Raw genomic sequence first — 57411 nt, 5'->3', positions numbered from 1 at the left:
TTGGGCAACTTCATCTAAAGTTGGCCCCATTACATCCATGTGATCCTCAAGTACGTTTACAATAACGCCCACTTTGGCTTGAATAAGCTGGTTTTGAAATGTAATTTGATAATCTGGCTGAACGGCCATACATTCACAAATAAGTGCTTCGGCTCCCATATCGGCAACTTCATTTACAACGCGTCGTTGCTCTCCAATATTTGGCCCTTCTTTACGACGGATAATTGGTTCTTCTTCTGATGTGTGCCAATAAATCATTCGCGCTTGGGTACCTGTTGTTTTTCCAACTGTTTTGTAACCTGCTTCTTTTACAATTCCTGTTATTAAACGCGTAACAGTTGATTTTCCTCGAATACCGTTAACATTTACTCGAACTGGAATTGAATGCAGTTTACGCAAATGTCTACGATACTCCCAAATGCCATAGCCTAGTAAAAATAAGCAGCATAGGACTATTAAGATCATCTCTTATCCTTCTCCTTCCAAAATAGCGCTGACCGCTAAAATTGTTAGCGTTCATCTGCGATTTCGTTTCTCTTCTCTTTATCTAATTTCATTTTTACGTTTGGGCTCGAGCACCAAATTCAACAGGTCTAAACCTACCACTCGCACGAAGAAACGGTCAATAGCTCAAACGATACATGTTTTTTGTATTGGTTATAAAAGGTCAAGGAGCTTTCACAACGCTGTCGTTTCCAAGCATTTTCTCTAGCATTCGTGACCATTCGCCTAATAGAAGCTCTTTAATCCTTTATTTTTTTTTATATTTTTTACACATTCACATTACGAAGATGCAATATCTTTAATACATGAAACATTCCTGTAATGTAAAACCCATAAAAAGATTACAAATGAATTTAATTTTACTTTTCACTCCATAATCTTTCTAATGTGATTGTTAAAATACTGATTTTTCACTAAAATGAGCATGTTCCTATAGTCATTAAAGAAAAAGTAAGATATATAATTTGATAGACTCATAAAGAGAGTAGTCAGAAAGGTTACACTGACTACCAAATTCACATACATAGACAAACTTTATAACCATTTCTGTTTTAGGAAGATAGATGTTCTTTTTCACGATTGAATTTTAAATATTTTGGGTATAAAGCTCGTAGACAAATATAAATTGCATGACAGAGGTGAATAAATAATAATCGACACGGTGCTTTATTTTTCTTTTACTGCTTTATATATTGCCTTGTTAGGTTGGGGCTTGTTTCTTTATAGAACGCGAACAAGTCATTCTTTTACATATTTTTTATTAGTCGTGATGCTAGGGCTCATTTATGACAACGGTTTATTAGCGATCGGCTTGTTTATTGGTGAAGGATCCACTCTTGAAACGCTAAACCTATGGAGATTTCTAGGTCATGCTTTCTTCACTCCTACTCTTGTACTTTTTGCTTTGGGTATTGGGAGGCATGCGAAACTGCAATGGGCTAAGAAAAACGTTACTCTTTATAGCTTTCTCCTTATTACCATTACCTTAATCGTGTATGAAATCACAGAGATTATGCATCAAACCCTTCAACCAGTCGTCGAATATGGCATACTTCGTTATACGCTAGTTGGCGCGCACAGTGGACCACCAATTATGGTTTTAATCGTGACGTTTATTTTACTTTTAGTAAGCATTTCACTTTTTCGCCATACTAAATGGAATGTGATGCTGATTGGAGTTGTTTTAATGATTGCAGGAAGTGCTATTCCACTTCCGATCGAGAGCGGTGCCGTAACAAATACATTCGAACTTATTTTTATGACAGCACTAATGATGACAATGTCAAAATTCCTTCTAAAAGAAGCAGGATAACTCTTGCTTCTTTTTTTCTAGTTTGATATAGTTTCCCCTACCGAACGTTAGGTAAATTGAAGAGTTATCTGATCGATTATTAACATCCATCTTTGAACAAGGAATTGCAGAAGGAACAATGCGAGACGAGAAAATTGACCGCTATATTAACAGCTTTTATTGCTTAGCGGATGGGTTATTTATTCAGCGCTTTTACTACGATCAAGAGCGCTATTCTACCAAAATAAAAGATGCTTGGAACGTTTTTTGGTTAGGAATTAAAAAGGAATAAAAGAATGTTAAAGGAGTTTTATCCATGGCTTGGATTTATTTAATTATTGCAGGTTTGTTTGAAATTGTGTGGGCAATGGGCCTAAAGTATTCAGAAGGCTTCACTCAGCTTTGGCCTTCTGTTGTAACCTTAATCGCAATTGTCATTAGCTTTTTCTTTTTTTCAAAAGCATTAAAAGACATTGCAGTTGGGACTTCTTATGCCATTTTTACAGGTATTGGCGCAGCAGGAACAGCCATCATTGGCATGGTTGCTTTAAATGAAGATGCGAGCTTAACCAGAATCTTTTTCTTAGTGTTAATGCTTGTTGGTATTGTTGGTATTAAGCTGGTATCGAGTGATGATGTAAAGGAGGAAGGCTAATATGGCTTGGATTGCTTTAATTGGAGCAGGAATATGTGAGGTTGGGTTTGTTATTTTTTTAAAACTGTCAGATGGTTTTAAGCGCCTGCTTCCTTCTATTGGGTTTAGCGCATTTAGCCTTGCCAGCTTTTATTTACTTTCCTTAGCTCTACGAGACATTCCAATCGGGACTGCGTATAGCATTTGGACTGGTGTTGGGGCAGTAGGAAGCGTATTATTAGGGATGTTTCTCTTTAATGAAAAGAAAGATTGGAAGCGTCTTTTATTTATCTCCTTTATTGTCATTGGCGTAATTGGGTTAAAATTCACTTCTTAACAACATAATCCATGCTATAATGAACTTGTATTGATTCTTTGACTAGGAGACGATGACCATGAACCTTGGTTTTGGAGAAATTGCGCTGATTGTCTTTGTTGCTTTGCTTTTATTCGGCCCAAAAAAGCTTCCTGAGCTTGGAAAAGCAGCAGGAAAAACGCTGCGAGAGTTTAAGCTTGCTACCAAAGGAATGATGGAAGACGATGAAGATGATAAGACAAAGAAAACACAAAAGCAAGTATAACCCTACTTCTTAGTCATAACGCATAAACAAAGCAGATGCCCATGTAGACATCTGCTTTTTATTTACTGCTTTTGCTGACCTTCTTTTAAGACAGTTTCCCAAAATCCTGGTGTATACTCAAAGCTAAATTTCTTTGCTGCTTGTACAATTTTAACATTCAGCTCTTGCTTAATATCTTCACGTTCTGAGGCGCATGCGGCTTGAGCTGCGCTCTTCACTTTCGGAGATAGCCTTTGCAGAAGCTCTTCAACAGCTTTTTCATCATCTTTTTTCACTCGTTCAATTAATTTATAAAGAGTTGTCATGTAACATCACTTCTTTCTTAAGTCACTTGAAAGATTTTCTATAGTTTCTTCCAGCAGTTTAATATTCGTTTCAACCCTCACTAACAAATAAAACGAGACCACAACAGGAAAGCCAACTTGATTAATAACGGATAACCATTCAACCATGTGCATCCCTTCCTTCTAATTGTTGTTTTAATCGCATAAGTGAGCTCCGATACTTAAATGAAATGGCCTGTGGAGAGACGTGAAAAAAAGAAGCAATTTCACCGTTCGTCCATCCTTCAACAATACGAAAATGCAGAATAAGCTGCTGCTTCCACGGTAAGGATACGAGCGCTTTATAAAGCGCTTCATCTTCGATTTGATTGCTTAAAAATGATCTATTCCACCAGTCCCGATCCACTACACCAAGCGTTTCGCCGTATGTTCGCTGTTCCTCTTTCACAACCGGCTGATCCAAGCTTTTTACATAGTGTGTCTTCTGATAAAGCTGCACTTTATCCCGTACAAAGTGCTTACACAACGTTGAAACATAAGCCAAAAAGCGAATTTCACTGTAAAACTGTTTGAATGCTTCATCTACTAACGACGCATATTGCTCGCTCTTGTGATGAAACGTCATTTGTAATAAGTCGTAGTGACAATCGTTTTTTAAAAAATTTTTTAATAAAGGAGAAGAAAGTGCTGCTCGATGTTTCCAGTAAAATGTAGAAAAAGATGTTTCTAAATACGGGGGGATAAGATGATGTACAGATTGATTAACCATATAAGTAACCTCCTATTTTTTTAAATATAGTAGATAAAAAGGGAAAAGCTGAGAAAAAAACAACAAAATAAGAACATTTGTTCTTATTTATATTAAAGGATAGGTACATTAAAAGTCAAACTGTGGTTTTAAATCATGTTATTACCAATTAGTTAATTAAATATGTTAAAATATGGATATAAAAAGGGGTTATAATGACAAAAAATCTATCGTTCATGGGAAAAGTAACATTTTGGATTGGCTTCTTCTTTTTTGTGTTTAGCTTTTCTTCTCTTTTAGGAGATACCGACTTTAAAGAAGTAGTCCCTACTACTTCAATTGGGCTTATATATTTTTTACTTGGTGGCGCTTTGTTACTTGGGAGCCGTTTATTTCAAAAATCAACAAAGAAGCAGAGGTAATTCCCCTGCTCCTTTGTTTGTATCTATTAGTTATCGTTTGGAAAAACAAGTCCCAGCTGACTACGAACCTTGTCCATCACACGCATTGTTGTATATGAATTTTCAAATGAGTTTACAGCTGATTCTGTTTCGCCGCTGTTTAATAAATCAATAAATTCTTTTACTTCATAATACATTGGCGGATGGCTTTGCTCGACTGTGAGTTCTTCTACCGACCCATCGTTGTAGCGAATTTCTACCTTTTCAGCAGTATGAATTTTATCGATAATCATGCTTCCTTTTTCACCTTGAATTTCGCTTGGCAGGTGTGAGTTTGTGATTTTAGAGTACATCACAACAGCATCTTTATCATCATATGATAGGGCTACAGTACCTTCTCCATCAACACCTGACTCCAGCATCACTCCGGTTGCCTTAACTTCTTTTGGAGCACCAAATAATGCAATCAGCGGATATAAGCAGTATACGCCCAAGTCCATAAGAGAACCGTTGGCGAATTTAGGGTTAAAAGCGTTTAGCACAATGCCTTCCTTGTATTTATCATAACGAGAAGAGTATTGGCAGTAGCTCGCAAAGTAGCGACGAACGGGACCAATTTTATGTAGATTTTCTGCAATGACTTTAAAGTTCGGAAGAAGCGTAGATTTCATTGCTTCCATTAATAAAACATTGTTGTTTTTTGCAGCTTGAATCATTTGCGTTACTTCCGTAGAATTGGCTGCAAGCGGTTTTTCACATAGAACATGCTTGCCGTTCTTCATGAATAGAATTGCTTGTTCAGCGTGATACGTATTAGGTGACGCAATGTAAACAGCATCGAGTTGATCGCTCGTAGCCATTTCTTCCAAGTTAGTAAACGTTGTGGTTACGTTGTATTTAGAAGCAAATTCCTGTGCGCGCTCTTCTGTTCTTGAGTACACAGCGGTTAATTTGAAGTCTTCTACGTGACTTGCTGCTTCTAATAATGATTCTGTAATCCAGTTTGTTCCGATGACGCCAAAACGAATCATTTTATTCACTCCTTTTTTACATATACGTCCTATTGTAGCCTGATTCAAATTAAAAGTGCGATGAAATCGTTTTAATATTTCACATTGAGAAGAATATAACTTTCTTTTCATATTTATAAAACATTCTCTTTGCTCGGTGTGATTTCCATTTCAGATTGTTCTCTTTCCGCAGAGCGAGCGCTGAGCTTCCTCGTATACTGCGGGGTCTCATGTAGCTCACTAGTCCCGTAGGAGTGGCTCATCCTTCATTTCAATCATGAGGCTTTTGAATAAGACAAATCTTTAATGTGATTACTCTCTCCACTTCCCATGATATCCTGATCTTTATGTTCACTAACACGTACTTTTCCTTTACATACGAAAAAAGCAAGTTGGCATATCGCCAGCTTGCTAGGTTTCGTCACTTTGTTCTTTTCGCTTACTGAGTCGTCCTTCTTTACGCACAGCTTCACGGAGTAAAAATTCAATGTGTCCGTTGACGCTTCGAAATTCATCTTGTGCCCAGCGCTCTAATAGCTTATAGAGCTCAGGGTCAATTCGCAGTGGGAAACTTTTCTTTTTTGCCATTCCTTCTCACAACCAATTAGTATAAGCTACCTGTATTCACCACAGGCTGTGTTCCTCGATCTGAAATAATTGCGATCATCAAATTGTTGACCATATTGACTTTACGCTCTTCATCTAAATCTAGTATACCATCTTGTTCTAATTGCTCAACTGCCATTTGTGCCATTGAAACTGCGCCTTCAACAATTTTCTTACGGGCTGATAAAATAGCTGTTGCCTGCTGCCTTTGTAGCATGGCGCTTGCAATTTCTGTTGAATATGCTAAGTGCGTTAAGCGCGCTTCAATAACTTCTACACCAGCAACCTCAAGACGATCTTGCAGCTCTTTTGCTAATTCATCAGAAATTTCATCTGCATTTCCACGAAGCGTAAGCTCTACGTTTTCAAACGTATCGTAAGGATAACGCGTCGCTACTGCTCGAATCGCTGTTTCACTTTGAATCGCCACAAACTCTTCATACGAATCTACATCAAACACTGCTTTGGCAGAGTCTACTACTTTAAAAACAACAACTGCGGCAATCTCAATTGGGTTTCCTTCTACATCATTTACTTTTAACTTTTTACTATTAAAATTTCGAACTCGTAATGAGATGGTACGTCTAATTGTTAGCGGAACGGTTACGAACAAACCGCTGTTACGAATGCTTCCTAAGTATTTTCCAAAGAAAATAACAACTTGAGATTGATTCGGCTGTACAACCGTCACACCGGAAGCTAACAATCCACCAATAGCAATAAGCGGAAGTCCTATAAGCGGCACTTCTTGAATGAGCATAAAAACACCGCCAATGATGGCTACTAAAATCAACAGAATGCCCACAAAACCATTTAAAATCCACGCTTGACGCTCCTGCAAAGTAATCTCCCCTTTGTAATTATATCTTTTTCATATTATTATGATATCACTTTTAGAAATAAATGTAAATATAAAACTGGATAATCTAGCCTATCCTAAAAAATGCTAAGCTCTCTAAATTTAAGGAATGGATATCCTTCAGCAACATTGTTTTCACAGTCAATAAAAAACCTGAACGATTAAAGCTGAATTACTTATGTCCCAGCCTCATTATATGTATATAAATATTATCGTTTATGCACTTTTTTTATACATCCGTGATTTAACAGGCTTTCTTATCAAGAAATAAGGGTTCCCTATGAATAAAAAGCAACGTATTTATACATTAAAATAATTAATTTCTATATTCTCTTATACATCATTTCCTATTAAGCCATTCGTAATTTTTCTAAAAGCCAAATGCATCCATTTAATTGCTGCTGTCATGACAACAATGACCATGATAATTTTAATAACCATTTGAACGAATCCATTTTCAATATAATTTTGCAGCATCTGACTACCGATATAAAAGCAACCGACTGCAAATCCAATGGTCATGATAAAAGTGGCAGCAACTCCAATACGCTGTTGCCAAGTTAGCTTTTCCACCACTTCTCGATTTGCCACGACAACATAAATTAAAACAAAAATAAATATTAATAGAGAAAACAAGTCTTCCATTCTAGTCGCCTCCCCTTCTTTATCCAAATTGTAACATATTAAGTTCTTTTTTGAAGTTAACATAGTTTTTTTCGAAAAAAAGGTTTCTTTTTAAAGAAAAAGTGTTATACTAGGTATATTATTTCTTGTTCGGTGTTAGAAATAGAAAGACTTTCTTTAAAGTGATTTTTATTGAAATTGAGCAGAGATAGTAATATATTCGTGGATTGTTCCACACAGGAGGTACTACAATGGTACAAGGTAAAGTAAAATGGTTTAATGCAGAAAAAGGTTTTGGATTCATCGAAGTTGAAGGTCAAGACGATGTATTCGTACACTTCTCAGCTATCCAAGGCGACGGTTTCAAAACACTTGAAGAAGGTCAAGACGTATCATTTGAAATCGAACAAGGCGCTCGTGGACCACAAGCTGCTAACGTTCAAAAGTAATAATTTAGAAGCACTCACTCTGTGAGTGCTTCTTTTTTTATCCAATTAATAGCTGATTCTCTTTCCAAAGAGCTGTCAAATTATGATCAGCTAAGCGTTGATGCGTCTCCTTCACACTAACCCACCGTTTTTGAACATAAACAAAACGTGTCTCTGGAATTTCAGTCCATATCTCTGGCATTGACTGCACGTTTAAAAGTACGAAGTTTGCTTCATTTCCCTCTTCAATTCCATATTTCCTTTTTCCAATTAATCTTGCTGGAATACTAGTAATCATTCGAAGAAGCTGCTTTTGTTCTTCGGGACTCCCCATGTGAGCAACATATCCTGTTAACAAGCCAATTTGTAATAAGTCGGCTTTTCCAAACGGATGAAACGGATCATGAACGTTATCTGAAGCGGTCGCTACGGGAATAGCTGACTTTTGAAGTTCCTTAATTCGCGTTACTCCTCTTCGAATAATTCCTCGGTCTTCACGCCCTTGTAAATAAAGGTTCGCAGCCGGAAGCGTTACGGCCCCAATTTTAGCATCACGCATTAAAGTTAAAATTTTCTGAACTTTTTCTTCGTCCATTCCTGCTAATGAACATAGGTGACCAGCTACTACTTTTCCCTCCATCTTATGAGCAATGGTTTGCTCTGCCAAATAGATGATCGTGTCGATATTAGGGTTATCACTTTCGTCAATATGCAAATCCAATGGCAAATCATACTTTTTAGCGAGAGTAAACAAGGCGTCTATATCTTCGTTAGGATGACTAGCTAAATGAGGACAGCCTCCAATTGCATCAATTCCCAACTCTGCTGCTCTCTCAACTTTTCTCATAATATAGTCATCATGTGTGTTTACCGACCCAAACAATGGAACAAGCTGAATTTCCATGTATGGACTGAGCTCATCTCGTGCATCTGCTGCTGCTTGAAGCCCTCTAAATAGAATATCTTCTTCTAATAAACAATTAAAATCGATATGTGTGCGAATAGCTGTCGTTCCATTTGCTAATGCCTGTAGTGCTGTTTTTACAATACGCTGTCTAATTTCTTCTTCAGAAAACAACGCAATGCTAGACGCATAGTTTTCAACTGCTTCAGATAGTGTACCAGAAAGGTTGGGCACTTGAGGTAAAGAGTGCGCTTTATCCAAATGCATGTGCATATCTACAAAACCAGGTAGCATAACTCTCCCTTGAGCGTCTAAAGCCGTTTCTTTCCCCAAAATATCTGCGTGCAGCTCTTCAAACTCATCATCTTCCATATAGCCGTTTTGTAACACAATTGAGGTATATATTCCATCTGTAATTTTCACTTCAAAAAGTGCATGATCATGAATTAGCGGTAAGCGGACGTTAACCAAATGTAACAATCTTAACCCTCTCCTCTATAATCTTTTCTTTTTTTGCAAGCGATACTATTCCTTCAGCCTATCGGGGAGCTGAAGCTCTTGTTTGCACTAATTCGCTAAATTACCTAAAATACCTTCTTTTTCTTTCAATAAATCGGTTGATTACTCGACAAATTTAAGCAAAAAAAGAAGCAGTGTCCCCACACTGCTTACACAAAGAAAATGCTAGAAAATAGATAAATGTACTTCCAATGGTTAATGAGGGCTTGCAGAAATGCTAAAGCGTGTAGCTTCGTCTCCCTCCGCTAGCTTGTCTCCCCAGAAAGCTAGCGGCACACCCAACGACAAGCATACACAATAGATACAATAAGAAAAAGCCCAAAGCAAAGGTAGGCATCTCATAATAGATGAGCAAAAACCTACCCGCCTGGGCTTTTATCCCTTCGGTGTCATGCCGTTCTGTCGAAAACATTAAGCATGTAAATCGCTTGGACCAGACCTTTTCATGATGAAAAGCGGGAACCTAGATTTACTTTTTACTCATAGTCTTGTTATTTACGGTAACAAGGTAGAAACGTTCGATCCATATTATCAAACATATATGAGTGACCGTATTCAGCTTTTTCTTGATATAAAGATACCTCGTTTCGACATGCTTGTCAACAATAAAAACGAATATTTTAATTCACAATTAGTAATTCGTTCGTTTTTTATGTAAACTCAACTAGTTTTGGAGCAATTAATTTATTTGCTTTTCTCTCCCCACACATCTTCATAAATGAGATGTTCTAAAGAGCGGCGCTGAGCCCAATTCGCTTGCTCTAAAATCGGTTTTTCTGGATAATTTTCCGTATATCCGACGGACATGAGGGCTACAGGATCAATATGCGGTGGAATATTTAAAATGTCTCGCACATCATTTTTCTTATAAAAGCTCACCCATCCCATCGCAAGTCCCTCAGCGTAAGCAGCAAGCCACATGTTTTGAATGGCACAGGCCGTTGACATAATATCCGTCTCAGGTATTGAGTTGCGTCCTAGAACATGGGAACCGCCTCGCGTTGGGTCACATGTTACGCAAATCGTAAGCGGCGCTTCTTTCAGCCCTTGAATTTTCAACTCTAAAAATTTTTTTTCCTTTTGGCCTTCATAATGAATAGCTAATGCTCGCCTCTCCTTGTCAGCTGCCCACGCTAATTTTTCTTTTACGCTATCAGATGAAATTAAAATAAAATTCCAAGGCTGCATAAACCCGACAGATGGACCGTGATGAGCGGCATTTAAAATACGATTGATTTTTTCTTCTGATACTTCTTTAGATAAAAACGTTCGAACATCTCGTCGACCATAAATAGCTTTATACACTGCTTCTTTTTCTTCATGATTAAGCATAACTTTTTCACCTCAATTTTTTAACTAGGGTATGTCAATCTATGGATATTTAAGCCCTACTAGATGAAAATACAATAAGGAGTGTGATACAAATTCGTGCATTAGCGTTCCTTTTTGACCCAGTAAGCAAGTAACCCCATCTAATCGGCTAATAAATAAAGCACAAAGGAAAAGGTAACTATCATTACCATCACCTTCATGCTTTAGATGATTACCTATACCGTTGTAACGACTTCTCTATTCAGAAAGTTCTTTATTTTCCCATTCTAACATGCAGTATTTTATTTGTATATACTATTGTTTGACACTGCAAATATACAAAAATGCTTGGAGTTCACACTGCATTTGCTTTAAGTGTGGCATGGCTTTTTGCAATAACTTTTCATGTTGTTTCTTATAGCTTTCAAACAACATTTTTTCAACCTTCACCTTTTCTTCATACAGAACATCTATTTTCTCTTCATTTCCCTCCAAAGAGATTGGATTCAGCATAGCAAGATCATAAATAGGTTGTCCATATTCTAATTTATTTAAAATGGAGCGTAATAACGCTTCATCATGAACATCTAATTCATATAAATAGTTTAGTAAACTTCCAAGTTCATCAATTATAGTTAAATCGAGTTCTGCCTTCTGGACATTCGCGCCTTCTACATATTGAAAGCAAGTTGTATTAACAGTTTCATATAACGTTTCCACCCTTTTGAGCGCTTCATCAATTGTCATGCAATGACCTCCTATACAGCATGGTTCATACAATTCTATGATGCAAGAGTTCATTTCATTACGTTCCTCAGCGGAAAATATCGATAATTTCTTCAATAACAGCAGCAGGATCTTCTTCTTGGGCAAATGACTTTATTTCAGTAAATGTAGGCTCAGAAAATTGATTATTTACCTCTTCAATATATGAGTAAACCTCTTTTGTTGCTTTCTCATTGTCTGAGAAAGACCATCTCTGCAGTTCAAAACCTTCCGAAGCATCTTCAACAGCTATAGGGCAACCGTTATCGGTCATTCCAAAACAGTACATCGGAGTCTTCCCACTTGTACAGATATCCTCTTGCCTGTTATGAATCTCGCCTTTATCTCCCCAGGCGGCAATTACTAAATGTGCACGATTAACCGCTTGAGTCAAATATTGGTTCGTTCCAATTCCAACGGCTTCCTGCTTTGAGAGTTTCGCTAATAATGTCTCATCTTCAGCTTGATAGCTAAACAAATAGACAATTTCTAACGAACCAAAGCCCCACCGTTGTGCTAACTGCATACATTTCTTTAGTTCCTCTTCACTTTGTTGAGTGCCTGTATTCATTGGAGATGACAAGATGAACGTTACGGTTCGATCATTTTTTTCACTCCAAGCTACTTTAAAAGAATATTGATATGTTCCCTCTTCATCAAATATCGCTTCTCTTTTCACTTCCTAATCACCCTCTTCTCTATCATTTCATTCTATATGTATTTTGAAATAACAAAGGCATGACAACTTTTCTGTCTTTTCGGAAAAAATTATTTCCTCTTCTCATACATGCATTTTACAGCTATAAATCACATTCATCTATTGGTACAAGCCGTTGTTAAATTAGATAATTTTTAAAAAATGGTCTATAATAAGACCATATATTTTGATAAAGAGAGGATTTTGTAAGTGGCGAATACACATACATTTACAAAAGGTGAAGAGATTGCGAATGCAATCACGCACGGAATTGGGGTCATTTTAAGCATTGTCGGACTCACTCTTCTTATTGTATTTTCTTCATTACAAGGTACACCTTGGCATATTGTTAGCTTTACGATTTATGGAATTACCATGTTATTACTATATGTATCATCAACGCTTGTTCACAGCTTTCCTGAAGGCAAGGTAAAAGATTTATTTGAAATCTTTGATCATTCCTCGATTTATTTATTTATCGCTGGAACCTATACACCGTTTTTATTCGTCATTGTGAAAGGAACAATGGGCTGGACCCTTTTTTCCGTTGTCTGGGGAATTGCGATTGCAGGAATTGTGTTTAAAGCTTTCTTCGTAAAGAAATTCCTCTTTATTTCAACAGTCCTATACGTGTTAATGGGTTGGATGATTGTCTTTGCATGGAACTCTTTAAAAGCAACATTAGAGACACCAGGCTTAGTATTGCTTGTTATTGGCGGAGTTCTTTATACAATCGGAGCTATTTTCTACGTATGGCGAGGCTTTCGCTTCCATCACATGATTTGGCATTTATTTGTACTTGGGGGCACAGTTACACATTTTCTGGCCGTTCTTTTATATGTATTACCGGTTGCGATTCAATAAAAAAGAGGCGATTTATCGCCTCTTTTTTATTGTCAAGACCCACCCGGTGCTACCAGTTGCTCACCTTGATACATTTCATAGACATACGGATTTTTTGGGCGGGCAATCGACTCAACTTTTTCTATCTTTAGGTACGGTAATGAAGCGCCATTATATGCTTCTTGGCCGATGGTTCCTTTTACTTTAATCCACTCGTCCGTTTCAAGCTTAGCAGCATCCGAAATGGTTGAAAGGGTTCCGTATACCGATGCATCCGCTACGCAGCAAGATAAGCCAAATCGAGCGACTACGAATTGGTCCTTTTTAAACCCCTCTTCTCGATACACAAAGCCTTTTATTTCAATCGTCTTGCCAACAAATTTCCCAACGTTTGTCTCGATGATATTCATGATTGGAATATATTCTTTATCACTTACTACAATATGATCTTGCTTGACTAGCTTAGCTTCTAATTTTTCATAATAGCCTTCTGGTGCCTGCTGAGGTACGAAGCCTTCCGGGTGTTCTAAAGGAACTTCTCCATCTTCCTGCGGTTCTTCTACTTCCGCTCCTAGTACTTGATTCATATACTCTTCTAACTCGGCATCTGCGTTTTCCTGCAATTCTTGACGCTGCTCTGGCGTGGGCGTTTCTTTCACTCCTTCTGCAAACTTAATTCCTCTTTTTTCAGCCACTGAACTTCCTAATGAATGGTTAGGCAATAAAAAGCCCGTCATAATTGGCAGTAAAAATAAGAGGTAAATAAACAAGGTCTTAAACTTCCCTTTTTCAAAATGATCATGCTCGCAAGCGCAGCTTCCCCCATCCTCTACCTTTATGCTGCTTCGCCAAATTTGCACAACTCCTAGGAGAAAGAATGTAATGCTAGAAAAATAAATAAACGGCATCATTTTCGGAGCAATAAAGTAAACCATTTGCTCCGTTAAAATAAGCTTAAACATTAAAAGCGCAAACCCAATTAAGAAAATGCCTCGGATATAGGTGATAAACTGTTCATCAATTCGCTTCATAATATCCTCCTCATCCCATTAACCATCCATAAACCATCACAACTCCGTAAACAATAACCGTAATCATTAGAATAAACCGGATAGCAAACTTCTTTTTGAAAAAGGCAAATAGCATAATTGTACTTTTCAAATCAATCATGGGTCCATATACTAAAAAGGCAAGCAACGCAGTCGGTGTAAACGTATGAGCAAAAGATGACGCAACAAAAGCATCTGCTTCCGAGCACAAGGAAAGCACGTAGGCAAATCCCATCATGACTGCAGAGGATACGTATTCATTGCTGGCTAAGCTGACAAGAACCTGCCGATCCAAAAACGTTTGAAACAGGCTTGCAACGAGCGCTCCAAATAATAAATATTTTCCCATATCAAAAAATTCATCGCTTGCATGATAAAGCGTTTGCTTCAGACGATTTCCTTTTCCATGATCTGAATGAACGTGGACGTGAACATCCTTAAGCTGATTTTGATTACGAAACGTCCAATAAATTGCTAACCCAATGAGTAAACAAACAATCACAGCAAGCCCCATTCGACTATATACGATAGATAAATCTGATTGAAATGCATAAAACGTAGAAGCAAATACAATTGGGTTTAGAATGGGTGCTCCTACTAAAATAACCATTCCAACATGCAGGGGCATTCCTTTTTTAAGCAGCCTTCTTACAACTGGAATAATAGCGCATTCACAAACCGGTAAGATAGCGCTGACTACAACGGCTGATACGAGTGCAAGATACGGATTTTTTGGAATCATTCGCTGAATCGCTCGCTCTGATATGAACACTTGAATAAGTGCTGATGCAAACACACCGAGCAAAATAAATGGTATAGCTTCAAAAACGATGCTTAAAAAGATGGTATTGACGTTCAATAAAGATGTGGGAATAGCTAAGTTACTTGTATCTATATCAACAAAGAAAAAACAATACCCAAACAACAGCAGCAGCAACACTCCAACTAACTCTTTACTTACTTTTGATAGCGTCATACTCTATCATCCACCTCCGGCTGTTCTATCATTTCAATTAAGTATTTTTATGTGAATCTATTAACTACCATATGAAGAATAGTAGAGTATTTATGCTAGAAATCATAAAAAGAGTTTGGGACTGCACTACTTATGTCTCAGTTCTCTGCTGCGTTAAAATAATTGTCCAAGCTGCTTAAAGAGCGTATACACACCCATAACAGCCATAATGACTACAACAAAAGAGCCGAAAATGGTAAGCCAAAGCGGATGCTTATAGTCACCTACAATCTTTTTCTTGTATGCAGCTACAAGCATTGTGCCAAGCGAAATTGGTAAGATTAGTCCATTTAGAGCACCTGCTAAAATTAAGAGGGTAACGGGTTGACCAATTGTTAAAAACACCAATGTTGATACAGTGATGAAACCGATAAGGTAATTTCTAGTGCTGCTTTTTCTTCTTCATTTCCAACAAGTAAGTTTGCAATTCGAAGAGCAAGAACATCCATCGCTCCACTCACGATAATTCCTTCCTTTTGAAACCCTTGTCTTCCCAAATCCTGAACAGTTGTTAGTAATCCTGGACGGATGATATTAACACTCATGGTCACCCTCCTTTTGAGCCACATATTCTTCTTTGGTAATCGGTATAAAACGAATGGAATCTCCTGCTTGCAAAAGAACCGGTTTATGGTCTAGCGGATTAAATAATGACAGTGGCGTTCGCCCAATGATTTGCCAACCTCCTGGTGTTTCAAGCGGATAAATACCTGTTTGTCCTCCTGCAATTCCAACTGACCCTTTTGGTATAGATGCCTGAGGTTTTTCCTTTCGCGGGGTGGCTAACCTTTCGTCCATTCCACCTAAGTATGGAAAGCCAGGAGCGAACCCAATCATATAAACTAGATAGTCTCCTGATGAGTGCACCTTGATTACTTCTTCTTCCGTTAGTTGATGATAGTTTGCAACATGGGCTAAATCCGGTCCAAACTCATCACCGTAGCAAACCGGTATTTCAACAATGCGAGATGTTAATTCACCTTCAGCTTTTGGGATTTGAAGAAGCGCTTCTACTTTACTTTTTACGATTTCATAGGGGGCTTTTCCAATTCGATTAAAAAAGTAGTGGGGCTTATAGTAAATCGTTACAGTTGTAAAAGCAGGTACATATTCAATCATGCCTTCAAAACGATTAGCTTCAAGAATTGCTATAAACTGCTGGATATTTGTATGTATTGTTGGATGAATAACCTCACCGAATGAGACAACGATGCCGCTATCTCCCAATGGATAAATGTTGTATTCAGTGTTCACTCGTTATCCACTCCTTTCTTCTCTTCTATTGTCTCTTGAATGTAATCGTTCAATTCCTACCTCAAAAAAATTACAGACTACGTTTCACTTAATCAAAAGAATCTCATTGTTTCAAGTTTTCAATCATAATTGTGCCAAAAGAAACAGATTACAATCTAGCCAAGCAAAAGAAAAAGCACTAAAGAACTAAGAGAATTTTCCTTCTCAGTTCTTTAAATGCCTCTTCTTGCGAAATCTACAAATCGAAATTTATCCAATCTGTGTCTCGATTCCGTATATTGAAATAAACTTGCATCGTTAAGATAAACATAATTTCGTACAACGACGATGTGGGTATAGTCTTTTAAATCTAAATAACGCTCATCGTCTTCCGTTACTTCATCTACAGAAATTTCTTTTTTAGCAAAACTGATGCTTAAACCTACTTCTTTTTCTAAGTACTCATAGATAGACCCTTCACAAATTTCACGAGTTAAATGAGGAACCTTTTTTTGTAAAAAGAAATCTTTGTCTAAGATAATTTTTTCACCATCTATTGCACGTGCACGTACCACCTTCCAAACTGAGTCTCGCGATGTACTGTTTAGCTGCGTACACAACTCACTATCAGGCTTAATTAACTCAAAGTCCTCAACCACTGTTCTTGATTCATGTCCAAGTTTTTCTGCCATCTCTTTAAAACTAACAAGACCTGAAATCGGAAAATCAAAGCGAGATACTTCTAAGACATAAGATCCCTTGCCTTTAATCTTTTGAATATAGCCGTTTTGTGATAAAAGGTTCAAGGCTTTTCGAATGGTTTCACGAGACGTGTTGTACGTCACAACCAGCTCATTTTCTGAAGGTAGCTTCGTATGAGGCGGCCATTTCTTCTGTTTAATGTTTTCCACTAGTTCTTCATAGATTTGCATAAACTTATTTTCTTTCATGACTTCACCTACCTTCATTTATTTTATAAAAAGAACGATGAGCTGTCACTCATCGTTCACTTTTTAAGGCGATATACAATTGATTCATAAGGACGAAGCTGAACTTTAGCATACTCTAAAGTTGAATCATCATAGTTTGATAATAAAATTTCGCATTTGTATCCTTCAACATCAACCGTTTCAGGTAGTTCAAACGTTACGTCTTCCCCATAGAAATTATTCACTACGAGCAGCTTTTCATTAGCTCCGTTTCGCACGTATGCAAATAGCGCTGGGTGATCGCTTAAAATAAGCTCATAGTTTCCGCTTGTAATAATATCATACTGTTTTCTAAGCTTAATCAGCGCTTGGTAATGATAAAAAACGGATGTTTTATCTTCTAAAGCACGCTCTACATTTAATTCCCTATAGTTGGAAGCAACATTAATCCAAGGCGCTCCTGTCGTAAAACCCGCATGCTCTTTATCATTCCACTGCACTGGTGTGCGCGAGTTGTCGCGAGACTTTGCTTTTAAGATTGAAATAATCTCTTTCTCACTCATGCCTTCGTTACGCTTAATGTCATAAATGTTAAGTGACTCTACGTCACGATAGTCGGAAATATCATTGAAACCTGGATTTGTCATCCCAATTTCTTCACCTTGATAAATATAAGGCGTACCTTGCATCATATGAATAGTCGTAGCAAGCATTTTAGCAGACTTCTCATGAAATTCCTTGTCGTTTCCATAGCGAGAAACTACCCTTGGCTGATCGTGGTTACACCAAAACAGTGCGTTCCACCCTCCACCTCTGTTCATCTCAACTTGCCATGTTGATAATATCTCTTTAAGCTTTAGAAAATCAAATTCACCTACTGACCACTTTTCACCATTAGGATAATCGACCTTTAAATGGTGAAAGTTAAACGTCATGCTTAATTCTTGGCGGTCGGGACGCGTATAGTTGATACAATGATCAATCGTGGTTGAAGACATTTCACCAACCGTCATACTATCGTATTTTGAAAACACTTCTTCGTTCATTTCTTTCATATACTCGTGAACACGAGGTCCATCTGTATAAAACTTACGACCGTCTCCAGGAGGAACCGTCCCGTCGTCATCTAAAAATCGCTGATCCTTCGAAATTAGGTTAATAACATCTAAGCGAAAGCCATCAACACCTTTTTCGAACCAAAAGTGCATCATACCATACACTTGCTTACGAACCGTTTCATTTTCCCAGTTTAGGTCCGCTTGGGTTACGTCGAACAAATGAAGATACGATTGATCCGTTAGTTCATCATGCTCCCACGCGGAACCGCCAAATTTAGAAATCCAGTTCGTAGGCGCAGAGCCATCTTCTTTTTCGTCTTTCCAAATGTAAAAATCACGGTACGGATTATCCTTTGATTTTCGCGCTTCCTGAAACCACTCATGCTCTGTTGATGTATGGTTTACTACAATATCCATAATGACTTTAATATCGCGACTATGAGCTTCTGTTAATAAGCGTTCAAAGTCTTCCATCGTTCCATACTCACTGTGAATTGAAAAATAATCACTAATATCGTATCCATTGTCGCGCTGAGGCGATTGATAAATTGGGGTAAGCCATACGACATCAACCCCAAGTGTATTTAAATAATCTAGCTTCTCTATAATTCCGTTAATATCTCCAACGCCATTCCCAGACGTATCATAAAAACTTTTCGGATAAATTTGATAAACAACCGACTTTTTCCACCACGGCTGCGTCATCTTCATCACCATCACTTTCTATACAAATCATTTTGTCATCATGCTTTTTTCTTTTGTAACGTTCCAAAAAGTAGCGTTAAAACAAACGGCACAACGACTACAATTGCCATCCCGATTAAAAAAGCTCCCCAATCACTTGGTAAAATGGATAGCGGTGCAGGAATTCCTCCCACTCCAATTGATGCTGCTTTTACCCCGTTCATTGTGACAATAACGCCTGCAATAGCGGAACCAATGATAGCTGAAATAAAAGCAAATCGATAGCGTAAGTTTACTCCAAACATAGCGGGCTCCGTAATTCCTAACCATGCAGATACTCCTGATGTTAATGATAATCCGCGCAGCTTTTCATCGTTTTTAGCTAATGTCATCATGGCAAATGCAGCTGACCCTTGCGCAATGTTTGATAATGCAACCATTGGCCATAAGAACGTGCCACCGATGCTACCAATCAGCTGAAGATCAACGGCTAAGAACGTATGATGCATTCCCGTAATAACAAGAGGTGCATACAACCCACCGTAAATGATACCACCGATAAACGGAGCTGTTTCAAACAGCCACACCACCCCTGCTGTAATGACGTTTCCCATCGCAAACGTTACAGGTCCAATGGCAATGAATGCAAGGAATCCAGTAACTAGTAGCGCAACAGGTGCTACAACTAAAAGCTGAAATCCATCCGGAATTCGCTTTCTTAAAAAGAGTTCAATTTTAGCAAGTACTAATGATGCAACTAATACAGGTAGTACTTGACCTTGATAGCCTACCTTTTCAACTTCTAACCCAAATAAGTTCCACGTATCAATGTTACCTTTTTGAAGTGCTTCACCATATCCCCATGCATTTAATAAGTCTGGGTGAACAAGCATTAATCCTAGCACAATACCTAGTAGCGGACTTCCTCCAAAACGATTAACAGCTGACCAACCAATGAGACCCGGTAAAAAGACAAATGCGGTATTTGATATCAAGTTGATCATACTCGCTAAATCTTTCCACTGTGTATGAACATCTACGAGAGACTTATCATCATAGAAGATTCCTGCCCCGGTTAAAATATTGTTAATCCCCATTAACAAACCAGCCGTTACGATGGCAGGTAAGATTGGGATAAAGATGTCAGCTAAGGTTTTAATAGCTCGCTGCAATGGGTTTAAATTTTTCGCAGCTTCATTTTTCACTTCTTCTTTTGATAATTCTCCGATACCTGTAATCGTTACCATTTCTTTGTATACTTTATCAACTGTTCCCTGACCAATGACCACCTGGAATTGTCCATTTGTTGAGAAGAAACCTTTGACTAAATCATGATTATTTAGCGCTTCTTCATTTACTTTCTTTTCATCATGCAGCACTAAGCGCAAGCGCGTTACGCAATGAGTTGCTGCTGAAATATTTTCTTTTCCCCCAACGGCTTCAATAATCTGCTCAACAGATGTACGATTTACAGCCATAATCCTCTTCCTCCTTGTTATCGCTTTCATCTCTTATAAAAAAGTACCCTTATTTTTAATTACCCTAACGCATAGAAAAAGATAGCGCATTCAAAACTTGTATATACATGTATTGTGTGTTCTATATTAACCTGTATATACAAGTTAGTCAACAGAAAAAAGCATTCTTTAAAAGAATGCCTCGGTTACACATGTGAATGTATCGTGTTTTTCTTTTGATTGAACCATTTGTCAATTAGACCGCTACCTAATAGTACACCCGCTACAATAAATAGGAAGCCAAATAGCTGAGCTGCTTGTATTTCTTCTTTTAAGAAAATAGCTGAGCTAACAAGCGCAAAAAAAGGATTTAAATTGACAAAAATAGATGACTCTGCCGGTCCAATATGTTGAACAGCTTGATTGTAGACCATATGCCCAAATGCTGTTGCGAGCAGCGCAGAACCTAAGAACAATAGCCACAAGTCCACTCTTGTTTGTGCCATCGTTTGTAATCCATTCGGCTCTAAAATAAAGCTAATCCCAAGTAAAAAAGCTGAACCGGTTACCAGCATCCACCCCGTCATCAAACGCGCATCCAACGTTGTTGAAGCACGTCGAATAAATACATAACTAATGGCTTGCGTTAAGATTGATAAAAAGACAAACAAATCACCCTTTGTTCCACCTGTGACCGCTCCGCTTCCAGCTAATACGATAAAAGCAACTCCAGAAAAACCGCTCACTACGCCGATAAATCGGAAAAATGTTAGCCTCGTACCTAAAAAGAAAACCGCGCAAATTGTCGTTAAAATTGGACTCAAGCCTAAAATTAACGCCCCGTTTGATGCACTGGTTTCTTTTAACCCCGTTGACAAAAAGAAGTGATGACAAACAACGTTAAAGAACCCAACCATCGTAATAAACAAAAGCTCTTTCAGGGTAATTTTGCGTAGTGACTTTGTGACTTTAAGAAAAACCAAAACGGCAATTCCCGCAAAAAGAATTCGAAAAGCCGTCATCGTAACGGGAGCAAATGCGCCTACGAGTAGCTTTAACGCAACGACGTTTACCCCCCATAGCAACATGACGAATACTAAAACACCGTAAATCTTATACTTATTCAATGACTCTCCCACCTAACCTACCGTTCTTATCCATTATTTTCAACTTCTCTATTGTAACGCTAATATAGTTGAATTTCTAGATATTCTTCACTCGAAATAATTACGAAAATCGACTCTTCGTGATATGATAGCGTAGCAATTACACAGAAAAAGGAGCGCTTATACATGATCGAGATACGACTCGCCGGCGACAGCAAAGAAATTGAAGAAATGATTAAAAGCTTCGAAAAGCATTACGATGTCAAACATCAATCTCTTGAATACAATCGAAGCAATAACCCAAAGTATGCGAATCGTAAAACGACGCGGGTTTATTTATCGATGGGGTTAAAACAAGGAAACTAATTTATCTTACTTTTACAAATACTTCAGTCTGTATTATAATTCCATTAATATTTCATAGATAGAAAGAGGTTACGACATGGATCAAACCATCGTTTTAGTTGGATTTATGGGCGTGGGGAAAACAACGATTGGACAAGCACTTGCCCGTAAACTCGATTTTCAATTTATTGATACGGACCAGCGTATTGAAGCCGAAATGGGCATGCAAACAACAGATATTTTTCGCGTTCACGGAGAAGCATTTTTTCGACAAAAAGAAAAAGAAACGATTACGCAGCTTGTAAAAAAGAAAAAGACTGTTTTGTCTCTTGGAGGAGGCGCTTTTTTACAAGCTGCCATTCGAGATACCTGCTTGCAAGACGGTATTGTTATTTGTTTATCTCTATCTTTTGACGGGTGGAAAGAACGATTAGATGATTTACTTCCAACGCGCCCCGTTTTACAAGGAAAGAGTTTAGTGGAAATAGAAGAACTATTTTATAATCGCCAAGCTATTTATCAATCTCACCATAAAAAAGTTGTAACGGATGCCTTAACACCTGAAGAAGTGGCTGATGAAATTATTGAGTTTGTTCTTAAGAAAAACTAAAAGACGCCTTCTGCTTTCGTGCAGAAGGCGTCTTTTCTTAATGACTCATCATATAGAAGTTAATAAAAAAAGCAATTGTGATAATGTACATCATCCAGTGAATTTCTCGGTAGCGTCCAGTGAAGAGCTTAATAGCGGTATACGAAATAAAACCAAACGCCAACCCTTCAGCGATGCTGTAAGTTAACGGCATCATAATAATGGTTAAAAACGCTGGAACCACTTCCGTAAAATCATCAAAGTTGACGTTTTTAATATCGCTAAGCATTAAAGAGCCAATAATAATTAGCGCTGGCGCCGTTGCAACCGATGGAATAAAGTCGATTAACGGAGCGAAGAAAAGGGTACATAAAAACAGAACAGCTACCGTTAATGCTTTTAACCCAGTACGTCCACCTTCTGCAATTCCTGTTGCATTTTCGATGTACGTGTTTAAAGCTGTACTACCGAAGATAGCGCTCGCCATTGTTCCAACTGAATCCGCTGCTAATGCGCGATTTAAATTTGGAATCTTGCCGTTCTCATCAACTAAGTTTGCTTTTTTCGATAAACCAATTAGCGTTGCAAGCGTATCGAAAAGTTCTACAATTGTAAATGAGAAGACAACGGAAAAGATCCCGTAAGCGATGGCACCTTTTAAATCCATTTGCATAAACGTGTCACCAATTGTTGGTGGGGTCGCTGAAAACACGTCGCTGATAGCGGTTGGTGGTGCTTGAAACCCAACAACCATTGCTACTGCAGTCGTTGCAAAAATACTAATAATTAGCGCACCCTTTACGTGTTTAGCCATTAAAACAGCTGCCAAAATCAAACCGAATATTGTCAATAATGGCCCCTTGTCCAACACGTTTCCAACGCCAACAAATGTTGATTCATTGGCTACAACAAGCCCTGCATTTTTTAATCCTATAAACGCAACAAACAAACCAATTCCAACAGCAATTGATGCTTTTAGAACGTTGGGAATGGCATCGACGATTTTGCTACGAATACCGGTTACGGTTAATAAAAAGAATAAAATACCAGATATAAAGACAGCACCAAGAGCCGTTTGCCACGATAGGCCTTGTCCTAGCACAACCGAATACGTAAAGAATGCATTTAATCCCATACCAGGACCAGTAACGATTGGAAAGTTAGCCCATAGCGCCATAAGTATTGTACTGAATACAATGGCATAAATCGTTGCTGCTAACGCTGCTTCTTTCGGAATACCAGCGTCAGATAAAATAAGCGGATTGACGATAACCATGTAGCTAACGGTCATAAAAGTGGTTAAGCCCGCTAAAATTTCTTGTTTTGGCGTTGTTTGACGTTCCGAGAGTTTAAACACGCGCTCTAATATACTACTACGCTCCAAAACATGCGCCTCCCTGTTTATTGTTATAACATAACCTCAATCTGTGGTGATCAGGCGTCTTGAACAACTAATTTTTTCATTAGAGCTCATACAAAAACATAATAAGCGGCAGAGAGAACTCCACCACTTATTATGGCTAGAATGTACACTTTTCACATCTTGAAGTAAAATCTTTTGTCCTATTATAGTCCTAATTATGAAAGATGCAAAGGCGGAAAACGTTATCATAATAAAACTTTTTATATTCTATTTATTTTTAATTTTCAAATTAACGATACTAGTAAAAAGTTTAGCTGCTTTTTACGACGTAAGCAGCGCTACTCTTTTTAATAAACGCTCGATAGTGCCATTGGCTTCCTTTAAAACAATTCTCTCATCAATTGTTTTTAAGACTCGGTTATCCATCACAATTTGGCCATCCACCATCGTTATTTCCACATCTCCTCGCGTAGCTGAATAAACAACGCGCGAGATTGGGTCCACACCATATGATGGAAACGTATGAAGCTGATAAAGGTTCAGCATAGCTAAGTCGGCTTTTTTCCCAACCTCAATACTTCCAATTTCATTTTCAAGCCCAACAGCTTTGGCTCCACCAATCGTTGCCATTTCAAGCACATGCTTCGCATTCATCGCTGTAGGTCCATAGGACGGCTTATGAATCGTTGCTGCAAGGCGCATTTCATTAAACATATCGAGGTTATTATTACAAGGCGCGCCATCTGCTCCTAAACTTAGACAAATGCCCTGTTCATGAAGATGTGGAATCTCAGCAAACCCCGAAGCAAGTTTCATATTTGAGCCTGGGCAATGACTCACCTTTACTCCTCTATCTTTAATCACTGCCTTTTCCTGGTCATTCAGCCAGACGCAGTGTGCTAAAATTAACCGCTCATTGGCTAACCCTAAGTGATCTAAGTATAAAATATTTCGCATACCTGTTTCTTCTTCTACAATTCGAATTTCCTCTTGGTTTTCAGACGCATGCGTATGTACATGCACACCGTAAGTCGCGGATAAGTGCGCAACTTCTCTTAGTAAATCTTCCGTACACGAAATAACAAATCGGGGAGAAAACGCGTACTGAATGCGGTCATTATAAGATCCGTGCCATTTCTCAAGCAGCTTAACACTTTCCGCAATTGAGGAAGCGGTTGTTTCCTGTAATGCTTTTGGCATGTTGTCCGCCTTTTTATCCATCATTACTTTACCAGCAATGGCGCGAATACCACTTTGTGCAATAGCTTCAAATGCCGAATCAGTATGATGCACGGTTTCCATATCCACGATAGTTGTAGTGCCACTTTTAATGAGCTCGCCAATACCTAATAATGCGGAATAATAAATAGATTCTTCATCATGCGCAGCTTCTAAAGGCCATATTTTCTTTTGAAGCCAATCCATCAACTCCAAGTCATCGCCTTGTCCGCGAAACATCGTTTGGCATAAATGAATGTGAGTATGAATGAAACCAGGAACAATTGTCCGATTTGTTCCATCAATGACTTTATCGACTTTTTCCGGTGATAACCCTTTACCAATGGCAGCGATACGGTCTCCTACTATGTATAGATCTCCATATACAATGTCATTCTTTTCGTTCATCGTAATAATTTCCGCGTTTTTAATTAAAATATGCTGCATTCCTTCAAGCCCCCTACTCTCTCTTTAAATCCATCGTTCTCTTGCGTTTCATTATATATCAAAAATAACTAATTATTCTGTCTATTGAAAAGGTAAAAAAAATTCCTAGCTGATTTACGCAGCTAGGAAGGTGGATCCACGAAAAATCCCAAGTCCCTTTTTCAAGAGGTTATACGAAATCGCAGGAGAATAATGTGATCTTGAATACATCATATTCTCTTTTTAACAGTAATGCCAGGAAAATGTCAGAAAACCTTACATACTTTTTTATATTTACATTTCTCCGATGTATTTCAACACATTTATTATTAAATTGTTTTAAAAGAAATTTGTCGTTTTTCCAGGAAAATATGGTAAAGTAATAGTCGTTACGATTCTATTTACCTAGTAATTATGGAAAGGACCGACACCAAATGTTAAAAAAAGAAATGCTTTTTTGTGTATCAATCGTACTTTTAGGCTTCACTTTTTTTGCAACAAAACCCGCCTCAGCAATGAGTACGGGATCTGAGCGATATACTATTTCTTCATATGTTGCTTATCTTAATACCCAGGGAGAGTCAGATTCAGCAGAGCAATTTTCAGCTTTATCTCCTGAACAGCAAGAAAAAGTTATCTACTACTTAAATCACCCAGACGAGCTACTTAATTCTATTGAAGTAACGGAATCTGTTGATTACGATGACGCGCCTACAAGCAATACAGCGGTAGCATCTGCATATGCAACGCCACGTTTTTCCACATTATCGTCTGGTGTATCACGCACGGCATCCTATACAGCACAGTATAAAATTGCAGGGTTTACTACTACGCAAGTGAAAGCTACAGTCTATTATTCCACAAGTGGATCTAACGTTACGTCCGTACAAAGTGTGAGCGGAAAAGTTGTGAAAAACGTCAATCCCCTAGTCTCAATTTCAAAACAAAATTCCAAAACATGGGTCTCTTCTAACCGTGCTTACGGACAAATTGATTGGAATTGGAAGGTTGGGTTCAAAACAGCTGGTGTAAAGCGTCAAACTGTATATGGTACAGCCAGCGGTTCATCAGGTGGTTCATCTTCTACTCTTTAAATGAATGGAGGAGGTATTCCTTATGAAGAAATTATCGCTGTGGATCATCGGTATCACAATTGCGCTGCTTCTTTTGTTTATTATAGCAGGGTATGCTTCTTTCTATAGCAACTAAGGCAGATTATATTGGTTCACTTCTACTCTTTATCATAGGAAACCCCCGCTTTGTGAAAGCGAGGGTTTTTCTTAACCAATGTATGTGCTTGAGCCTATTTGACTCACAACAAGAGGGAGCTTATCGTAATCAACTTCAACGAGGACATCACGATGAACATAAAATTGGCTAAGGTAGCGGAAACCAACACACGTAATGTATGACGTTAAGTAAGCAGACTCTGTTGCGTTTTCTTTTCTCTTTTTATTTAGCAGTTCAATAATTCCTTCAGCGGATTTAATGCCTACGCCGTGTCCAAAATACAAGTCGTCCCCAACGATAATCGTATTTTCACCTTGCCATTGAGGGGTATCTTCATGGTGATCAGGGTTTTTGAAATAAGCGCAGTCTCCCTCTAAAAAATCATAACCATGATGATTTTGAAGATTTAAATCTTCATCAAAATTACCGCTATATAATACTAAATTCGTAAATAATTGATTAAAATCCCTCTTTCCAATACTCTCCAACACACCTTTATAAAAAACCATAACAATCGCAACCGCACATTCAAACGCATAGAGCGAACCATTAAAGAAAATATCGTTTAATGCGACGGATGGCAACACGTTCTCTTTTAGCTTAAATCCTCCTTTTTCGGTTCGAAGCCAATATGTTTCGTTACATTCAGATTCTTTAAAAGTTGCAAATCTCACACCACTTCTATACAACAGATACGATGCTTCTACAATTCGTAGGCGGGTAGTCAGCTCAAAATCTAACTGCATAATATTGTCATACCGATAAATTGTTTGATACTGAGCCATTTTTCTCAAAATCTGTGCTTTATTAGCTTCAAGCATGCTATATGGTACTGCATTCATATTTAATGCACGACCCTGCACAATAATAATAAGTGCGTCCCCCTTTCACTTACGTTCTTTTTATCATACGAGTGAAAGAGAGCTTTTATGAGAACGAAAGAAAAGATGTATTCTAGTCTGGCTCTGCCTGCCTCTTCGTAAATTCGTCTTTTATAGCACAAAGCGTGTCCTCTTCAGTTAATAAACGTAAGCCAATGAGAGCAAGACCTTTTGTCCCTTGAAGTAACCCTTTGTCACCTTCTGGAGATTTAGCTGCTTCACGAAATTCATCAGTGTGCCAAGCCAGCGTTTCAGCACCGATTTTGATATAAGGGTGAATAGTTGGTACCACTTGACTAACATTTCCTGCATCAGATGAGCCAATTCCAGGCTTATGCGCCGTATCTACGTCTTCGCCTAATTCTGTAAATACTTCTTCAAATACTCGATCAAAAGCGCGGTTTAGTTGAATATGATCTACTTTATTTTGAATGAAATATGCGTTAAGTTTAGCACCAGTTGCCATAGCCGCTCCCTTTGCGATTTGCTGTACTCTCTCCGTCACTTGATCACACTCTTTACGCGTTTGTGCGCGAATATAAAAGCGCGCTTTTGCATAGTCGGGAACAATATTGGGAGCCGTTCCTCCGTCTGTAATAATGCCGTGAATTTTCACATCATCCTTTACATGTTGACGAAGTGCGTTCACTCCATTGAATAACTGAATAACCGCATCTAACGCGTTAATGCCTTCTTCAGGAGCTGATGCTGCGTGAGATGCCTGTCCATAAAACTCAAAATCAATAGGATCCACAGCTAGCGTTGTCCCTGTAATACACGTTTCTTTTCCAGGGTGAACCATCATGCAAGCATTTAAGTCTTGCACAAGGCCCGCTTTCACAAAACTTCCTTTTGCACTTCCATTCGGTCCACCTTCTTCCGCTGGGGTGCCCAACACAACAAGCTCTCCTCCTATTTCGTCAAGCACTTGGCTAAGCGCAATGGCTGCTCCTACGCTAGTTGTTCCAATAATGTTATGACCACAAGCATGTCCAAGCCCTGGAAGCGCATCATACTCCGCAAGAAATCCAATTCTCGGTCCTTTTCTTGCGGATGCTTTTTTTGCTAAAAATGCTGTATCATGTCCAGCTACCCCGCGTTCCACGGTAAAGTCTGCTTCTTCTAGCAGCTTACATAAGAGATAAGATGCAAATTTCTCTTCATTTCCGATTTCAGGATGGTCGTGGATTGCATGACTTGTATCTATGTAAGTTTGAGCTTGTTGGTTAATATACTCAATAACGCTTTCTTTAAGCTTTTCCATCTGTAAATTCATTCTTACACCCCATTTACTAAAAATAAAGAGGCTGGGACAAAACCCTCCTCTGAACCGAAAAAGCCGGTGAAATTTTACGACGAGTAAAATTTCACCAGCTTTGTTTATTTTTACATTAAAATAAGGACCACTTCTGATAAAATAAAGTTACCACACAAAATCTTATCGGAAAGAAGGGTCCTTATGTTTAAAGATTATAACATGAATCAAGTGGTTTTGCCTTTAGATTTAGAAATAAAATTGCAAGAAAATGATATTGCCTTCGCCGTTCACCATCTCGTTGAACATATTCCAGATGAAGCCTTTGCCGGCTTCTTACAGAAAACGGGGTGTCCTGCTTACCATCCACGCATGATGATGAAAATCATTTTATGTGCCTACACACAGTCAGTTTTTTCAGGAAGAAAAATTGAAGCGCTTCTCAAAGATAGTATACGTATGATGTGGCTAGCTCAAGGTTACGAACCGAGCTATCGGACAATCAATCGATTTCGTGTTCACCCAGAAGTTCAAGTGCTTCTTCGTGAGTGCTTTGTCCAGTTTCGATGTCAGCTTATTCAAGAGAACGAGATTGATAATGAAGCAATCTTCATTGATGGAACGAAGATTGAAGCAAATGCCAATAAGTTCACATTTGTCTGGCGCAAATCAATCGAAAAGTATAGTGCGAGCCTCTTGGAGAAATCAACCCAGCTGTATGACGAACTAGTAGAAAGAGAAATTATTCCACAGATCGAACGAGAAAGTTCGGACGAACTTTCTGTTGAAGAATTATCTCTAATCACTAAAAAATTAGAAGAAAAGGTTGAAGAGTTGACAAAAGAAATTGAAGCAAGTGAAGATGCCGATGAACGAAAACAACTGCGATCAAGCAGAAAAGAACCGAAGAAAGCGTATAAGCAATTTCAAGACTTTGTGAAACGTAAGTTAAAGTATGAAAAAGACATGGAGATTTTTAACGAACGGAATAGTTATTCAAAAACAGATCATGATGCCACGTTTATGCGTATGAAGGATGACTACATGAAGAATGGCCAACTGAAGGCGGGGTATAATGTGCAAATTGCGACAGAAGGTCAATATACACTTGCTTACGATGTCTTTTCAAATCCAACGGACACACGAACACTTTGTCCGTTTCTTGACGCAATTGAACATCACTACTTCGAACTCCCAGACTATATTGTCGCAGATGCGGGATATGGAAGTGAAGAGAATTACCTCGATGTGCAGAACAGAAAGCGTACGCCTCTTATCACATATAGTATGTATCGAAAAGAGAAGAAAAAACGCGTTAAGAATGACCCATTTCAGACAGCGAATTGGGATTATCATGAAGAAGATGATTCCTTTACTTGTCCCAACGGGAATAAGTTGACGTTTCGTTACAAATCGCATCGCACAGACCGTTACGGATTTACAAGGTTATTCAATGTGTACGAATGTGAAGACTGTTCAGGTTGTCCTTTTCGTTCACAATGTACGAAGGCGAAGGAAGGAAAGAACCGAAGAATCCATTATAACGAAAAGTGGGAACAACAAAAGAAAAGCATTCAACAGCTGCTTTCAGAAGAAAAAACGGGTAAAATCTACGGAAAACGTAAGATTGACGTAGAACCAGTTTTTGGATATCTGAAGGCTAATTTGCGTTTCACTCGAATGTCCGTAAGAGGCAAAGAGAACGTGAAAAACGAATTAGGGTTTGCGTTCATGGCGGTGAATGTACGAAAGTACATCGCCTCCAGCGTAAAATGTGCATAGACCAATCAAACAGATCAACAAAAAAGGGTTCTCATCATCAAAATGCGATGATGAGAACCCTTTTTCATTATTTTTGGCTAGTTATGTCCCAGCCTCATCTAAAGAACCTGCTTCTTATCGTTCAAGCTGCTAAGCGCTTGCTGGAATTAGCACAGTGCAATCAGCCTGTTGCTGAGGTGTCATAGGGCCAGGTCCCTCTACCTCTCTAGATAAGAAAACGTACAGTATGTAGTTATAAAATAATAAAACCTCCACTTACAGTGTCTTAATGACTGTAAGAAGAGGTTGGGATCACGTAAGTAAGAACCAGCTCTCTTCTTATCTATCAAGCACTGCTTGTTGGAGTTGGCACGGTTCAAATGTCCGTTGCCGAGGTTTCACAGGGCCAGTCCCTCCACCTCTCTGGATAAGAAGTTTGTCGAATATTGTAGAATATTGTTGATAACTTAAATCCTATGTTACACGCTGAGCAAAGGAATGTCAATGACTTTTCTGAAAAGATTTTTCTTTCTAACAATATGATACCGCTATCATAACTAGACCAACAAAAAAGAGTGCCTTAAGCACTCTTTTTATACATTAATAGCAACTTTTTGCTCATATAAATGAATAGCCTGATCTAGCATAGCAAGACCTTCATCAATCTGCTCTTTCGTTACGGATAAAGGTGGAACCATACGAATCACTTCGCTTGCATTGCCACAGAAATAGAAGAGAACGCCTTGTTCAAGAGCTAAGTCTAGAATTTCAAATAGTGCATCCCCATTGGGTTCACCTGTTTCAGGATGTACAATCTCAATTCCGATCATAAGTCCCACTCCACGGATGTCTCCAATTAGCGAATGCTTTTCTTTTAACAGCTCCAATTGTTTGAGCGCATAAGCACCCATTTCTTTTGCATTTTCGAGAAGATTTTCTTCTTGAAGCACTTCAAGTGTAGCAAGCGCAGCCGAACAGCCAATTGGATTACCGCCAAACGTAGTGCTATGCGTGCCAAGAGGCCATTTTTTCATAAGCTCTTGTGAAGCCACAGTAGCACTTAACGGAATGCCTGAAGCGATGCCTTTTGCAATAGCCATAATATCTGGCACGACGTCAAATGTCTGTGCAGCAAACCATTCTCCAGTACGTCCAAAACCTGTTTGCACCTCATCAAAAATGAGTAAAATGCCATGACGGTCACAGATTTCACGAAGCTTTTTCATCCAGCTTTTTGGTGGAATGATATATCCACCTTCACCAAGAACAGGCTCTAAAATAACAGCTGCTACTTCTTCTGGCGTTACTTGATGTTTGAACAGGGTATTAAAGTCTTTTTCAAGCTTGTCTTCAAAATAAGCGTCCACATCAACATTCTCTGGACATTCTTTTGGGTTTGCATATGGAATTTGATAGGTTAAGCCAGAAGGCTGCTGAAACTGACGGTATTTACTTTTTGAAGTTGTGACGCTTAGCGCTCCCATTGAACGTCCATGAAAACAGCCTAAGAATGACACGACGTAAGGTCGTTTTGTTACGTGACGAGCAAGCTTTAAGGCTCCTTCAATTGCTTCCGTACCGCTGTTTCCAAAGAAGAAACAGTCCAGGTTACCAGGTGTAACTTTTCCTAGTTCGTCAGCTAATCTTAAGATAGACTCGTACATAATAACGCCAGAAGGCCCATGAAGTAGCTGATCAGCTCCGTCTTTAATAGCTTGCACAACTTTTGGATGACGATGTCCAACATTCGTTGTTGCAATTCCAGATGTAAAGTCTAGGTATTGTTTGCCGTCTAATCCATAGTAGTAGCACCCTTCTTCTTTTATAACGGGTAGATTTGGATGATCTTTTGCCATAGTAGGTGCTAAAAGTTCAGGCATTCTGTTAAATAGATGATTCCAATCGTTTGACATAGTAATCCTCCTGTTTTCTAACGAATTATTAAAAATATTCTAAAAACATTTGATGTCTTTATGATAAATGATGTGCATGCCGATGTAAATGAGTGTTTTAGGAATGATGACTCCATCATAGACTACGACTCTACAGGGTTTGTATATAAAATAGATTATTTTTATTTTTATGCTTTTTTTCTTTTCAAAACTTCTGATAAAGCTTTGATAGAATAATATTTCTGTTTTATTCTACTATGTATTTTTATAAAAATCAATTGCATATATATAAATCCCTATGGTGACTAGTAGTTCTTATTTAGTTATTAAGAATGGGCTCTCCGCTTAGTGTAATTTAGAAACCACTCTTTACTTAGCATGATTTCCATTTCAGATTGCTCCCTTTCCGCAGGGCGAGCGTTGAGCCTCTTCGTAAACTGCGGGGTCTCAACTGACTCGCTAGTCCTTCTGGAGTGTCGCATCTTTCATTCCAATCACGAGCTTTTTATAGGGAAAACCTTTGATGAGGTTACACTCTGTATGCAATTTAAAAATACTCTTTGCTTTGCATCATTGCCACTTATCATTAACTCTTTACACATAGCTACATTTGTCGCACGAAGCATTCTAAAACACTAGCATTTTATTAATTATATGCGAGTAAAAGACAAATTGGCTGATTTAAGCTTGGTACACTACCAGACTTAAACCAGCCAATCTGTTTCATCATTTAAAATCTAACCTCTTATTCATAATACCATAAAAAGTAAATTAAACTTTTATAAACCAAGTACAAGTTCGTTACATTGCGCTACGGCCACTCGCTTTCCGCGGGGAGGAACCTGAGCTTCCTCGCTGCGCTGCGGGATCTCAGTTTTTCTCTCTTTCCTGCAGGAGTCGAGTGCCCTACGCTCCATTCCACCCTGTTTCCAACATTGTTTTCACAATCAACGAAAAAACCTGAACTCTCAACCGTTCAGGTTTATCATTGGCTGAATTACTTATGTCCCACCCTCTTTTAGTATTCATCTAAATAGCCATAAGATTCTTTAAATAAGATGACTGTGGTTGTTTAAGGTTTGAAGCTTCCACTTTTGGTCCTCATAGATAAAGGTTGTGATGCTCGTGTTTTGCAGGGCCGTTTTTCCTGTGCCGTGCTCTCCGTTTGTTACGTAGTGGATAAAGGTATTGATGATGGCTCCGTGGCTGACAACGACTACCTTTCTCCCTTTTGATTCTTTCATAATTTCTGTTAGTCGTTTTAAGAGTCGATCTTGAATGACTTCTAGTGATTCCATATTGTATAAAGCTTCGCTTCCCCAGTTCGTATCATAATTGGGCACTAAGTCTCTTAATGAAGCAACCGGCTTTCCTTCCAGCTGACCAAAAGAGCGCTCTCTCAGCCTTTCGCATGTTTCAATGTCATTAATGCCCGATGCAGCTGCAATTGCTGCAGCCGTATCGTGTGCTCGCGTTAAATCGCTTGAATATAATTTTTCAATTCCTTCATTCTTCAAAAATTGTGCAACTTGCTGAGCTTGCTTCATACCTTGCTCATCAAGTCCTATATTGCGCTGCCCTTGAATAAGGCTCTTTTTATTCCATTCAGTTTGTCCGTGACGAATTAAGTACAGCATACTCTCACTCCCTTTTTAACTTTATTATAAATAAAGTTTGAGGGACATTCAGATAAAAAGTTTACGTCAATCAGGATTACATGATGCTTTTCCATAGCGAAGTACATCAAAGATAGCTTGGCCGTCACTTGAAGCATTCTCTGAAAACCTAACGGGTAATAAAGAAAACACCGTATAGTAAACTGAAAAATAAACAAACTGATAAAAAAATAGGTTTGCCGTAAAAAAACTAGATTCAATCAAACTATTCACAATAAAGATAGATGCTAAATTAGCCAACGCTCCCCCCGCATATACGCATGCATGAGAAAAACGATTATCGTATCGTAATTTTTCATAAACGCAAACAGAATCTAAAAAATAAATGGATTTTAATTTAATCTTCTTCCATTGAAAGATCGTTCTTCCTTTTCCAATTGTAAAGTTTACCTCTCCTCCAAATAATAGAGCCATAAACGAATGGCCTAACTGATGAATAAGAGATACAATTGGGACAATGAGTAAAAACGAAAACAAAAATTTAGGGATATCATCCATTCCAAACACGGTTCCATCTCCTTTATCATACGAATTGTTACCACTACTATTCCACTGTGTATCTCTTTAAAACCTAAGATTTCTCCATTTTTATTCATTCAATTAAACCAAAAGAGAGTGGGACATAACAAAACAAATTTTCAAAAAGACGAACAATCCCTTTTCTCACCTCTTTACGTTATCTGAACACGTTCGTTCCATTGCGCTACAGCCACTCGCTTTCCGCGGGGAGGAACGTGAGCTTCCTCGCTGGGCTGCGGGATCTCAGGTTTCCCTCTCTTTCCCGCAGGAGTCGAGTGTCCTACGCTCCATTCCACCTTGTTTTCACAATCAACAAAAAACCTAAATGATTAAAAGCGATGAACTCTCAATCGTTTAGGTTTATCATTGACTAAATTACTTATGCTCCAGCCTCTTTTGTTAATAAGTGCTAATATTTAGTTCATTTAAAAAGGTAACAGCAAATGCTTCACATGCTAGAATATCTTCTTCCGTCTCAGGAGCCATTTCAACTTTTAAACCGGCTTGAACAATATCCGCTCCACACTTTTTCAATCTTTCTTCAAGTAGGTCTACCGCCGCACAGAACTCTGGATAAACGCGATCCCCTGAACCAAAAGCAGCTGCCTTTTTACCAGTTAGATTCATTTCATCTAAATCGTCATAAAAATCTTCTGCTTCATAAGGTAAATCTCCGTTACCCCACGTATAAGCTCCAAGTAGAATACCATCGTACGCTGATAGGTTTTGTACATCTAATAATTCAAGCTCTTCCATATGTACCTCATGTCCTGCACTCTGAACTTTATTTTTCAGAAGAACTGCTATCTCTTCTGTGTTACCCGACATACTTGCATATCCAATTAGAATTTTCGCCATTTCTTTACTCCTCTTACTTACATTTAAACAATTTGTGCATAAATTGCATCCACTTTATCTCTTATCTTTTGTAAGTTAAATCGCTTGCTAACCATCGAATGGAATAATTCTCGGTTTTGTGTATCAAGTGCTTCGTTAATCTTAAAGTTCAAATGATTCATTTGAAGATCTACATCTAATATTGAACAGATGACTCCGCTCAGATATAAATCCTGAAGCTCTTCAGTACTTATGAAACATTGAAACTCTCGATTGACATCCATCAACGAATGCCAGCCTAACGAATCAATGTATTTCCGTTCATCTGTAAGCGTCCATACATCTCCTTGGTGGAAGGTAATGACGTGTTGATGACTTTCTCCAGGACAACAACAGCTTACTTCATGACTAAATGCCTTTATTACCACTAAATGTTTATCCATTGATTTTTCTCCTTTTCTATTTATACATTTCAACTGAGTCTCTTTAAGTTTGTCTTATGTTCAAAAAGCTTATTATTTTCAATCAGTAATTGATAATTATTATCAGTTTATATGATAATGATTATCAATGTCAACTATGCTTTTTCAGATAAATAAAAAAACATGCATATGTCGTCATATACATGCTTTTAATCTCTCTTTAAAAATTGATAAACGGCTTCATCGACTTCTTTGCTCTCATGTAAATTTGAGTGCGACTCATGGAATGTCTGAAAATGAATATGTTCGGTAAATGAGTCAAGTCCATATGCACTTTCAATCGTTACAACGCCATCCGTACCATCGCCAATATCTCCAGCTCCGGAAAATATATCAATATGTTGTGCAAAATCTTCTTTCCTAGCATGCATGTCTCTTAATGCAGCGGAATGAAAAACTAAATCACGAGCTCCTTCAGACGCCTGGTAATTCTTTGCACGTGGATACATTTCCATTAGTTCACCATAGTCTAAGCCTTTTAATGGGGAACCAAGTGTTACAAGCTTATGAACATCTTTAGGTCTTTCTAAGCTAACGGCTGTAGCGGTTAAACCACCCATACTATGACCTAATAAATCAACAGAGGAAATATGATACATTTTCTTTAGGTCATCGATAATACGCCCAACCCATTTCGTCTGCTCTTCAAGACTTGCATCTGCCTTTTTAAAGACAACGTGTACCATAGGTAACTGTCCCGCTAACTTTCCTTTTTGTTTCCACTGTACTGTTCCATCACTTCTCACGATACAATATGCTGATTTTTGTCCCCAGTTGTTTTCTTCAAATCGTTTTATCATCGTTCCTAAGCTATTTTGACTTCCTAAATATCCATGTATAAACAAAACAGGTATTTCTCCCGACGAACTTGCCCGCTTTGTTTGGGACGAGAAGATATACCAGCAAAAAGCTACTAATAATATAATGCTAAGAAGCAAAATGAATATTCTCAAGCTGCTAGCCTCCGATCGTGCCTTTACCATATTATTTCTCTAAAAGATTGTATCCCTATATTAGCTGTCTCTCGTTTGTTAGTCAAAAAATTTCGCATGAATCTTTTGTTGATATTGACGATAAGAAGGAGAAGACATCATGCCTTTTTGCTTCATGATTTGCTGTAGCATTACTTTTTTTTCTGTTAGCTTTTGTTCTACTTCAGCTTTTTCATCACCGCTACAAACAGCTGCCAGCTGTTCAAGCGTAAGGACTTCCTTTTTCAGTTGCTTCTCATCTGAAACCATACCAGCATTTTTCATCATCCGATATGCTTGACGCAGCTCTTCTGGAATATGACTCAAGTCTTCTAGCTGCAGCGGCTTTCCTGCTCCTGGTAAATCATTAAAATCACCATCGTTAATCGCTTGTTTGATTTTTTCTTCTGCGATAATATGAGCAATATCCATATAAGTCCCCCTTTTATATACTATCGGCCAGTTATGACTAATTTATAAAAAAAAGCCTCCTTATATCAAATAAGGAGGTGAAAAAGTTGTTCAAAGGTCATCATTGTTATGCCTATAGTTTAATAAAACCACATTATGATAGCGTTTTCAAGTTTTTTTAAAAGAAAGAATGGCTTTCACCACTCTTTTTTCACATCTTTCTCTAGCATTTTATTTTATGCTATTCTGTGTCTGATCGTGGAACTAAAATTTCCCCGTTCTCTTCATTTTTTTCTACAATCATTTGTAAAATCGTATTCGTTAATTTGCTAGGTTGATACGGTTTCACTAAATAAGCATATGCTCCAAATTCCATACCTTTATTTTTTTCATCGAGAGCTGACGAAATAAAAATTGGAATATGCTCAGTATTTGGATCGTCTTTCAGCGTCTTTAAAATATCCCACCCGTTCATCTCATGCTCGTGTAGCATAATATCTAATACAATAGCTTCTGGCGGATTAGCTTGTATCGCTTCTATTGCAGCTTCGCCTCGATCGAAATGTCGAACGTAAAAACCGCTTTCTTTTAGCTCTACCTGCAGCAGACTTGCTAGACTTTTATCATCTTCAATAATGATGATGCTACGCTTACCTTCTTCTTTTTCTTGGTCGAGTTGTTCAACGGAATGAGTTGTCATTAAAGGCAAACTAATCGTGAATGTGCTCCCTTTTTTCCACTCTGAATCAACTTTAATTTCACCTTGATGCGATTTAACGATTTCTTTTACAATAGAAAGCCCTAATCCTGTTCCACCAATTTTTCTCATATCCGAATTATCAACGCGATAAAACTTTGTAAACAGCTTATTTATTGCTTCTTCTGGAATTCCAATTCCTTCATCTTTATAGCAAATTTTTATAATATCGATTAGCAGACTCTGTAGTTCTTTTGTATGCCAAGTTGACTGTGGATGTTCAGAAATATGATCCAAAAGCTCTGTTGATACTTTTCCTAAGTATTCAAGTCCAATGGTTTGAGATGTACCTGCCACCGAATGCAAGAACCGTTTTACATCTTGATACTGCACGGGTTGACTTTTTTCAAACCATTCCTGCAACTGCTTGCGTATATTCATTAGCAAAGCTACCTGATATTTTTCCATTTTAGACAACACCTTTTTTATTTTTTCATTCAGCCACATTTAAAAGTATTAACGTTAAACTATACTTTTTTACCTTTTGTTAGTTATAAAGACCTGTCAATTTCCAAACTATTACTCTAGAGAATATACCTCATTTTATAATTGCACACAACCTATTTAATCGATTAAAATAAAGGGTTATCGTTGACAATAATTGTTTCATTTGTTACGGTAATTAACGTTGTTTATTTTATAATACGAATAATATATCCTAGTCATAGATGATAAGAAGAGCACCTCAATTCTTATTTGTATGACTAATTATTTAATCTATAACTACTACGCTTTTTCCACTACTATCATTTTTCATTATTCCTAAAATATAAAATTAGACGAAAGGAGATTACATCAGTGTTAAGTGCATTTGCTCCATCAGAACCCAAAGATGCGGAAGAGTTACAGGAAACATTAGATGAATTAGAATTTCAGTTATATCGAATGCAGGATAATTTGAAAGAAATTGCTAAAAAATACGAGGTCATTGGTGTTGATCAACCTGAAGAAAATGAGTTAGTTATTGTATCGGCACAAAATGACGGAAATGAATGCAAAATTATGATTAACAATTGTCATAAAGCGTATAAAGGCGTTTGGGATTTTGCTATTCATGGCGTATATGAAGACGACCATACCATTCATATTGGCGATATTAAAGGACCTGCTAACAAAGGTTATGGTTCTATCTGCATGAACTATTTAAAAGAAGTAGCTCGTGACCAAAACGTACACACCATCAAAGGTGATATCGCAAAGCGCGATTGGGACCATGTTAATCGATTGGTTCATTTTTATGAAAAACACGACTTTCACGTTGAAATTGACTATAATAACCAATGTGGTGAGATTGAATGGACCCCTTAAATAAAAAAAACACATCTGCAACAACTCGTTAATTAAACGGCTGTCGCAGATGTGTTTTTTATTATGCATGTTGTAGATAATAACCTAAGCTTTGTTTAACGCTATCTAACGCAGGGCCTTCACATTGATCTTGCTCAATGATCCACCACTTCACATCCATATTGTCTCCTTGACTTAAAATGGCAGTTAAATTCACTCCGCCAGTTCCAAGCGGCGCAAATAGCTGCTTGTCATCGGTTGTCATATCTTTTAGATGAATTAAACGAGCACGATTTTGATATTTCTTCATCCATTCAACAGGATTCCCCCCTGCTTTTGTAAGCCAATACACATCAAACTCGACGCCTACATTTGTTTCATCTAAAATCGTTTCAAGAGCTGACTTGCCATTTGGTAGCTCCTTTAATTCAAAGTCATGGTGGTGGTAATAAAGCCTAATACCTTCTTCGGCGCAGCGACGCTCTGCGTGATTTAGTACGCTGATTAATTGCTTATAGCCTTCTTCAGTTTGTCGTTCTGGAGCTAAATACGGACAAACAATCGCTGTATTACCAAGCTCTTTCTCAAACGAAATAACTTCTTCAAGGTTCTCTTCAAGCTGTTCTAATGAGATATGACTAGCAGCCACTTGTAAGCCTACTTGTTCCAAAAGCTCCCTTACTTCTTGTGCTGAATATCCTCCGTAACCCGCAAACTCAACGCCTTCGTAGCCTAATTCTGCTACTTTTTCAATCGTACCCTTAAAATCTTTTTCTAGCTCATCGCGCAGCGTATAAAGCTGCACTGCTACTGGAATCCTTGTCATATCTTTTCTCCCCTTTGTTTTTGATTTGCTTCTAGCATACATTGAAAACGTAATCATTTCCAGGAAAAAAGCTCCAATAACCGGAGCTTTTTTGTTTCTTATTTTACAGCACTTCCTAACATACCTGAGATAAAGTGACGCTGCAGTGCAAGGAAGAAAATAATGATTGGAATCGTCGCAATCGTAACGCCCATCATCACTTGCCCGTAGTCAATAAACGATAAGCCAATTAAGCTAGATAACGCAACAGGCAATGTTGCCATTTCATTTGATGTAGTTGCAACAAGAGGCCACATGAAGTTGTTCCACTGCGTCATAAACAGGAAGATTGCAGCTGCTGCCATCGCTGGTTTCATAGAAGGCAGAACAATTGTTAAGAAAATTCTAAACTCTCCAGCTCCATCAAGTCTCGCAGCTTCAATTAATTCCGTTGGAAAAGCCAAGAAATTTTGTCGAAGCAAGAAAATAGCAAATGGATAGCAAAGCTGCGGTGCGATTAACGCGAAATACGTATCCAATAAGTTGAAGTTAGACATCATTTGAAACAGCGGAATTAATGTTGCTTGATAAGGAATCATCATCGACAGTAAGAACGTTGTGAAAATAAGATTTCTCCCTTTGAATTCAAACTTAGATAATGCATAAGCTGCTGTCGAACAAACCATTAATGCCACAATAACATATACAATAGATACAAACATTGAGTTAAAGAATACGCGTCCTAAGTCAATGGATGCATTTAAATTTTGAAAGTTTGTCATAAACTGATCGCCAGGTGTTAGCGTTGGCGGATTGGTAAACATCTTGCCTGATTCGTTTGTAGCACCGATAAACATCCAATAAAACGGAAAGATAGAAATGACGGTGAAGATACCTAATAAAAAATATAAACCAATTTTTCGCAGCAATCCACTTTTTCTCTTTTTATTTACATTTGGCTTTGTGTTAACAGTTGTCGTCTGTACTCTCTCTACTACACTCATTATTTATCACCCGTAAATTTAAATTGGAAGAATGTTAATACACCCACTAGTAATACAACAACATATGCAACTGCTGATGCATAACCAAAATCAAAATATTCGAAGCCATTTTGATAAATGTATAAACCAAGCGTCATCGTTGAGTCAGCTGGACCACCTTTAGTTAAGTTAAAAGGCTCATCGAATAATTGTAGCGTTCCAATTGTTGATAAAATGGTTGCAAATAAGATAACTGGTTTAAGCTGTGGAACCGTCACATGGAAAAACTTTTGGAAGCGATTAGCTCCATCTAAATCCGCAGCTTCATAAACTTCGTGAGACAAGCTTTGTAATGCAGCTAAGAAAATAACCATATTGTAGCCTGTCCAGCGCCAAGTCATCGCCACGATAATTGATACTTTCGCCCAGAAAGGATCTCCTAGCCATTGTATTGGATCTATACCGATGAACCCAAGTAACGTGTTCATGATTCCTTCATCTTGAAGAATGATGGAAAATAAGATTGAATAGGCAACTAAAGACGTAACCGCTGGCAAGAAGAAGGATACGCGGAAAAGTCCTCTTAGCTTCAGTAGCTGGCTGTTTAATGCATTTGCTAACACTAATGCAAGAAGAATCATTACTGGAACTTGAATAATTAAAATGATTCCCGTATTACCAAGCGCTGTCCAGAAGATATCATCTTCAAGTAGGCGCGTATAGTTCGAAAGACCTGTAAACGAATATTCACCTGCATCCATTGTTTGAAAGCTTAACATAAACGAAGAAAAGATTGGATAAATCGTAAATAATGCAAACAAGATCAAGGCAGGTGCAATAAAGACATATGGCAATGATTTATTTGTTTTCATGATGACCTCCGTTTTACACCGCAAGCATGAGACTTTGAGTTGAATCCCCTGCTTCAAATAGCAGGGGATTCAACTCAACGCTTGCTTAACGTTCTATTTTTATAGTAAATGCTTACTTAATGCGATTTTCCAAACGCTTTTCAGCTGCTTCTAATGACTTTTTGATGTCTTTTCCATTCGTTACTTCTGATACAGCTTTTACAGCTTCGTCATTTGCAACAGAATAGTTTCCAGTAAAGTTAACTGGTTTGATGTCCTGCATTTCATCTGCGAACGTTTTCCAAATTGTTTGGTTGCTGAAGTACTCATCAGGCTGAGTGAATAACTCTGAATCATATACAGTGTTTAATGAAGGGAATAATCCACCTTCCATTGCTGCTTCTTGAACTGAATCTGTTGTTGAGAAGTACTCCATAAATTTGTAAGCTTCATCAGCTTTTTTACTGTTTGCTGTTACAACATAGTTACTACCACCTAGGTTTGAAGCACGATTTCCGCCTTTTTCAAATGATGGAAGTAAGAATACGCCCCATTTCCCTTTTAAATCTGGTGCTTGTTGCTCAATTGACCCATATAACCATGCACCTGATGGAGAAGATGCTACTTTTCCTTCTGCTAATGCACTGATTGAAGCATCCCAACCAACTGTGTTACGAACAACGCCAGCATCTTTTAGCTTTTTGTTTAGTTCCATTGCTTGTTGAGACTCTTTAGATGTTAAGTTAAGTTCACCTTTGTCATCAAAGTAGAATGTACCTTGTTGTGTTAATGTCATACGGAATAATCCGTCATCATTGTTTAAATCAAGACCAAGTAAGTCAACGCCTACTTTTTCTTTAATCTTTTTACCAGCAGCAATGTAGTCATCCCACGTTTCAATTGTAGCTGGGTCTACACCTGCTTGTTCAAAGAAATCTGTTCGATAGAAGACACCTGTTGGGCCAGTATCAAACGGGAAGCCATACATTTCACCGTCTTTAGAAAGAAGCTGCTTTTTAAATTCTGGGAATTTATCAGCGTGCTCATCAAAGCCTTTTTCTGATAGATTTAAGAATGCTTTTGGAAATGAATTAACGTACCCTTGGAAGCGATCATCTTCCACTAACACGATATCTGGAAGGCCTTTACCCCCTGCTTGTAAACCTGTTGTTAGTTTTGAGTAAACGTCTTCACGTCCCATATCTACAACTTTCAATTTAAAGTCTGGGTTTTCTTTTTGATATTCTTCAGCTGCTTTTTCTAAAACAGGAACGTTAATATTCCATGCCCAAGCAACTACCTCTTTTCCATTGCTTCCGCTCCCACTTGCTTCGTCTGCTGATTTCCCTCCACATCCTGCTAAGATCAGCGTGAAAATAAGTGTACAGCTGATAAGACCCAACCAACGCTTCATCGTAATCCCCCTCTGAATAAACTCATTTTCTTTTTCTTACAAAATTTGAGTTTGATGTAAACGTTACATAATTCTTTTTTGCCTTTTTGAAAGCTTTATGTAAGCGGATACAATTAACTTAGTTAAATTATATGAAGGATTGGCCATTTACTCAATGGTAAAAATAAAAGGCAAAAATGATACATTTTTGCCTTTTGATTAAATTTGTATAGGAAGAAGACCTTCACTAAAAGAAGAGAAACGTTTGTTAGTGACGGAAGGAGCTTAGAGTAAGTTAACCATTTGTTAACTAAAATCCCTTCGTTAAAGTAATTAGAAAATTCAATTACTTATTAAAAATGTAGGTGTTTAGCATTCTGCCCTTTATAAAGTTGTAAACGATTGTATTTTGCACTATAAGAATATACTCAGCTAGCTTATTAAGAGGGAAAACAGATTTTTTTGCTATTGCAAAGAGACTTTTTTGCTTAATTTATCTTTTAACAGCAATAATTTATTTGAAGGTAATAAAGACTCTCGCTACTTGGCATACTTTTAATGAACACATTTCTTGCTTCTTATGATTTTAAAATCACTCTTTACTTGGCGTAATTCCCCTTACAAATTGCCACCTTTCCGCAGGGCGAGCGCTGAGCCTCCTCGTAAACTGCGGGGTCTCGCTAATCCTGCTGAAGTGTCGTATCTTTCATTTCAATCACGAGGCTTTTTTATCAGGAAGCTGTTGATGAGGACTGTTCTTTCCCCTAATAATTTAAAGCCTCTAGTAACTTATATATCTAACAGTTTGTTTCTTTTAAAATGGGGTAATAAAAAAGCATGGGAAGAGTCCCATGCTTTTTGTTAGTTCAGTACCGTTACTTTTACTGTGCGGCGTCCCCATGACATCGCTGCAGATTTGCTTGGTACGAATACGTCAATTTTATAACCTTTGATTGCGCCACCTGTATCACCAGCAACCGCAACTCCGTATCCTTCTACATACACTTTAGAACCTAAAGGAATGACTGATGGATCAACTGCGATTACTTTTAAGTGAGGGTTAGCTTTTAAATCAATACCTGTTGCTGTTTTACCGCTACAACCTGCGCAGCTTGCCGTGTATGCTGTTGATTGAACATACATTTCTTTTCCGCTTACTTTATCCGGTTTAGATTCAGAAGCTGGCTTTGATGCTGGTTTTGATGCTGGTTTTGATTCTGTTTTAGAAACTGGCTTTGTGCTTTCAACTTTCTTTTCTTGCTTCACTTCAGCTTTAGCCGTTGCTAGGTCTGTTTGGCGCTGATTTTCTTCTTTTTCAGCTTGAGCTGCTACTTCTTTTTCTTTAGCTACTTTTTCAGCTTGCTCTTTAGCAGCTTTTTGCTCTGCAGAAATTTTATCTTGAATTGTTGCTAATTGTGACTGTAGGCTTGCTTTTTCAGATGAAGCTGTTTCAATATCACTTACAACTGCGCTGTACTTTTCTTGCATCTTTGTTAGAGCAGCTGTTTGTTTTGAGATATTTGATTCTAATTCAGCTTTTTTTGCTTTTAAATTAGCTTCTTCTTCTAGTACTTTTTCTTGCTTATCAATTTCTTTTTTATCTTTTTCAATTTGATCTAAGTCTTGTTGGTGCTGCTTTAAAATATCATTGTCTGCTGATAGAAGCGTTGTTGCTGCACCCATACGTGCAACTAAGTCACCAAAGCTTTCAGCATTCATTACCATTTCAAGCATAGCATTTGATTTATCATCATGTTGCAATGCAACTAAGCGCCCTTCAATAATGTCTTTACGACTAAGAACTTTCTCTTGAAGCTCTACAATCTCTTCTTTCTTTTTTTCGATCATGCTTTTCGCTTCTTTAATTTTCTTTTCTGTAGAAGCTAATTCTTTCTCATTATCAGAAATAACTTTATGTAAAGAATCTAGTTCACTTTGTAATGCTTTTACGTCCGTATCGATTGACTGTTTCTCTTTTTCTTTTTGTTGAACAGCCTTTTCGCTTTCTTTAAGCTGTTGTTCAGTACTTTGGAGCGCTTCTTCATTCGATTGGGCGTGAGTCTCTGTTATGCCTGCCGTGAAGAACATTCCCGTGACTGCTACAAGAGTCATACGCTTTAAAATTTTCATAAAGTAATAGTCCCCTTTCCTCATAGACATAGTTATACCATAAAAAAGAGGGGAGTTATGTTACAATACCGTTAAAAGTTTCCCATTTTCTGTATATAAGTATAACTTTTTATTCATACATTCACATGAACCCTTACTGTATAAAGGTTTTTTTACCTTGCTACCTTTTAAACTACTGTAAAAAAATATCCAATATGCAACGCAGAATTTTGTCAAAAAGTCGTTATGTTACAGAAATATTACATTGTTACAACGAAAAATAGCGAATTTGTGAACTTGTTCACGTGATTAATTTCCATTTAATTACTTTAATGGTTGTTTATTTACTTTTTCTCTTGCGTTTTATAGTAAAAACATCATACATTTCTTACTTTCTCACAATAGTAAAGCCCCTTGTCTAGTTTACTAGATAAGAGGCTTTATATCTTTATTTTTATTATTCTTTTGTAACAAGCTTTAATGGTGCAGAAATTTTCTCTTCAACTTTTTTACCTTGCAACACATCTTTCGCTGCGTTTACAGCAAGCTCTCCAATCAGCTCTGGCTGCTGAGCAACCGTTGCAGTTAGTGCACCTGATTCAACGGCTTTAAGAGCATCTTCATTGCCATCAAACCCGATGACCGCAATGTCTTTTCCAGAGCTAGTAATCGCTTCGATAGCGCCTAGTGCCATTTCATCGTTATGCGCAAATACCGCTTGGATATCAGGGTTTCCTTGCAGGACATTTTCCATAACGGTTAACCCTTTTGTACGATCAAAATCAGCGGATTGTTTAGCTACAACGTCTAGCTGCTCATCTGCGATATTATGGAACCCACTTCCACGTTCACGCGTTGCTGAAGCTCCAGGTACTCCTTCTAATTCCGCAACCTTTGCATTTTCTCCTAATGTTTTCACCACATATTCTGCAGCCATTTGGCCACCTTTTACGTTATCAGATGCTACCAGCGCTTCTACTTTTCCTTTTTCAGCTGAACGGTCAAGCGTCACAACCGGTACTCCAATACCGTTCGCTGACTGAACCGCTGTTGAAATAGCCGAAGAATCCGTAGGATTAATAAGCAGTGCGTTAACTCCTTGTTGTAATAGATCTTCCACGTCGTTAATTTGTTTCGCAGAGTCGTTTTGTGCATCAACGACAATTACTTCAATACCTTGTTTTTTCGCTTCTTTTACAACGCCATTCTTTAACGAAACAAAGAATGGATTATTTAAAGTAGAAACCGATAAGCCAATTTTCATATCTTTAATATCTCCACTTTGAGAAGGCTTTGCCCAAGTTGGAGGCTCTAATGAGCAAGCTCCTAATAACAAAACGGACAAAGACATAATTAGTAATAATACTTTTTTCACGATGATCCCTCCTACGCTGCTTTTTTACGGTCAATTAGTACCGCAATCAAGATAACAATCCCTTTCACAACCATCTGGTAGAACGAAGAAACGCCGAGTAAGTTTAGGCCGTTGTTCAATGTTCCGATAATAAGTGCACCAATCAGCGTTCCGACGATGCGTCCTTTACCACCTGTTAAGCTTGTTCCACCTAAAACAACTGCTGCGATGGCATCTAGCTCATAAGAAGTACCAGCGGTTGGCTGAGCAGAATTTAAGCGTGATGTTAAAATTGCTCCGGCTAATGCAGCTAATAATCCTGCTAATGAATAAATCATAATTTTAACCCGTGGTACTTTAATTCCGGAAATAAACGCAGCTTTTTCATTACCACCAATTGCATACGTACGACGTCCAAACGGCGTTTTGTGTAAAATAACCCACAATACAATAAATGCAAGCATCATCGTGATAGCTGGTACTGGAATGCCTAAGAAATAGCCACGACCAAATAGTTGGAAATAGTAATTGTCTCCAAGTCCAGTGATGGGATTACCGTCTGTGTAAACGAGCGTTAAGCCTCTAAAGATAGTCATTGTAGCCAGTGTTGCAATAAAAGGTGCCATTTTCCCTTTTGTAATTAACAAGCCGTTCACTGCACCCATTGCAGCTCCTAATAAACACCCAATCAAAATCGCTAAAATCGGATCAACTCCTGATACAATCATGCCAGCCATTAATGCACTGGATAAAGCTAAAATTGAACCGACGGATAAATCGATTCCCCCTGTTAAAATAACAAATGTCATTCCAAATGCAATCAATGCATTAATCGCTACTTGGCGAAGTAAGTTTAAAATATTAAGCGGTTCCAAAAAGCTAGGATTTAATACAGATACAATGACTACTAAAATAAAGAGTCCAAGTAGCGGCCCTAGCTTTTGCATCATGTTAGACATATAATTCCCGTTGTTTGACTGTAAATCATTAGGCGTATTCATGTTACTGACCTCCTGTTGCATATGTCATAATTTTTTCTTGCGTTGCTTCTTCTTTTGATAATTCTCCCGCTAGCTTTCCTTCATGAATTACTAAAACACGATCGCTCATCCCTAACACTTCCGGAAGTTCTGAAGAGACCATGATAATCGCCACTCCGCGCTCTGTGAGCTCGTTCATAAGCTGATAAATTTCACGCTTAGCTCCAACGTCTACTCCTCGAGTCGGTTCGTCTAAAATTAATATCTTCGGTCCAATACCAATCCATTTCGCAATAACTACTTTTTGTTGATTTCCTCCCGATAAGCTGCCCGCACTAATTTCAGCTGATTGCGTTTTAATCGTTAAACGCTTAATAAGAAGCTCGACAAACTCTCGCTCACTTTTTTCAGCAATCATCCCTTTTGTTGAAAAGCTTTTTAAGTTTGGAAGCGCAATGTTTTCTCGAATTGAAAAATCCAATACAAGCCCTTCATCTTTTCGATCTTCTGTGATAAAGCCGATTCCGTACTTTACTGCTTCATCTGGCGTTTTAATTTTGACAGGTTTGTTGTTTACCCAAACTTCTCCTGAATCGATAGCATCCAGACCGAAAATGGCACGCATGATTTCAGTACGTCCAGCACCCATAAGGCCAGCTACCCCAACAACTTCTCCCGATTTCACAGAAAACGAAATGTCATGAAAAGCATGTTTTCTTGTTAAACTTTTTAGCTCCAATACCGTTTCTCCAATTTTCGTTTGCCTGCTTGGGAATCGATCTGTTAATGAACGCCCTACCATCTTACGTACAACGTCGTCAAAGCTTGTTTCAAGGATTGGTGTTGTATCCACTGTTTTCCCATCACGCATAACGGTAATACGGTCACAAATGGTGAAAATCTCTTCCATCCGATGCGAGATGTAAACAATGGATACACCTTGTGCTCTTAATCCATTTATCACTTCAAAAAGCTTTTCAATTTCACGGTCTGTTAACGCTGCTGTCGGTTCATCCATAATGATGACTTTCGCATTCGTCATTAACGCTTTGGCAATTTCAATCATTTGCTGTTCACCAACAGAGCATAAGCTTGCTTCTTGCTCAAGTGGAATGGTCACAGCTAAGCGATCAAACTGCTTTTTAGCCTGCTCTTTCATTTCTTTTGTTTTCAAAATTCCAAGCGGTGAGTAAAGCTCTTTTCCAATAAATAAATTTTCAAGAACCGTCATATGAGGCCACACGTTCAGCTCTTGATGAATAAAGGTAACTCCTTCTTGTTCGGCTTCTTTTGGATTTGAAAAATAGCGCTCTTGGCCATCAATTTCAATTCTGCCTTCATCTCGTTTATGGAGGCCGGTTAAGATATTCATCAACGTTGATTTACCCGCACCGTTCTCTCCCATTAATGCGTGAACTTCTCCGGGAAGCAGTTCAAAGTCAACACCCGAAAGTACTTGGTTTGCACCAAATGCTTTATAAATATTTGACATTTTAATGTGCATATTGTTCACCCCTTTTAAAAGATAACTCCTGCTTGTAAGATACAGTTTGCATAGGGCGTTACTTCTCCTGTTCGAATAACGACTTTCGCTTCTTTTGTTAACACTTTCAGTATTTCGTGTGAAACAAACTGCTTTTCTGTATCAAAAAAGACTTCATTTATATAGCTCATTGTTTCTTTGTTATTTTCTTTAATTTCATGTGCGACAATCACTTTTTCAATAACCATGTCATCGCGTACAGCATCCACGACGTCCTCAAAACTAGGAACACCTAGTTTTAAAGACAAATCGATACGAGGTACTCCATCTGGAATTGGTAAACCTGCATCCGCAATGACAACCATGTCCGTATGACCAAGATCTGTTAACACTTTTGAAATATGGCTATTTAATATTCCATGGCGTTTCATTTTTATAAGTTCCCTTCTACTTGTTCTCTAGTTGGCATACCGCCTTGCGCTCCAAACTTTGTTACGGATAATGAAGCTGCTCTGTTTGCAAAACGAATACTTTCATCAAAGCTTTTCTTTTCAGCTAACGCTACGGCAAAAGCAGCGTTAAATGTATCTCCTGCTCCTGTTGTATCAACAGCTTCTACCTTATATGAAGGAACAAGCACTTCTTCCTTTCCGTTAAAGTAGCGTACGCCTGCTTTACCTTCTGTAATAAATAACTTATTCGCATATTTATGGAGCACTTCTTCTTTCGCTTTTTCTTTGAATAAAACCATTGTTTCATGCTCGTTTGGCGTTAAGTACGTCACTTGCTCAATGACCTCTTCTTTTAACTGTCTTGCTGGAGCTGGATTTAATAAAAGAGGCACATTCACTTCCTTACAAAGAGAAGCTACATATTCCACCGTCTCTTCCGGAATTTCTTGCTGAATAAGTACAATATCAGATGCTTTAATGATTTCTTTTGCACTTTCTACATATTCTGGCGTAATAAAGTCGTTCGCTCCTTTTACGACAACAATGCTGTTATCGCCTTCAGCGAGAATAATATGCGCTGTGCCGCTTTCCATATGTGTAACCGGTTCCACATAATCTATATTAACACCGTTTTCCTTAAAGTTATCTAAAATGATTTTTCCATAATGATCATCACCTACTCGACCAATCATGTACACTTCTGCTCCAAGCTTTGCAGCTGCTACCGCTTGATTTGCACCTTTTCCTCCTGGAACAGTTTTAAACGACTCTCCAAGCACTGTTTCTCCAGCACTTGGACGCTTGCTAGAAGTAACTACTAAATCCATTGATGAGCTACCAATAACCGAAATTTTCACCATGTTAATCAACCTTTCTTGTTGTATTTCGTTCAATAAACGTAACGGGTAATTCAATATGCTTATTTTGAACAATTTCTTTTTTAATATATTTTAATAGAAGTTTTGCTGCTTCTTTTCCCATTTCATAAGCGGGCTGCCTAATTGTTGAAAGAGCTGGAAATAACAGTTCACTTTGAGGTATATCATCGAATCCAACAATTTGTAACTCATCTGGAATTGATTTTCCCAGCTGTAACGCTTCACGTAAAATAGCTGCTGCCACAATATCGTTGCTGGCAATTACTCCATCCGTATTAGCATGCTTTTCAAACAGTTCTTTTGCCCATTTCTTTGCTTCATGAAATGAAAACGAAGTTGTATTCATCACTTGAAAGTCAACGTTTGCTCCGCTTAACGTTTCAAGTGCACCTTGAAACCGCTCTTGAGCTGGCTTTACGTTTGGAGGACCTTTTAATAAAGTAATTTGTTTGCTTCCTCTTTTAATAATTTCTTGTGCAGCAATTCTTCCACCTTCTCTTCCATCTGCATATACAGATGGATATTGGGGTGATGTACGGTCTAAAAAGACAACTGGAAAACCCAGTCCTTTATACGTTTCATCATCAGATATCGTTCTGGCTGTAATCATGCCTACAACGTGATTTTGAGTAAACGTATGTAAATAAGCCGCTTCTTTTTTTAAATCTTCATCACTATTTCCAAATAAAAGACGAAATCCTTGACTGTGCACTTCATCTTCAATACCGCGCGCAAGCTGTGGAAAGAATGGGTTCGTAATATCTGGAAGCAACAATCCAATCAAGCGTGACTCACGCTTATACAAAGATCGCGCTACTTCGTTTGGACTATAGTTTAGTAATGTAATTGCCTGCATTACTTTTTCTCTCGTATCTTCGCGTACATACCCTGTGCTATTAAGCACGCGAGAAACCGTTGCAACAGATACACCAGCATGCTTCGCTACGTCTCGAATTGTTACCATACGAACGCCTCCCTCCTTTATATGTAACCGTTTACACTGATAATATATCACGATTTTGCTTTGTTGACAATACAAATATTTTTACCAGTTCTCTTTCTCTTTAAAAAAACACATATATAATAGAAGAAACTCGGTTAGCTTATAGAGAGTATCTCTTATGTGTTTAATATACAGGTAGACAACATGAACAACAAAAGAGCGTCGCTTAGGAAAAAGCGACGCTCTTTATCATTCTTTTTTATTAAAAATCAAAGTTATCTGGGTCTGGACCAACGCGATGGTTTTTGTTTAGTTCATTAATCTTCGCCATATCTTCCTGAGATAATTCAAAGTCAAAGATTGATGCATTTTCAACGATGCGGTGCTCTTTAATAGACTTTGGAATTGTTACGATTTCGCTTTGTAAATCCCAGCGTAAGATGACTTGTGCTGTTGATTTACCATGCTTATCTGCAATCTCTTTCAATACTGCATTATCTAATAATTCACCTTGAGCTAACGGAGACCAAGCTTCAATTTGAATATCATTCTTTTTACAGAAATCACGAAGCTCTACTTGAGTTAATAATGGATGAAGCTCCACTTGGTTAACCATTGGCTTTATCTCAGCGTCTTTCATTAAATCTTCTAAGTGATGAATTTGGAAATTTGACACGCCGATTGCTTTTACTTTGCCATCTTTATATAGCTTTTCTAGCGCTCTCCAAGTGTCTTTATATTTGCCTTCTACCGGCCAGTGAATTAAGTATAAATCTAAGTAGTCAAGACCTAGCTTGTTTAAGCTTGTTTCAAATGCTTCTAACGTTGACTCATAGCCTTGGTCTGCATTCCATACTTTTGTTGTAATGAAAAGATCTTCACGTGGTACACCAGCTTCTTTAATAGCTTGTCCTACGCCCTCTTCATTTTCATAAATTTTGGCTGTATCAATACTTTTGTACCCTGCATTAATTGCCCATTTCACAGAGTCAATTACCTGCTGTCCATCTTCTACTTTAAATACACCTAGACCAAACCATGGCATTTCAACGCCGTTTGCTAACTTTGTTGTTGATTGTAAATTGTTCATTACCATTCATCCCCTCTATAACTGTATATTTGAATCACAAATTGTGAGTCATTGTGTGAGAAATTGCATCGGCACATTTTTTAACAAGCTTAGCGTGATACTCATCTTTATCGTGAGAAACACGACCAGAAGGACCCGAAAGTGCTACAGCAGCGATGACCTGCCCATTTTTTCGTACAGGCGCTGCAATACATCTTAAACCAATTTCCCCTTCTTCATTATCAACTGCATAGCCTTGTTCACGAATTTTATGTAGCTCGCCTTCCAAATCTGTGCGAGATGTAAGCGTTTGAGAAGTAAAGATTTCAAACGTTAGTTGTTCAATGATTTGATTTTGCACTTCTGCTGACTGATAGGCAAGAATACACTTCCCAATACCGTTTGCGTGAATTGCTTTTTTATTCCCTACTTCTGAATGTGTACGCGTGCTATAATATTCCCCGCTCACAACTTGAGTTGTCACCATTTTGTTACCGGAAATAACTCCCGCATAAATGGTTTCCTTTGTTTGTTGATTGAGCTGCTCCATTGGTGGAACAGAAAACCAGTTTAAATCGTAGCTGTTCCCACCCGATAGCCGTGACATGAGCACAGTCGAAACACGATAGCGGTGATCAGCCGTTCTTTCAATGAACTCGTTTTGTTCAAGCGTACTCACCAAGCGATACATCGTACTTTTATTGTATTGAAGCACATTCATCATTTCAGAAATTGTCATATTCGGCTCTTTTATCAGTAAAGAGAAGATATCTAATCCTTTTTTTAATGTACCCACTTCAGACATTTTAAGCTCCTCCTTTAGCCGAATGATAATTTCATTATAAATACCATATATATTTTTATCAAATAAAGAAACTCATTCTTTTTAAATTCCCTATAAAAGAGAATATAAAGAACTTCTACAATTGCTATTCCACGATTTTTACTAATTAAACGTGAAACCACTTGAATATTTTTACAAAAATTAGTATTATGTATCTTGTAATGCAAAATAGTAACATTTTTTAATCAACTATCTTATATTGCAAGATAGTTAAGGAGGAACGGCTTGTGTCTTCAACTCAGATGTTAAAAGGAATTTTAGAAGGCTGCTTATTAGCTATCATCTCAAAAGGCGAAACATATGGATATGAAATGATTGAAAAATTGGAAGCGCACGGTTTTCATATGGTCAGTGAAGGAAGCATCTATCCACTTCTTCTCCGTATGCAAAAAGAAAAGCTTATCACAAGCATCATGAAAGCTTCGCCTAACGGTCCAAAGCGAAAGTATTATACGTTAACACCTGAAGGACAACAAGAACTAAAGGACTTTCAAGAACGTTGGAATTCGTTATCATACAGCGTTAATCAGTTAATGAACAACAAAAGAAAGAAAGGAGAATGAATATGACGTTATCAAAAGAAAGCACGGACTTCTTACAAAATTTACGCCTTTATTTGTTTTCAAGTGGAAAAAACGAAGAGGAAACAGACGATATTATCCTTGAGTTATCTCATCATTTATGGGATGCGGAACAAGACGGCAAAAGTGTTCACCACATTGTCGGTCAATCCCCAAAAGCATATATGGAAAGTTTATCAAGTGAAATGAAGCCTGACTTAATGGGATGGTTAAAATACTTACCAATGATTATTTTAGGAGTATTTGCTTACAGCTTGCTTGGTGATGCCATTCACGGTAATATTGCGTATTCTGCCTACACACTTATTGGCATGCCTATTTTCATTATGGTTATGCTGCTTATTTTGCTAAGTCTCTTTCGTGTTGTGGCTGCTAGACAATTGTCAGGATTAGCTTTGCTAACTTTGTTTATCCCTTACAATTTATTATCGATTGGTGGGTTTGTTGCGCTTGTGTTCCTAGAGAAAAACACAGAAACAAAGCTTTTCGTGGTTTCCGGGGGCTTGTATTCGCTAAGCGGATTGTTAAGTGCACTAGTGGCTATTACATTCTTAGTAGCCATATCGATTTGGTCTAAAACATGGGTCAGTATTTTGATTCCTATTTTTCTTTATTTACCTGAAGTTGTTGTAGACTTTTTTTCAATGTCACAGTCTGCTGCGTTAGTAGTAAGCACACTTATTTCATACGGCGCTATTGGCCTTTACATATGGCTTGTAATGAGGAAATTGAATAAAGAAGCAGCGTAAAAAGCGGCTCATTTCGAGCCGTTTTTTTCAAATTTCTCTAACTGATCTAACTTCTTTTCTGCTGCTAATATTTCACGCTGTCGTTGTCCAAGTAAATCAAAATGAGGGTAGCCTGAACGATTATCAATATATTTAGACGGAATATTATATTTCTCCCCCCATTGAATGAGCTTTTCTATATCGCCGCAACCTACTTTTGTTACCGTTGTTGCACCTGGAAACCGATCATCAATCCAATAGTGAGTTAAAAATGCAACCTCTCCTCGATTCACAGCTTCCTTCCATGCGTATAACTCTTCACGCTTTAATCCAAATGCCATCGTGTCACCTTTTTTCTGTCATCTCATTTTCTGTTATATAACATATTTTTATATTGTTTATATCATATATAACAGAATTATATAAATATCTTCTAAATGAAAAAGTGTTTCTTTAATACATAAGCCTATCTTTTTATTATCTCAAAAAAAGATATTTCTGGAAAAATTGATGATTTTATGATATTTATATTCTTTTTTAACTTATTATCGTTATTTCACAATTATACATACTAGTTCTTCTCAGCTGCAACATCCATGCCTTTTACTTTTTCACGGCTAGATGAAATGTCGATATTTCTTAGTTTTTGTCATATAATCTAAATTTACTTTTTTTTCTGAAAACAATATAATGACGGTGTACAGGAACATCTATCCAATATGTTCCAAACTTAATTTAAAGGGGGTATTTTCATTGGCGATGAACGGAAGCTCGTTACAGAAAAACGAAGAACAACCTACCTCACCAGACTATACGAAAATTGTTCAATCTCCATCTTTTCAACAGCTCTTAAAAACAAAACGGAATTTCATTTTACCATTATCACTATTTTTCCTAGCTTTTTATTTTACACTACCTATTTTAACAGCTTATTCTAACGTATTAAATCAACCTGCTTTTTTATCAATGACATGGGCATGGGTATTTGCTTTTGCTCAATTTATTATGACGTGGACACTGTGTATTCTTTATACACGTCGTGCAGCTAAATTTGATGAATTAGTTGAAGTAATTAAAGCTGAAGCTCGCTAAAAAAGGAGGATCTGTTAATGAATGCTCTTGCATTTTCACTATTTCTTGTAATTGTTGGATTAACGCTCGTAATCACATACTTAGCTTCTAAACGAACCAAAACTTCCAGTGATTTCTATACGGCTGACGGAAGTTTAACAGGTCTACAAAACGGAATGGCGATTGCTGGAGACTATATGTCTGCCGCATCATTTTTAGGTATCGCAGGAATGGTAGCGCTTTCTGGGTTTGATGGTTTCTTTTACAGCATTGGATTTTTAGTTGCTTACCTTGTTGTTTTGTATGTTGTGGCAGAACCACTGCGTAATCTTGGAAAATATACAATGGCTGATATGATTGCCGCACGATTTGACCAAAAGAAAGTTCGCGGAGTTGCGGCTTTAAATACCATTACGATTTCAATCTTTTATATGATTGCACAGCTTGTAGGCGCAGGCGCACTTATTCATTTATTACTAGGAATTGACTACGTCTACTCCGTGTTAATTGTTGGTGTTTTAATGACAATTTACGTTGTGTTTGGCGGTATGACAGCAACAAGCTGGGTTCAAATTGCCAAAGCTATTTTATTAATGATTGGGACGTTTATTATTTCCGTGATTGTGTTTGCAAAGTTTGATTTTAGCATCGTAAAAATGTTTTCAGAGATGAAGACGGCAACACCTCTTGGCGAAGGCTTTTTAAACCCTGGAAACAAGTTTACCAACCCACTGGATATGATTTCTTTAAACTTAGCCTTAGTACTTGGTACTGCAGGATTACCTCATATTCTTATCCGTTTCTTTACGGTAAGGGACGCAATTACAGCAAGAAAATCCGTTATTTATGCAACATGGATTATTGGTGCGTTTTACATTATGACCATCTTCTTAGGATTCGGTGCTGCAGCCTTTGTTGGATACGATGAAATTGTTGCGGCAAACGCAGCTGGTAACATGGCTGCTCCGCTATTAGCCCAAGTTTTAGGCGGAGATTTCTTATTTGCTTTTGTATCAGCCGTTGCGTTTGCAACGATTTTAGCAGTTGTTGCGGGGCTCGTTTTATCAGCAGCTTCAGCTTTCGCACATGACTTCTATAGCCATATCGTTCGTCGCGGTGAAGCAACGGAAAAAGAACAGGTTGTTGCGGCACGCTGGGCGTCAATTGGTGTATCAATTGTCTCCATTATTCTTGCATTATTTGCTCAAAATATGAACGTAGCCTTTTTAGTAGCACTTGCCTTTGCAGTAGCTGCTAGTGCAAACTTACCAATCATTTTATTTACGATTTTCTGGAAACGATTTAATACAACAGGTGCCGTAACGGGTATGCTTGTAGGCTTACTAAGCTCTCTGATTCTTGTAGCAATTAGCCCGAACGTTTGGTCACCGGAAGCAGGAGCAGCCATCTTTGTTGGAGAACCTCTCATCACGCTCACTAACCCAGG

Annotated in this window: 62 protein-coding genes, 2 pseudogenes and 3 riboswitches (2 of these 67 cut by a window edge); of the genes and pseudogenes, 17 read left to right on the top strand and 47 right to left on the bottom strand. The window is 38.0% G+C overall.

Annotation, left to right across the window (positions count from 1 at the left end; translation table 11 throughout):
• Positions 1 to 465, bottom strand: partial view of a poly-gamma-glutamate synthase PgsB gene (gene pgsB, locus MKZ18_RS05225; RefSeq protein WP_025908235.1) — the beginning only. It extends 717 nt beyond the left edge of the window; only the first 465 of its 1182 coding nucleotides appear in the window; the start codon lies at positions 463 to 465; its stop codon lies beyond the left edge, outside the window.
• A gap of 751 nt (positions 466 to 1216) precedes the next feature.
• On the opposite strand from pgsB, the gene MKZ18_RS05220 reads away from it, so the two are divergent.
• The 5 genes from MKZ18_RS05220 (at position 1217) to MKZ18_RS05200 (ending at position 3010) form a co-directional block, all read left to right on the top strand.
• Complete coding sequence (locus MKZ18_RS05220; protein WP_224840043.1) at positions 1217 to 1816, top strand: hypothetical protein; 600 nt, start codon at positions 1217 to 1219, stop codon at positions 1814 to 1816.
• A 118-nt stretch (positions 1817 to 1934) separates the two neighbouring features.
• Complete coding sequence (locus tag MKZ18_RS05215; protein WP_156413456.1) at positions 1935 to 2087, top strand: hypothetical protein; 153 nt, start codon at positions 1935 to 1937, stop codon at positions 2085 to 2087.
• 24 nt (positions 2088 to 2111) lie between these two features.
• The gene (locus tag MKZ18_RS05210) at positions 2112 to 2450 is read left to right on the top strand and encodes a DMT family transporter (RefSeq protein ID WP_025908237.1); all 339 of its coding nucleotides are present in this window, start codon (positions 2112 to 2114) and stop codon (positions 2448 to 2450) included.
• A 1-nt stretch (position 2451) separates the two neighbouring features.
• Positions 2452 to 2766, top strand: coding sequence for a DMT family transporter (locus MKZ18_RS05205; protein ID WP_025908238.1), 315 nt, complete (start codon positions 2452 to 2454; stop codon positions 2764 to 2766).
• Positions 2767 to 2824: 58 nt separating this feature from the next.
• Positions 2825 to 3010, top strand: coding sequence for a twin-arginine translocase TatA/TatE family subunit (locus MKZ18_RS05200; RefSeq protein ID WP_025908239.1), 186 nt, complete (start codon positions 2825 to 2827; stop codon positions 3008 to 3010).
• Between the two features lie 62 nt (positions 3011 to 3072).
• Here the strand turns inward: MKZ18_RS05200 and MKZ18_RS05195 are convergent, their stop codons facing one another.
• Genes MKZ18_RS05195 through MKZ18_RS05185 form a run of 3 tightly spaced genes read right to left on the bottom strand, consistent with a single transcriptional unit; the run spans position 3073 to position 4063 of the window.
• Positions 3073 to 3315 carry a helix-turn-helix domain-containing protein gene (locus tag MKZ18_RS05195; RefSeq protein ID WP_025908240.1) on the bottom strand — a complete coding sequence of 81 codons (243 nt, stop codon included), beginning with the start codon at positions 3313 to 3315 and terminating at the stop codon, positions 3073 to 3075.
• A 6-nt stretch (positions 3316 to 3321) separates the two neighbouring features.
• A complete protein-coding gene (locus MKZ18_RS05190) occupies positions 3322 to 3462 on the bottom strand; it encodes a YvrJ family protein (RefSeq protein ID WP_340842879.1) in 141 nt (46 codons plus the stop codon).
• Positions 3455 to 4063 (bottom strand): sigma factor-like helix-turn-helix DNA-binding protein, encoded by a 609-nt coding sequence (locus MKZ18_RS05185; protein ID WP_025908241.1) that lies wholly within the window; start codon positions 4061 to 4063, stop codon positions 3455 to 3457. The genes MKZ18_RS05190 and MKZ18_RS05185 overlap by 8 nt, the downstream gene beginning before the upstream one ends.
• Before the next feature lie 194 nt (positions 4064 to 4257).
• On the opposite strand from MKZ18_RS05185, the gene MKZ18_RS05180 reads away from it, so the two are divergent.
• Positions 4258 to 4464 (top strand): hypothetical protein, encoded by a 207-nt coding sequence (locus MKZ18_RS05180; RefSeq protein ID WP_025908242.1) that lies wholly within the window; start codon positions 4258 to 4260, stop codon positions 4462 to 4464.
• Between the two features lie 26 nt (positions 4465 to 4490).
• Here MKZ18_RS05180 and MKZ18_RS05175 read toward each other — a convergent pair whose 3' ends face one another.
• From MKZ18_RS05175 to MKZ18_RS05160, 4 genes are all read right to left on the bottom strand, one after another.
• The gene (locus tag MKZ18_RS05175) at positions 4491 to 5474 is read right to left on the bottom strand and encodes a Gfo/Idh/MocA family protein (protein WP_025908243.1); all 984 of its coding nucleotides are present in this window, start codon (positions 5472 to 5474) and stop codon (positions 4491 to 4493) included.
• 390 nt (positions 5475 to 5864) lie between these two features.
• Positions 5865 to 6041, bottom strand: coding sequence for an Arc family DNA-binding protein (locus tag MKZ18_RS05170; RefSeq protein ID WP_035320136.1), 177 nt, complete (start codon positions 6039 to 6041; stop codon positions 5865 to 5867).
• A 16-nt stretch (positions 6042 to 6057) separates the two neighbouring features.
• The gene (locus MKZ18_RS05165; RefSeq protein ID WP_025908244.1) at positions 6058 to 6900 is read right to left on the bottom strand and encodes an SPFH domain-containing protein; all 843 of its coding nucleotides are present in this window, start codon (positions 6898 to 6900) and stop codon (positions 6058 to 6060) included.
• Positions 6901 to 7251: 351 nt separating this feature from the next.
• Positions 7252 to 7563: a hypothetical protein gene (locus MKZ18_RS05160; RefSeq protein WP_340842881.1), complete on the bottom strand. Its 312-nt coding sequence runs from the start codon at positions 7561 to 7563 to the stop codon at positions 7252 to 7254.
• A 230-nt stretch (positions 7564 to 7793) separates the two neighbouring features.
• Between MKZ18_RS05160 and MKZ18_RS05155 the strand changes: the two genes are divergently transcribed.
• Positions 7794 to 7991 carry a cold-shock protein gene (locus tag MKZ18_RS05155; protein WP_025908246.1) on the top strand — a complete coding sequence of 66 codons (198 nt, stop codon included), beginning with the start codon at positions 7794 to 7796 and terminating at the stop codon, positions 7989 to 7991.
• Between the two features lie 37 nt (positions 7992 to 8028).
• Here the strand turns inward: MKZ18_RS05155 and MKZ18_RS05150 are convergent, their stop codons facing one another.
• From MKZ18_RS05150 to MKZ18_RS05135, 4 genes are all read right to left on the bottom strand, one after another.
• Positions 8029 to 9354, bottom strand: a complete 1326-nt coding sequence (locus tag MKZ18_RS05150; RefSeq protein ID WP_076512557.1) for an amidohydrolase family protein — start codon at positions 9352 to 9354, stop codon at positions 8029 to 8031.
• Positions 9355 to 9856: 502 nt separating this feature from the next.
• Positions 9857 to 9958, bottom strand: a riboswitch (purine riboswitch).
• A 119-nt stretch (positions 9959 to 10077) separates the two neighbouring features.
• Positions 10078 to 10725: a 5,6-dimethylbenzimidazole synthase gene (bluB, locus tag MKZ18_RS05145; RefSeq protein ID WP_025908248.1), complete on the bottom strand. Its 648-nt coding sequence runs from the start codon at positions 10723 to 10725 to the stop codon at positions 10078 to 10080.
• A 294-nt stretch (positions 10726 to 11019) separates the two neighbouring features.
• A complete protein-coding gene (locus tag MKZ18_RS05140; RefSeq protein ID WP_025908249.1) occupies positions 11020 to 11451 on the bottom strand; it encodes a hypothetical protein in 432 nt (143 codons plus the stop codon).
• A gap of 67 nt (positions 11452 to 11518) precedes the next feature.
• Entirely contained in the window at positions 11519 to 12148 is a 630-nt protein-coding gene (locus MKZ18_RS05135; protein WP_340842882.1) for a DUF1643 domain-containing protein, read from the bottom strand.
• Between the two features lie 228 nt (positions 12149 to 12376).
• On the opposite strand from MKZ18_RS05135, the gene trhA reads away from it, so the two are divergent.
• Positions 12377 to 13030, top strand: a complete 654-nt coding sequence (trhA, locus tag MKZ18_RS05130) for a PAQR family membrane homeostasis protein TrhA (protein WP_253346824.1) — start codon at positions 12377 to 12379, stop codon at positions 13028 to 13030.
• 32 nt (positions 13031 to 13062) lie between these two features.
• On the opposite strand, the gene MKZ18_RS05125 is transcribed toward trhA, so the two are convergent.
• The 9 genes and pseudogenes from MKZ18_RS05125 to MKZ18_RS05085 all read right to left on the bottom strand — a co-directional run bounded on the left by MKZ18_RS05125 (position 13063) and on the right by MKZ18_RS05085 (position 21561).
• The gene (locus MKZ18_RS05125) at positions 13063 to 14040 is read right to left on the bottom strand and encodes a TIGR03943 family putative permease subunit (RefSeq protein ID WP_076512559.1); all 978 of its coding nucleotides are present in this window, start codon (positions 14038 to 14040) and stop codon (positions 13063 to 13065) included.
• A gap of 10 nt (positions 14041 to 14050) precedes the next feature.
• The gene (locus MKZ18_RS05120) at positions 14051 to 15034 is read right to left on the bottom strand and encodes a permease (protein ID WP_138117303.1); all 984 of its coding nucleotides are present in this window, start codon (positions 15032 to 15034) and stop codon (positions 14051 to 14053) included.
• 153 nt (positions 15035 to 15187) lie between these two features.
• Positions 15188 to 15451 (bottom strand): annotated as a pseudogene (locus MKZ18_RS05115) (hypothetical protein); the annotation flags it as partial.
• Positions 15445 to 15618: pseudogene (locus MKZ18_RS05110) on the bottom strand (KipI antagonist); the annotation flags it as partial. The pseudogenes MKZ18_RS05115 and MKZ18_RS05110, both read right to left, overlap by 7 nt.
• On the bottom strand, positions 15608 to 16327 hold the full coding sequence (gene pxpB, locus MKZ18_RS05105; RefSeq protein ID WP_025908257.1) for a 5-oxoprolinase subunit PxpB: 720 nt from the start codon (positions 16325 to 16327) through the stop codon (positions 15608 to 15610). The gene pxpB and the pseudogene MKZ18_RS05110, both read right to left, overlap by 11 nt.
• A gap of 212 nt (positions 16328 to 16539) precedes the next feature.
• The gene (gene treR / locus MKZ18_RS05100) at positions 16540 to 17256 is read right to left on the bottom strand and encodes a trehalose operon repressor (RefSeq protein ID WP_061786184.1); all 717 of its coding nucleotides are present in this window, start codon (positions 17254 to 17256) and stop codon (positions 16540 to 16542) included.
• A gap of 56 nt (positions 17257 to 17312) precedes the next feature.
• Positions 17313 to 18998, bottom strand: coding sequence for an alpha,alpha-phosphotrehalase (gene treC / locus MKZ18_RS05095; protein WP_340842884.1), 1686 nt, complete (start codon positions 18996 to 18998; stop codon positions 17313 to 17315).
• Positions 18999 to 19036: 38 nt separating this feature from the next.
• A complete protein-coding gene (gene treP / locus MKZ18_RS05090; protein ID WP_025908260.1) occupies positions 19037 to 20455 on the bottom strand; it encodes a PTS system trehalose-specific EIIBC component in 1419 nt (472 codons plus the stop codon).
• Positions 20456 to 20640: 185 nt separating this feature from the next.
• Positions 20641 to 21561 carry a DMT family transporter gene (locus MKZ18_RS05085; protein ID WP_340842885.1) on the bottom strand — a complete coding sequence of 307 codons (921 nt, stop codon included), beginning with the start codon at positions 21559 to 21561 and terminating at the stop codon, positions 20641 to 20643.
• A gap of 165 nt (positions 21562 to 21726) precedes the next feature.
• Between MKZ18_RS05085 and MKZ18_RS05080 the strand changes: the two genes are divergently transcribed.
• Positions 21727 to 21906 carry a YvzF family protein gene (locus tag MKZ18_RS05080; protein WP_025908262.1) on the top strand — a complete coding sequence of 60 codons (180 nt, stop codon included), beginning with the start codon at positions 21727 to 21729 and terminating at the stop codon, positions 21904 to 21906.
• A gap of 76 nt (positions 21907 to 21982) precedes the next feature.
• On the top strand, positions 21983 to 22495 hold the full coding sequence (locus MKZ18_RS05075) for a shikimate kinase (RefSeq protein WP_025908263.1): 513 nt from the start codon (positions 21983 to 21985) through the stop codon (positions 22493 to 22495).
• 37 nt (positions 22496 to 22532) lie between these two features.
• Here the strand turns inward: MKZ18_RS05075 and MKZ18_RS05070 are convergent, their stop codons facing one another.
• Both MKZ18_RS05070 and MKZ18_RS05065 read right to left on the bottom strand, forming a co-directional pair.
• Positions 22533 to 23858, bottom strand: coding sequence for an NCS2 family permease (locus MKZ18_RS05070; RefSeq protein WP_025908264.1), 1326 nt, complete (start codon positions 23856 to 23858; stop codon positions 22533 to 22535).
• Positions 23859 to 24158: 300 nt separating this feature from the next.
• Entirely contained in the window at positions 24159 to 25502 is a 1344-nt protein-coding gene (locus MKZ18_RS05065) for a 5'-deoxyadenosine deaminase (protein ID WP_076512565.1), read from the bottom strand.
• A gap of 413 nt (positions 25503 to 25915) precedes the next feature.
• Here MKZ18_RS05065 and MKZ18_RS05060 point away from each other — a divergent pair, with 413 nt between their 5' ends.
• Positions 25916 to 26575, top strand: coding sequence for a hypothetical protein (locus MKZ18_RS05060; RefSeq protein ID WP_139325224.1), 660 nt, complete (start codon positions 25916 to 25918; stop codon positions 26573 to 26575).
• A 186-nt stretch (positions 26576 to 26761) separates the two neighbouring features.
• Here the strand turns inward: MKZ18_RS05060 and MKZ18_RS05055 are convergent, their stop codons facing one another.
• Together MKZ18_RS05055 and MKZ18_RS05050 are read right to left on the bottom strand one after the other, a co-directional pair.
• Positions 26762 to 27574: a protein-glutamine gamma-glutamyltransferase gene (locus MKZ18_RS05055; protein ID WP_340842886.1), complete on the bottom strand. Its 813-nt coding sequence runs from the start codon at positions 27572 to 27574 to the stop codon at positions 26762 to 26764.
• Between the two features lie 91 nt (positions 27575 to 27665).
• Complete coding sequence (locus tag MKZ18_RS05050; protein ID WP_340842887.1) at positions 27666 to 28868, bottom strand: M20 family metallopeptidase; 1203 nt, start codon at positions 28866 to 28868, stop codon at positions 27666 to 27668.
• 183 nt (positions 28869 to 29051) lie between these two features.
• Between MKZ18_RS05050 and MKZ18_RS05045 the strand changes: the two genes are divergently transcribed.
• Positions 29052 to 30629, top strand: coding sequence for an IS1182 family transposase (locus MKZ18_RS05045; protein ID WP_138116520.1), 1578 nt, complete (start codon positions 29052 to 29054; stop codon positions 30627 to 30629).
• A gap of 111 nt (positions 30630 to 30740) precedes the next feature.
• Positions 30741 to 30845: riboswitch (SAM riboswitch) on the bottom strand.
• A gap of 99 nt (positions 30846 to 30944) precedes the next feature.
• Positions 30945 to 31042: riboswitch (SAM riboswitch) on the bottom strand.
• A gap of 159 nt (positions 31043 to 31201) precedes the next feature.
• On the opposite strand, the gene MKZ18_RS05040 is transcribed toward MKZ18_RS05045, so the two are convergent.
• The 8 genes from MKZ18_RS05040 to MKZ18_RS05005 all read right to left on the bottom strand — a co-directional run bounded on the left by MKZ18_RS05040 (position 31202) and on the right by MKZ18_RS05005 (position 38561).
• Positions 31202 to 32521 carry an aspartate aminotransferase family protein gene (locus MKZ18_RS05040; RefSeq protein ID WP_025910408.1) on the bottom strand — a complete coding sequence of 440 codons (1320 nt, stop codon included), beginning with the start codon at positions 32519 to 32521 and terminating at the stop codon, positions 31202 to 31204.
• A 1028-nt stretch (positions 32522 to 33549) separates the two neighbouring features.
• Positions 33550 to 34137, bottom strand: coding sequence for a histidine phosphatase family protein (locus MKZ18_RS05035; protein WP_340842888.1), 588 nt, complete (start codon positions 34135 to 34137; stop codon positions 33550 to 33552).
• Between the two features lie 66 nt (positions 34138 to 34203).
• On the bottom strand, positions 34204 to 34683 hold the full coding sequence (locus tag MKZ18_RS05030; RefSeq protein ID WP_025910404.1) for a hypothetical protein: 480 nt from the start codon (positions 34681 to 34683) through the stop codon (positions 34204 to 34206).
• 411 nt (positions 34684 to 35094) lie between these two features.
• Positions 35095 to 35553: a flavodoxin gene (locus MKZ18_RS05025; RefSeq protein ID WP_076512569.1), complete on the bottom strand. Its 459-nt coding sequence runs from the start codon at positions 35551 to 35553 to the stop codon at positions 35095 to 35097.
• Between the two features lie 23 nt (positions 35554 to 35576).
• Positions 35577 to 35975 carry a hypothetical protein gene (locus MKZ18_RS05020; RefSeq protein ID WP_025910402.1) on the bottom strand — a complete coding sequence of 133 codons (399 nt, stop codon included), beginning with the start codon at positions 35973 to 35975 and terminating at the stop codon, positions 35577 to 35579.
• Between the two features lie 188 nt (positions 35976 to 36163).
• Positions 36164 to 36997: an alpha/beta fold hydrolase gene (locus MKZ18_RS05015; RefSeq protein WP_224840052.1), complete on the bottom strand. Its 834-nt coding sequence runs from the start codon at positions 36995 to 36997 to the stop codon at positions 36164 to 36166.
• A 48-nt stretch (positions 36998 to 37045) separates the two neighbouring features.
• Entirely contained in the window at positions 37046 to 37417 is a 372-nt protein-coding gene (locus MKZ18_RS05010) for a DnaJ family domain-containing protein (protein ID WP_138117309.1), read from the bottom strand.
• A 220-nt stretch (positions 37418 to 37637) separates the two neighbouring features.
• Positions 37638 to 38561, bottom strand: a complete 924-nt coding sequence (locus MKZ18_RS05005) for an ATP-binding response regulator (protein ID WP_341344504.1) — start codon at positions 38559 to 38561, stop codon at positions 37638 to 37640.
• Positions 38562 to 38951: 390 nt separating this feature from the next.
• Between MKZ18_RS05005 and MKZ18_RS05000 the strand changes: the two genes are divergently transcribed.
• Complete coding sequence (locus MKZ18_RS05000) at positions 38952 to 39461, top strand: GNAT family N-acetyltransferase (RefSeq protein ID WP_025910392.1); 510 nt, start codon at positions 38952 to 38954, stop codon at positions 39459 to 39461.
• A 61-nt stretch (positions 39462 to 39522) separates the two neighbouring features.
• Here the strand turns inward: MKZ18_RS05000 and MKZ18_RS04995 are convergent, their stop codons facing one another.
• The 13 genes from MKZ18_RS04995 to MKZ18_RS04935 form a co-directional block, all read right to left on the bottom strand.
• Positions 39523 to 40266: a sugar phosphate isomerase/epimerase family protein gene (locus MKZ18_RS04995; RefSeq protein ID WP_025910391.1), complete on the bottom strand. Its 744-nt coding sequence runs from the start codon at positions 40264 to 40266 to the stop codon at positions 39523 to 39525.
• Between the two features lie 98 nt (positions 40267 to 40364).
• The gene (locus tag MKZ18_RS04990; RefSeq protein WP_025910390.1) at positions 40365 to 41171 is read right to left on the bottom strand and encodes a carbohydrate ABC transporter permease; all 807 of its coding nucleotides are present in this window, start codon (positions 41169 to 41171) and stop codon (positions 40365 to 40367) included.
• Between the two features lie 77 nt (positions 41172 to 41248).
• Positions 41249 to 42100, bottom strand: coding sequence for a carbohydrate ABC transporter permease (locus MKZ18_RS04985; RefSeq protein WP_025910389.1), 852 nt, complete (start codon positions 42098 to 42100; stop codon positions 41249 to 41251).
• 112 nt (positions 42101 to 42212) lie between these two features.
• The gene (locus MKZ18_RS04980; protein ID WP_341344503.1) at positions 42213 to 43493 is read right to left on the bottom strand and encodes an ABC transporter substrate-binding protein; all 1281 of its coding nucleotides are present in this window, start codon (positions 43491 to 43493) and stop codon (positions 42213 to 42215) included.
• Positions 43494 to 44333: 840 nt separating this feature from the next.
• Entirely contained in the window at positions 44334 to 45602 is a 1269-nt protein-coding gene (locus tag MKZ18_RS04975; protein ID WP_341344502.1) for a 3D domain-containing protein, read from the bottom strand.
• A gap of 436 nt (positions 45603 to 46038) precedes the next feature.
• Positions 46039 to 46932 carry a ribose ABC transporter substrate-binding protein RbsB gene (gene rbsB / locus MKZ18_RS04970; RefSeq protein ID WP_242529457.1) on the bottom strand — a complete coding sequence of 298 codons (894 nt, stop codon included), beginning with the start codon at positions 46930 to 46932 and terminating at the stop codon, positions 46039 to 46041.
• A 35-nt stretch (positions 46933 to 46967) separates the two neighbouring features.
• On the bottom strand, positions 46968 to 47936 hold the full coding sequence (gene rbsC, locus MKZ18_RS04965; protein WP_025910385.1) for a ribose ABC transporter permease: 969 nt from the start codon (positions 47934 to 47936) through the stop codon (positions 46968 to 46970).
• Position 47937: 1 nt separating this feature from the next.
• The gene (locus tag MKZ18_RS04960; RefSeq protein ID WP_025910384.1) at positions 47938 to 49419 is read right to left on the bottom strand and encodes a sugar ABC transporter ATP-binding protein; all 1482 of its coding nucleotides are present in this window, start codon (positions 49417 to 49419) and stop codon (positions 47938 to 47940) included.
• 14 nt (positions 49420 to 49433) lie between these two features.
• Positions 49434 to 49829, bottom strand: coding sequence for a D-ribose pyranase (rbsD, locus tag MKZ18_RS04955; RefSeq protein WP_144593661.1), 396 nt, complete (start codon positions 49827 to 49829; stop codon positions 49434 to 49436).
• A 2-nt stretch (positions 49830 to 49831) separates the two neighbouring features.
• Positions 49832 to 50710, bottom strand: a complete 879-nt coding sequence (gene rbsK / locus MKZ18_RS04950; RefSeq protein ID WP_025910382.1) for a ribokinase — start codon at positions 50708 to 50710, stop codon at positions 49832 to 49834.
• A 1-nt stretch (position 50711) separates the two neighbouring features.
• Complete coding sequence (locus tag MKZ18_RS04945; protein WP_076512576.1) at positions 50712 to 51692, bottom strand: LacI family DNA-binding transcriptional regulator; 981 nt, start codon at positions 51690 to 51692, stop codon at positions 50712 to 50714.
• 241 nt (positions 51693 to 51933) lie between these two features.
• Positions 51934 to 52761, bottom strand: coding sequence for an aldo/keto reductase (locus MKZ18_RS04940; protein ID WP_035320935.1), 828 nt, complete (start codon positions 52759 to 52761; stop codon positions 51934 to 51936).
• Positions 52762 to 52795: 34 nt separating this feature from the next.
• Entirely contained in the window at positions 52796 to 53545 is a 750-nt protein-coding gene (locus MKZ18_RS04935; protein WP_025910379.1) for an IclR family transcriptional regulator, read from the bottom strand.
• A gap of 266 nt (positions 53546 to 53811) precedes the next feature.
• Here MKZ18_RS04935 and MKZ18_RS04930 point away from each other — a divergent pair, with 266 nt between their 5' ends.
• Positions 53812 to 54147, top strand: coding sequence for a PadR family transcriptional regulator (locus MKZ18_RS04930; RefSeq protein WP_025910378.1), 336 nt, complete (start codon positions 53812 to 53814; stop codon positions 54145 to 54147).
• 2 nt (positions 54148 to 54149) lie between these two features.
• Positions 54150 to 54914 carry a hypothetical protein gene (locus MKZ18_RS04925; RefSeq protein ID WP_076512578.1) on the top strand — a complete coding sequence of 255 codons (765 nt, stop codon included), beginning with the start codon at positions 54150 to 54152 and terminating at the stop codon, positions 54912 to 54914.
• An 8-nt stretch (positions 54915 to 54922) separates the two neighbouring features.
• Here MKZ18_RS04925 and MKZ18_RS04920 read toward each other — a convergent pair whose 3' ends face one another.
• The gene (locus MKZ18_RS04920) at positions 54923 to 55234 is read right to left on the bottom strand and encodes a hypothetical protein (protein ID WP_100347226.1); all 312 of its coding nucleotides are present in this window, start codon (positions 55232 to 55234) and stop codon (positions 54923 to 54925) included.
• Between the two features lie 418 nt (positions 55235 to 55652).
• Here MKZ18_RS04920 and MKZ18_RS04915 point away from each other — a divergent pair, with 418 nt between their 5' ends.
• Both MKZ18_RS04915 and MKZ18_RS04910 read left to right on the top strand, forming a co-directional pair.
• A complete protein-coding gene (locus tag MKZ18_RS04915; protein WP_035320939.1) occupies positions 55653 to 55985 on the top strand; it encodes a DUF485 domain-containing protein in 333 nt (110 codons plus the stop codon).
• Positions 55986 to 56002: 17 nt separating this feature from the next.
• A protein-coding gene (locus MKZ18_RS04910; protein ID WP_025910374.1) for a solute symporter family protein crosses the window boundary here: on the top strand, positions 56003 to 57411 show its 5' portion. 142 nt of this gene lie beyond the right edge of the window; the window shows 1409 of its 1551 coding nt (coding positions 1–1409); the start codon lies at positions 56003 to 56005; the stop codon falls past the right edge of the window.

Source organism: Priestia sp. FSL W8-0001 (assembly GCF_038050335.1).
Taxonomy (GTDB): domain Bacteria; phylum Bacillota; class Bacilli; order Bacillales; family Bacillaceae_H; genus Priestia; species Priestia flexa.
The sequence above is the reverse complement of the archived record's forward strand: the minus strand, read 5'-3'. Positions and strand labels throughout refer to the sequence as shown.

Excerpts from the sequence above, each read along its gene's own strand:
- MKZ18_RS05060 (WP_139325224.1), top strand. The coding sequence starts at position 25,916 with ATGTTAAAAAAAGAAATGCTTTTTTGTGTATCAATCGTACTTTTAGGC.
- rbsC (WP_025910385.1), bottom strand. The coding sequence starts at position 47,936 with ATGAATACGCCTAATGATTTACAGTCAAACAACGGGAATTATATGTCT.
- MKZ18_RS05035 (WP_340842888.1), bottom strand. The coding sequence starts at position 34,137 with ATGCTGTACTTAATTCGTCACGGACAAACTGAATGGAATAAAAAGAGC.
- MKZ18_RS04995 (WP_025910391.1), bottom strand. The coding sequence starts at position 40,266 with ATGACAAGGATTCCAGTAGCAGTGCAGCTTTATACGCTGCGCGATGAG.
- MKZ18_RS05190 (WP_340842879.1), bottom strand. The coding sequence starts at position 3,462 with ATGGTTGAATGGTTATCCGTTATTAATCAAGTTGGCTTTCCTGTTGTG.
- MKZ18_RS04920 (WP_100347226.1), bottom strand. The coding sequence starts at position 55,234 with ATGGCATTTGGATTAAAGCGTGAAGAGTTATACGCATGGAAGGAAGCT.
- MKZ18_RS05040 (WP_025910408.1), bottom strand. The coding sequence starts at position 32,521 with ATGTCAAACGATTGGAATCATCTATTTAACAGAATGCCTGAACTTTTA.
- MKZ18_RS04945 (WP_076512576.1), bottom strand. The coding sequence starts at position 51,692 with ATGGTAACAATTCGAGACGTAGCGAAGCATGCTGGTGTATCTGTTGCA.
- treP (WP_025908260.1), bottom strand. The coding sequence starts at position 20,455 with ATGGCTGTAAATCGTACATCTGTTGAGCAGATTATTGAAGCCGTTGGG.
- MKZ18_RS05180 (WP_025908242.1), top strand. The coding sequence starts at position 4,258 with ATGACAAAAAATCTATCGTTCATGGGAAAAGTAACATTTTGGATTGGC.
- MKZ18_RS05050 (WP_340842887.1), bottom strand. The coding sequence starts at position 28,868 with ATGAATTTACAGATGGAAAAGCTTAAAGAAAGCGTTATTGAGTATATT.
- MKZ18_RS05020 (WP_025910402.1), bottom strand. The coding sequence starts at position 35,975 with ATGGATAAACATTTAGTGGTAATAAAGGCATTTAGTCATGAAGTAAGC.
- treC (WP_340842884.1), bottom strand. The coding sequence starts at position 18,998 with ATGACGCAGCCGTGGTGGAAAAAGTCGGTTGTTTATCAAATTTATCCG.
- MKZ18_RS04960 (WP_025910384.1), bottom strand. The coding sequence starts at position 49,419 with ATGCACATTAAAATGTCAAATATTTATAAAGCATTTGGTGCAAACCAA.
- MKZ18_RS05010 (WP_138117309.1), bottom strand. The coding sequence starts at position 37,417 with ATGGATATTGCTCATATTATCGCAGAAGAAAAAATCAAACAAGCGATT.
- MKZ18_RS05175 (WP_025908243.1), bottom strand. The coding sequence starts at position 5,474 with ATGATTCGTTTTGGCGTCATCGGAACAAACTGGATTACAGAATCATTA.
- treR (WP_061786184.1), bottom strand. The coding sequence starts at position 17,256 with ATGAAAGAAAATAAGTTTATGCAAATCTATGAAGAACTAGTGGAAAAC.
- MKZ18_RS05215 (WP_156413456.1), top strand. The coding sequence starts at position 1,935 with ATGCGAGACGAGAAAATTGACCGCTATATTAACAGCTTTTATTGCTTA.
- MKZ18_RS04975 (WP_341344502.1), bottom strand. The coding sequence starts at position 45,602 with ATGAAAATTTTAAAGCGTATGACTCTTGTAGCAGTCACGGGAATGTTC.
- MKZ18_RS05140 (WP_025908249.1), bottom strand. The coding sequence starts at position 11,451 with ATGACAATTGATGAAGCGCTCAAAAGGGTGGAAACGTTATATGAAACT.
- bluB (WP_025908248.1), bottom strand. The coding sequence starts at position 10,725 with ATGCTTAATCATGAAGAAAAAGAAGCAGTGTATAAAGCTATTTATGGT.
- MKZ18_RS05170 (WP_035320136.1), bottom strand. The coding sequence starts at position 6,041 with ATGGCAAAAAAGAAAAGTTTCCCACTGCGAATTGACCCTGAGCTCTAT.
- MKZ18_RS05045 (WP_138116520.1), top strand. The coding sequence starts at position 29,052 with ATGTTTAAAGATTATAACATGAATCAAGTGGTTTTGCCTTTAGATTTA.
- rbsD (WP_144593661.1), bottom strand. The coding sequence starts at position 49,829 with ATGAAACGCCATGGAATATTAAATAGCCATATTTCAAAAGTGTTAACA.
- MKZ18_RS04985 (WP_025910389.1), bottom strand. The coding sequence starts at position 42,100 with ATGAAAACAAATAAATCATTGCCATATGTCTTTATTGCACCTGCCTTG.
- MKZ18_RS05065 (WP_076512565.1), bottom strand. The coding sequence starts at position 25,502 with ATGCAGCATATTTTAATTAAAAACGCGGAAATTATTACGATGAACGAA.
- MKZ18_RS05025 (WP_076512569.1), bottom strand. The coding sequence starts at position 35,553 with ATGGCGAAAATTCTAATTGGATATGCAAGTATGTCGGGTAACACAGAA.
- MKZ18_RS05195 (WP_025908240.1), bottom strand. The coding sequence starts at position 3,315 with ATGACAACTCTTTATAAATTAATTGAACGAGTGAAAAAAGATGATGAA.
- MKZ18_RS04940 (WP_035320935.1), bottom strand. The coding sequence starts at position 52,761 with ATGAACAATTTACAATCAACAACAAAGTTAGCAAACGGCGTTGAAATG.
- MKZ18_RS05120 (WP_138117303.1), bottom strand. The coding sequence starts at position 15,034 with ATGACGCTATCAAAAGTAAGTAAAGAGTTAGTTGGAGTGTTGCTGCTG.
- MKZ18_RS04980 (WP_341344503.1), bottom strand. The coding sequence starts at position 43,493 with ATGAAGCGTTGGTTGGGTCTTATCAGCTGTACACTTATTTTCACGCTG.
- MKZ18_RS05125 (WP_076512559.1), bottom strand. The coding sequence starts at position 14,040 with ATGAAGCGAATTGATGAACAGTTTATCACCTATATCCGAGGCATTTTC.
- MKZ18_RS05200 (WP_025908239.1), top strand. The coding sequence starts at position 2,825 with ATGAACCTTGGTTTTGGAGAAATTGCGCTGATTGTCTTTGTTGCTTTG.
- MKZ18_RS05185 (WP_025908241.1), bottom strand. The coding sequence starts at position 4,063 with ATGGTTAATCAATCTGTACATCATCTTATCCCCCCGTATTTAGAAACA.
- MKZ18_RS05210 (WP_025908237.1), top strand. The coding sequence starts at position 2,112 with ATGGCTTGGATTTATTTAATTATTGCAGGTTTGTTTGAAATTGTGTGG.
- MKZ18_RS05160 (WP_340842881.1), bottom strand. The coding sequence starts at position 7,563 with ATGGAAGACTTGTTTTCTCTATTAATATTTATTTTTGTTTTAATTTAT.
- rbsK (WP_025910382.1), bottom strand. The coding sequence starts at position 50,710 with ATGGTGAAAATTTCGGTTATTGGTAGCTCATCAATGGATTTAGTAGTT.
- MKZ18_RS05005 (WP_341344504.1), bottom strand. The coding sequence starts at position 38,561 with ATGGAAAAATATCAGGTAGCTTTGCTAATGAATATACGCAAGCAGTTG.
- MKZ18_RS05015 (WP_224840052.1), bottom strand. The coding sequence starts at position 36,997 with ATGGTAAAGGCACGATCGGAGGCTAGCAGCTTGAGAATATTCATTTTG.
- MKZ18_RS05080 (WP_025908262.1), top strand. The coding sequence starts at position 21,727 with ATGATCGAGATACGACTCGCCGGCGACAGCAAAGAAATTGAAGAAATG.
- MKZ18_RS04935 (WP_025910379.1), bottom strand. The coding sequence starts at position 53,545 with ATGTCTGAAGTGGGTACATTAAAAAAAGGATTAGATATCTTCTCTTTA.
- MKZ18_RS05155 (WP_025908246.1), top strand. The coding sequence starts at position 7,794 with ATGGTACAAGGTAAAGTAAAATGGTTTAATGCAGAAAAAGGTTTTGGA.
- MKZ18_RS04925 (WP_076512578.1), top strand. The coding sequence starts at position 54,150 with ATGACGTTATCAAAAGAAAGCACGGACTTCTTACAAAATTTACGCCTT.
- MKZ18_RS05205 (WP_025908238.1), top strand. The coding sequence starts at position 2,452 with ATGGCTTGGATTGCTTTAATTGGAGCAGGAATATGTGAGGTTGGGTTT.
- rbsB (WP_242529457.1), bottom strand. The coding sequence starts at position 46,932 with ATGTCTTTGTCCGTTTTGTTATTAGGAGCTTGCTCATTAGAGCCTCCA.
- MKZ18_RS04915 (WP_035320939.1), top strand. The coding sequence starts at position 55,653 with ATGAACGGAAGCTCGTTACAGAAAAACGAAGAACAACCTACCTCACCA.
- MKZ18_RS05075 (WP_025908263.1), top strand. The coding sequence starts at position 21,983 with ATGGATCAAACCATCGTTTTAGTTGGATTTATGGGCGTGGGGAAAACA.